The organism is Nonomuraea sp. 3N208, assembly GCF_052245935.1.
GTDB lineage: Bacteria > Actinomycetota > Actinomycetes > Streptosporangiales > Streptosporangiaceae > Nonomuraea.
Window position 1 is genome coordinate 1 of record NZ_JBQQBR010000055.1, and the last position, 55,211, is coordinate 55,211.

At 68.9% G+C, this 55,211-nt stretch carries 58 protein-coding genes and 1 riboswitch (1 of these 59 running past the window's edge); of the genes, 34 read left to right on the forward strand and 24 right to left on the reverse strand.

Annotated elements, in window-relative coordinates; genetic code table 11:
* Positions 1 to 35: 35 nt before the first annotated feature.
* From ACTWPT_RS50950 to ACTWPT_RS50965, 4 genes are all read right to left on the reverse strand, one after another.
* Positions 36 to 767, reverse strand: coding sequence for an IS5 family transposase (locus ACTWPT_RS50950; protein WP_443184799.1), 732 nt, complete (start codon positions 765 to 767; stop codon positions 36 to 38).
* Positions 768 to 1,445: 678 nt separating this feature from the next.
* Positions 1,446 to 1,730 (reverse strand): hypothetical protein, encoded by a 285-nt coding sequence (locus tag ACTWPT_RS50955; RefSeq protein ID WP_443184800.1) that lies wholly within the window; start codon positions 1,728 to 1,730, stop codon positions 1,446 to 1,448.
* Between the two features lie 212 nt (positions 1,731 to 1,942).
* The gene (locus ACTWPT_RS50960) at positions 1,943 to 2,725 is read right to left on the reverse strand and encodes a hypothetical protein (protein ID WP_443184801.1); all 783 of its coding nucleotides are present in this window, start codon (positions 2,723 to 2,725) and stop codon (positions 1,943 to 1,945) included.
* Positions 2,726 to 3,095: 370 nt separating this feature from the next.
* Positions 3,096 to 3,245: a hypothetical protein gene (locus ACTWPT_RS50965; RefSeq protein WP_443184802.1), complete on the reverse strand. Its 150-nt coding sequence runs from the start codon at positions 3,243 to 3,245 to the stop codon at positions 3,096 to 3,098.
* A 109-nt stretch (positions 3,246 to 3,354) separates the two neighbouring features.
* On the opposite strand from ACTWPT_RS50965, the gene ACTWPT_RS50970 reads away from it, so the two are divergent.
* Complete coding sequence (locus ACTWPT_RS50970) at positions 3,355 to 3,729, forward strand: type II toxin-antitoxin system RelE/ParE family toxin (RefSeq protein ID WP_443184803.1); 375 nt, start codon at positions 3,355 to 3,357, stop codon at positions 3,727 to 3,729.
* A gap of 4 nt (positions 3,730 to 3,733) precedes the next feature.
* On the forward strand, positions 3,734 to 4,096 hold the full coding sequence (locus tag ACTWPT_RS50975) for a helix-turn-helix domain-containing protein (RefSeq protein WP_443184804.1): 363 nt from the start codon (positions 3,734 to 3,736) through the stop codon (positions 4,094 to 4,096).
* Positions 4,097 to 4,111: 15 nt separating this feature from the next.
* Here ACTWPT_RS50975 and ACTWPT_RS50980 read toward each other — a convergent pair whose 3' ends face one another.
* Positions 4,112 to 5,029, reverse strand: coding sequence for a hypothetical protein (locus ACTWPT_RS50980; RefSeq protein ID WP_443184805.1), 918 nt, complete (start codon positions 5,027 to 5,029; stop codon positions 4,112 to 4,114).
* Positions 5,030 to 5,032: 3 nt separating this feature from the next.
* Positions 5,033 to 5,839 (reverse strand): MerR family transcriptional regulator, encoded by an 807-nt coding sequence (locus ACTWPT_RS50985; RefSeq protein WP_443184806.1) that lies wholly within the window; start codon positions 5,837 to 5,839, stop codon positions 5,033 to 5,035.
* Between the two features lie 499 nt (positions 5,840 to 6,338).
* Between ACTWPT_RS50985 and ACTWPT_RS50990 the strand changes: the two genes are divergently transcribed.
* Positions 6,339 to 9,152 carry a BTAD domain-containing putative transcriptional regulator gene (locus ACTWPT_RS50990; RefSeq protein ID WP_443184807.1) on the forward strand — a complete coding sequence of 938 codons (2,814 nt, stop codon included), beginning with the start codon at positions 6,339 to 6,341 and terminating at the stop codon, positions 9,150 to 9,152.
* Here the strand turns inward: ACTWPT_RS50990 and ACTWPT_RS50995 are convergent.
* Positions 9,136 to 9,483, reverse strand: a complete 348-nt coding sequence (locus ACTWPT_RS50995) for a phospholipase A2 (protein WP_443184876.1) — start codon at positions 9,481 to 9,483, stop codon at positions 9,136 to 9,138. The genes ACTWPT_RS50990 and ACTWPT_RS50995 overlap by 17 nt on opposite strands.
* A gap of 40 nt (positions 9,484 to 9,523) precedes the next feature.
* Positions 9,524 to 10,621 carry an STM4015 family protein gene (locus tag ACTWPT_RS51000; RefSeq protein WP_443184808.1) on the reverse strand — a complete coding sequence of 366 codons (1,098 nt, stop codon included), beginning with the start codon at positions 10,619 to 10,621 and terminating at the stop codon, positions 9,524 to 9,526.
* Between the two features lie 495 nt (positions 10,622 to 11,116).
* Here ACTWPT_RS51000 and ACTWPT_RS51005 point away from each other — a divergent pair, with 495 nt between their 5' ends.
* The 3 genes from ACTWPT_RS51005 to ACTWPT_RS51015 all read left to right on the forward strand — a co-directional run bounded on the left by ACTWPT_RS51005 (position 11,117) and on the right by ACTWPT_RS51015 (position 15,336).
* The gene (locus ACTWPT_RS51005) at positions 11,117 to 13,048 is read left to right on the forward strand and encodes an FG-GAP-like repeat-containing protein (protein WP_443184809.1); all 1,932 of its coding nucleotides are present in this window, start codon (positions 11,117 to 11,119) and stop codon (positions 13,046 to 13,048) included.
* Positions 13,049 to 13,358: 310 nt separating this feature from the next.
* On the forward strand, positions 13,359 to 14,354 hold the full coding sequence (locus ACTWPT_RS51010; RefSeq protein WP_443184810.1) for a BtrH N-terminal domain-containing protein: 996 nt from the start codon (positions 13,359 to 13,361) through the stop codon (positions 14,352 to 14,354).
* A gap of 412 nt (positions 14,355 to 14,766) precedes the next feature.
* Positions 14,767 to 15,336, forward strand: a complete 570-nt coding sequence (locus tag ACTWPT_RS51015; RefSeq protein ID WP_443184811.1) for a GNAT family N-acetyltransferase — start codon at positions 14,767 to 14,769, stop codon at positions 15,334 to 15,336.
* Here ACTWPT_RS51015 and ACTWPT_RS51020 read toward each other — a convergent pair whose 3' ends face one another.
* A complete protein-coding gene (locus ACTWPT_RS51020; protein ID WP_443184812.1) occupies positions 15,337 to 15,834 on the reverse strand; it encodes an FBP domain-containing protein in 498 nt (165 codons plus the stop codon).
* A gap of 72 nt (positions 15,835 to 15,906) precedes the next feature.
* Between ACTWPT_RS51020 and ACTWPT_RS51025 the strand changes: the two genes are divergently transcribed.
* From ACTWPT_RS51025 to ACTWPT_RS51045, 5 genes are all read left to right on the forward strand, one after another.
* Positions 15,907 to 16,476 (forward strand): TetR/AcrR family transcriptional regulator, encoded by a 570-nt coding sequence (locus ACTWPT_RS51025; RefSeq protein ID WP_443184813.1) that lies wholly within the window; start codon positions 15,907 to 15,909, stop codon positions 16,474 to 16,476.
* A 77-nt stretch (positions 16,477 to 16,553) separates the two neighbouring features.
* Positions 16,554 to 18,488 carry a S41 family peptidase gene (locus ACTWPT_RS51030; protein WP_443184814.1) on the forward strand — a complete coding sequence of 645 codons (1,935 nt, stop codon included), beginning with the start codon at positions 16,554 to 16,556 and terminating at the stop codon, positions 18,486 to 18,488.
* Positions 18,489 to 18,594: 106 nt separating this feature from the next.
* Positions 18,595 to 18,867 (forward strand): hypothetical protein, encoded by a 273-nt coding sequence (locus ACTWPT_RS51035; RefSeq protein WP_443184815.1) that lies wholly within the window; start codon positions 18,595 to 18,597, stop codon positions 18,865 to 18,867.
* A gap of 155 nt (positions 18,868 to 19,022) precedes the next feature.
* Positions 19,023 to 19,505 (forward strand): NUDIX hydrolase, encoded by a 483-nt coding sequence (locus ACTWPT_RS51040; protein WP_443184816.1) that lies wholly within the window; start codon positions 19,023 to 19,025, stop codon positions 19,503 to 19,505.
* A gap of 122 nt (positions 19,506 to 19,627) precedes the next feature.
* Positions 19,628 to 20,170 carry a GNAT family N-acetyltransferase gene (locus ACTWPT_RS51045; protein ID WP_443184817.1) on the forward strand — a complete coding sequence of 181 codons (543 nt, stop codon included), beginning with the start codon at positions 19,628 to 19,630 and terminating at the stop codon, positions 20,168 to 20,170.
* 33 nt (positions 20,171 to 20,203) lie between these two features.
* Here the strand turns inward: ACTWPT_RS51045 and ACTWPT_RS51050 are convergent, their stop codons facing one another.
* The 3 genes from ACTWPT_RS51050 to ACTWPT_RS51060 are packed head-to-tail and all read right to left on the reverse strand — an operon-like array spanning position 20,204 to position 23,939.
* Positions 20,204 to 20,731, reverse strand: coding sequence for a GNAT family N-acetyltransferase (locus ACTWPT_RS51050; RefSeq protein WP_443184818.1), 528 nt, complete (start codon positions 20,729 to 20,731; stop codon positions 20,204 to 20,206).
* Entirely contained in the window at positions 20,732 to 21,034 is a 303-nt protein-coding gene (locus tag ACTWPT_RS51055) for a hypothetical protein (RefSeq protein WP_443184819.1), read from the reverse strand. It abuts the gene before it with no gap.
* 10 nt (positions 21,035 to 21,044) lie between these two features.
* Complete coding sequence (locus ACTWPT_RS51060; protein ID WP_443184820.1) at positions 21,045 to 23,939, reverse strand: ATP-binding protein; 2,895 nt, start codon at positions 23,937 to 23,939, stop codon at positions 21,045 to 21,047.
* Positions 23,940 to 24,128: 189 nt separating this feature from the next.
* Here ACTWPT_RS51060 and ACTWPT_RS51065 point away from each other — a divergent pair, with 189 nt between their 5' ends.
* The 3 genes from ACTWPT_RS51065 to ACTWPT_RS51075 all read left to right on the forward strand — a co-directional run bounded on the left by ACTWPT_RS51065 (position 24,129) and on the right by ACTWPT_RS51075 (position 30,396).
* A complete protein-coding gene (locus ACTWPT_RS51065) occupies positions 24,129 to 27,779 on the forward strand; it encodes a S8 family serine peptidase (RefSeq protein WP_443184821.1) in 3,651 nt (1,216 codons plus the stop codon).
* Positions 27,780 to 27,936: 157 nt separating this feature from the next.
* The gene (locus ACTWPT_RS51070; protein ID WP_443184822.1) at positions 27,937 to 28,275 is read left to right on the forward strand and encodes a hypothetical protein; all 339 of its coding nucleotides are present in this window, start codon (positions 27,937 to 27,939) and stop codon (positions 28,273 to 28,275) included.
* Positions 28,276 to 28,278: 3 nt separating this feature from the next.
* Entirely contained in the window at positions 28,279 to 30,396 is a 2,118-nt protein-coding gene (locus ACTWPT_RS51075) for a carbon starvation CstA family protein (RefSeq protein WP_443184823.1), read from the forward strand.
* Here the strand turns inward: ACTWPT_RS51075 and ACTWPT_RS51080 are convergent.
* The gene (locus tag ACTWPT_RS51080) at positions 30,380 to 30,805 is read right to left on the reverse strand and encodes a MarR family winged helix-turn-helix transcriptional regulator (RefSeq protein ID WP_443184824.1); all 426 of its coding nucleotides are present in this window, start codon (positions 30,803 to 30,805) and stop codon (positions 30,380 to 30,382) included. The two genes, ACTWPT_RS51075 and ACTWPT_RS51080, sit on opposite strands and share 17 nt — an antisense overlap.
* A gap of 64 nt (positions 30,806 to 30,869) precedes the next feature.
* Between ACTWPT_RS51080 and ACTWPT_RS51085 the strand changes: the two genes are divergently transcribed.
* Entirely contained in the window at positions 30,870 to 31,502 is a 633-nt protein-coding gene (locus ACTWPT_RS51085; RefSeq protein ID WP_443184825.1) for a maleylpyruvate isomerase family mycothiol-dependent enzyme, read from the forward strand.
* A gap of 3 nt (positions 31,503 to 31,505) precedes the next feature.
* Here ACTWPT_RS51085 and ACTWPT_RS51090 read toward each other — a convergent pair whose 3' ends face one another.
* Positions 31,506 to 32,186, reverse strand: coding sequence for a TenA family protein (locus ACTWPT_RS51090; RefSeq protein ID WP_443184826.1), 681 nt, complete (start codon positions 32,184 to 32,186; stop codon positions 31,506 to 31,508).
* Positions 32,174 to 32,269, reverse strand: a riboswitch (TPP riboswitch). It overlaps the preceding gene by 13 nt.
* Before the next feature lie 19 nt (positions 32,270 to 32,288).
* On the reverse strand, positions 32,289 to 32,909 hold the full coding sequence (locus ACTWPT_RS51095) for a histidine phosphatase family protein (protein ID WP_443184827.1): 621 nt from the start codon (positions 32,907 to 32,909) through the stop codon (positions 32,289 to 32,291).
* A 23-nt stretch (positions 32,910 to 32,932) separates the two neighbouring features.
* On the opposite strand from ACTWPT_RS51095, the gene ACTWPT_RS51100 reads away from it, so the two are divergent.
* Positions 32,933 to 33,883: a DNA polymerase domain-containing protein gene (locus ACTWPT_RS51100; protein WP_443184828.1), complete on the forward strand. Its 951-nt coding sequence runs from the start codon at positions 32,933 to 32,935 to the stop codon at positions 33,881 to 33,883.
* A 40-nt stretch (positions 33,884 to 33,923) separates the two neighbouring features.
* On the opposite strand, the gene ACTWPT_RS51105 is transcribed toward ACTWPT_RS51100, so the two are convergent.
* Positions 33,924 to 34,532, reverse strand: a complete 609-nt coding sequence (locus tag ACTWPT_RS51105) for a hypothetical protein (RefSeq protein ID WP_443184829.1) — start codon at positions 34,530 to 34,532, stop codon at positions 33,924 to 33,926.
* A 731-nt stretch (positions 34,533 to 35,263) separates the two neighbouring features.
* Between ACTWPT_RS51105 and ACTWPT_RS51110 the strand changes: the two genes are divergently transcribed.
* The 4 genes from ACTWPT_RS51110 (at position 35,264) to ACTWPT_RS51125 (ending at position 38,282) form a co-directional block, all read left to right on the forward strand.
* Complete coding sequence (locus ACTWPT_RS51110; protein WP_443184830.1) at positions 35,264 to 35,977, forward strand: hypothetical protein; 714 nt, start codon at positions 35,264 to 35,266, stop codon at positions 35,975 to 35,977.
* A 176-nt stretch (positions 35,978 to 36,153) separates the two neighbouring features.
* A complete protein-coding gene (locus ACTWPT_RS51115) occupies positions 36,154 to 36,678 on the forward strand; it encodes a sigma-70 family RNA polymerase sigma factor (RefSeq protein WP_246148869.1) in 525 nt (174 codons plus the stop codon).
* A gap of 40 nt (positions 36,679 to 36,718) precedes the next feature.
* On the forward strand, positions 36,719 to 37,414 hold the full coding sequence (locus ACTWPT_RS51120; protein WP_443184831.1) for an anti-sigma factor family protein: 696 nt from the start codon (positions 36,719 to 36,721) through the stop codon (positions 37,412 to 37,414).
* A 7-nt stretch (positions 37,415 to 37,421) separates the two neighbouring features.
* On the forward strand, positions 37,422 to 38,282 hold the full coding sequence (locus ACTWPT_RS51125) for a PHP domain-containing protein (RefSeq protein ID WP_443184832.1): 861 nt from the start codon (positions 37,422 to 37,424) through the stop codon (positions 38,280 to 38,282).
* Here the strand turns inward: ACTWPT_RS51125 and ACTWPT_RS51130 are convergent.
* The gene (locus ACTWPT_RS51130; RefSeq protein ID WP_443184833.1) at positions 38,267 to 38,875 is read right to left on the reverse strand and encodes a dienelactone hydrolase family protein; all 609 of its coding nucleotides are present in this window, start codon (positions 38,873 to 38,875) and stop codon (positions 38,267 to 38,269) included. The genes ACTWPT_RS51125 and ACTWPT_RS51130 overlap by 16 nt on opposite strands.
* 60 nt (positions 38,876 to 38,935) lie before the next feature.
* On the opposite strand from ACTWPT_RS51130, the gene ACTWPT_RS51135 reads away from it, so the two are divergent.
* Both ACTWPT_RS51135 and ACTWPT_RS51140 read left to right on the forward strand, forming a co-directional pair.
* A complete protein-coding gene (locus tag ACTWPT_RS51135) occupies positions 38,936 to 39,457 on the forward strand; it encodes an SET domain-containing protein (protein WP_443184834.1) in 522 nt (173 codons plus the stop codon).
* Positions 39,458 to 39,478: 21 nt separating this feature from the next.
* Positions 39,479 to 40,180: a 2'-5' RNA ligase family protein gene (locus ACTWPT_RS51140; RefSeq protein ID WP_443184835.1), complete on the forward strand. Its 702-nt coding sequence runs from the start codon at positions 39,479 to 39,481 to the stop codon at positions 40,178 to 40,180.
* A 21-nt stretch (positions 40,181 to 40,201) separates the two neighbouring features.
* Here the strand turns inward: ACTWPT_RS51140 and ACTWPT_RS51145 are convergent, their stop codons facing one another.
* From ACTWPT_RS51145 to ACTWPT_RS51155, 3 genes are all read right to left on the reverse strand, one after another.
* Positions 40,202 to 40,564, reverse strand: coding sequence for a hypothetical protein (locus tag ACTWPT_RS51145; protein WP_443184836.1), 363 nt, complete (start codon positions 40,562 to 40,564; stop codon positions 40,202 to 40,204).
* A 103-nt stretch (positions 40,565 to 40,667) separates the two neighbouring features.
* Positions 40,668 to 44,108 carry a tetratricopeptide repeat protein gene (locus ACTWPT_RS51150; protein WP_443184837.1) on the reverse strand — a complete coding sequence of 1,147 codons (3,441 nt, stop codon included), beginning with the start codon at positions 44,106 to 44,108 and terminating at the stop codon, positions 40,668 to 40,670.
* 97 nt (positions 44,109 to 44,205) lie between these two features.
* Positions 44,206 to 44,904 (reverse strand): response regulator transcription factor, encoded by a 699-nt coding sequence (locus tag ACTWPT_RS51155; protein WP_443184838.1) that lies wholly within the window; start codon positions 44,902 to 44,904, stop codon positions 44,206 to 44,208.
* 175 nt (positions 44,905 to 45,079) lie between these two features.
* Here ACTWPT_RS51155 and ACTWPT_RS51160 point away from each other — a divergent pair, with 175 nt between their 5' ends.
* The 10 genes from ACTWPT_RS51160 (at position 45,080) to ACTWPT_RS51205 (ending at position 51,177) form a co-directional block, all read left to right on the forward strand.
* The gene (locus ACTWPT_RS51160) at positions 45,080 to 45,331 is read left to right on the forward strand and encodes a MoaD/ThiS family protein (RefSeq protein ID WP_443184839.1); all 252 of its coding nucleotides are present in this window, start codon (positions 45,080 to 45,082) and stop codon (positions 45,329 to 45,331) included.
* Between the two features lie 62 nt (positions 45,332 to 45,393).
* Complete coding sequence (locus ACTWPT_RS51165; RefSeq protein WP_443184840.1) at positions 45,394 to 46,059, forward strand: LmeA family phospholipid-binding protein; 666 nt, start codon at positions 45,394 to 45,396, stop codon at positions 46,057 to 46,059.
* Entirely contained in the window at positions 46,052 to 46,609 is a 558-nt protein-coding gene (locus ACTWPT_RS51170) for a sigma-70 family RNA polymerase sigma factor (RefSeq protein WP_443184841.1), read from the forward strand. Before ACTWPT_RS51165 ends, ACTWPT_RS51170 begins: the two co-directional genes overlap by 8 nt.
* Positions 46,609 to 47,436, forward strand: a complete 828-nt coding sequence (locus ACTWPT_RS51175; protein ID WP_443184877.1) for a zf-HC2 domain-containing protein — start codon at positions 46,609 to 46,611, stop codon at positions 47,434 to 47,436. The genes ACTWPT_RS51170 and ACTWPT_RS51175 overlap by 1 nt, the downstream gene beginning before the upstream one ends.
* 27 nt (positions 47,437 to 47,463) lie before the next feature.
* Positions 47,464 to 47,883, forward strand: coding sequence for a thioredoxin family protein (locus ACTWPT_RS51180; protein WP_443184842.1), 420 nt, complete (start codon positions 47,464 to 47,466; stop codon positions 47,881 to 47,883).
* 224 nt (positions 47,884 to 48,107) lie between these two features.
* Positions 48,108 to 48,521, forward strand: coding sequence for a DUF4395 domain-containing protein (locus ACTWPT_RS51185; protein WP_443184843.1), 414 nt, complete (start codon positions 48,108 to 48,110; stop codon positions 48,519 to 48,521).
* A complete protein-coding gene (locus tag ACTWPT_RS51190) occupies positions 48,518 to 49,357 on the forward strand; it encodes a sulfurtransferase (RefSeq protein ID WP_443184844.1) in 840 nt (279 codons plus the stop codon). The genes ACTWPT_RS51185 and ACTWPT_RS51190 overlap by 4 nt, the downstream gene beginning before the upstream one ends.
* Positions 49,357 to 49,656, forward strand: a complete 300-nt coding sequence (locus ACTWPT_RS51195; RefSeq protein WP_443184845.1) for a DUF1416 domain-containing protein — start codon at positions 49,357 to 49,359, stop codon at positions 49,654 to 49,656. The genes ACTWPT_RS51190 and ACTWPT_RS51195 overlap by 1 nt, the downstream gene beginning before the upstream one ends.
* An 88-nt stretch (positions 49,657 to 49,744) precedes the next feature.
* A complete protein-coding gene (locus ACTWPT_RS51200) occupies positions 49,745 to 50,296 on the forward strand; it encodes an RNA polymerase sigma factor (RefSeq protein ID WP_443184846.1) in 552 nt (183 codons plus the stop codon).
* A complete protein-coding gene (locus ACTWPT_RS51205) occupies positions 50,293 to 51,177 on the forward strand; it encodes a methylated-DNA--[protein]-cysteine S-methyltransferase (RefSeq protein ID WP_443184847.1) in 885 nt (294 codons plus the stop codon). The genes ACTWPT_RS51200 and ACTWPT_RS51205 overlap by 4 nt, the downstream gene beginning before the upstream one ends.
* Here the strand turns inward: ACTWPT_RS51205 and ACTWPT_RS51210 are convergent.
* On the reverse strand, positions 51,156 to 51,707 hold the full coding sequence (locus ACTWPT_RS51210; RefSeq protein WP_443184848.1) for a helix-turn-helix domain-containing protein: 552 nt from the start codon (positions 51,705 to 51,707) through the stop codon (positions 51,156 to 51,158). The genes ACTWPT_RS51205 and ACTWPT_RS51210 overlap by 22 nt on opposite strands.
* A gap of 207 nt (positions 51,708 to 51,914) precedes the next feature.
* Between ACTWPT_RS51210 and ACTWPT_RS51215 the strand changes: the two genes are divergently transcribed.
* Positions 51,915 to 53,174 (forward strand): hypothetical protein, encoded by a 1,260-nt coding sequence (locus ACTWPT_RS51215; protein WP_443184849.1) that lies wholly within the window; start codon positions 51,915 to 51,917, stop codon positions 53,172 to 53,174.
* On the opposite strand, the gene ACTWPT_RS51220 is transcribed toward ACTWPT_RS51215, so the two are convergent.
* A complete protein-coding gene (locus ACTWPT_RS51220; RefSeq protein ID WP_443184850.1) occupies positions 53,164 to 53,697 on the reverse strand; it encodes a hypothetical protein in 534 nt (177 codons plus the stop codon). The two genes, ACTWPT_RS51215 and ACTWPT_RS51220, sit on opposite strands and share 11 nt — an antisense overlap.
* A 252-nt stretch (positions 53,698 to 53,949) precedes the next feature.
* On the opposite strand from ACTWPT_RS51220, the gene ACTWPT_RS51225 reads away from it, so the two are divergent.
* Positions 53,950 to 54,600, forward strand: a complete 651-nt coding sequence (locus ACTWPT_RS51225) for a hypothetical protein (RefSeq protein ID WP_443184851.1) — start codon at positions 53,950 to 53,952, stop codon at positions 54,598 to 54,600.
* On the opposite strand, the gene ACTWPT_RS51230 is transcribed toward ACTWPT_RS51225, so the two are convergent.
* Both ACTWPT_RS51230 and ACTWPT_RS51235 read right to left on the reverse strand, forming a co-directional pair.
* Positions 54,551 to 55,207 (reverse strand): hypothetical protein, encoded by a 657-nt coding sequence (locus ACTWPT_RS51230; RefSeq protein ID WP_443184852.1) that lies wholly within the window; start codon positions 55,205 to 55,207, stop codon positions 54,551 to 54,553. The genes ACTWPT_RS51225 and ACTWPT_RS51230 overlap by 50 nt on opposite strands.
* A protein-coding gene (locus ACTWPT_RS51235) for a hypothetical protein (protein ID WP_443184853.1) crosses the window boundary here: on the reverse strand, positions 55,207 to 55,211 show its 3' end. Its footprint extends 655 nt past the window's final position; 5 of the gene's 660 nt are visible here — the last part of the coding sequence; the start codon falls outside the window, past its right edge; its stop codon occupies positions 55,207 to 55,209. Before ACTWPT_RS51235 ends, ACTWPT_RS51230 begins: the two co-directional genes overlap by 1 nt.

Genomic DNA, 55,211 nt, shown 5'->3' on the forward strand with positions numbered 1-55,211 from the left:
CGCGTACATGTGGGTCAGGGATCTCGGGATCCTGTTCACTTGCTCCCACGAAGGGATGTCTCCTTCCCCACCCTCAGCACAGAGTTTTGTACCTGTTTGCTACCTCTGTCTATTTTGGCAGGGAGGGTGGGGTTCCGCTCGACGATCTCCACGTTGATGTCGTGGGTGGCGCCGTGGTCGACCACGCTGTTCTTGAACCCCTGGTCGACCAGGGCGGTCTGGACGCTGCCGGGCGCAGTGGCGGCGGCGACCCGGTCCAGCAGAGCGTTACCGATGGCGTTGTCGTGGATCGAAGCTGCCGCGACCACCACCGCGATGACCAGGCCCAGCACGTCCACGGCCAGCCCACGCTTGCGGCCCGGTACCTTCTTGGCCGCATCCCGGCCGGTCGTGGTCTTCGGGACGCCGGCCGCGGCGCGCACGCTCTGGGTGTCGAGCACCACCAGGCTGGGGTCGGCTAATCGTCCCTTCTTCTCCCGCACCTGGAAGCGCAGCAGGTCGTGGATGGCCTTGTCGGTGCCGTCCTTACGCCAGGCGGTGTAGTAGTACATGACCGCGCTGCGAGGTGGCAGGTCATGGGGCAGCAAGCTCCACTGGCAGCCGGTCCGGCTCTGATACAGGATCGCGTTAACGATCTCCCGCATCTCGTATTTGCCCTGGTGGCCGCTGACCGAGGGGTGTGCGGCCTTCCAGGCCGTGATCACCGGCTCGATCAGGGCCCACCGCTCATCGGATAAGTCGCTCGCGTACGGCTTGCGCTCACTCACCCGGCCATCTCAGCACACCCACGCCCACCAGCTAGGCATAACGCTACAGATTCACTTGATCACACTACGACATCAGGGGCATAGACCCGCGGACCGCCCTCTCAGAGCCATCCTGGCTGGGCCGGGCGTCGACAAAGCGAGGGCCAATGGATGGAGCGGGCCATGGCCGTCAGTGCCAGCGACTGACCCCGTAGCCCTCGCCAGGGCGGACCAGCGAACAGACGAACTTGCTGCCGCGCCGTACGCCGCCCTCACGCCAGAGGAGCAAGTCCACTTTGTGCGGCTCCTCGGACAGGTTCATGACGCCTATGGGCATATACGGGAGCCGAACACGCGTGAATGATCAACCGCGCTGGCACACACCGACAACCCTGGATCGTTTGGCGCCCTGCGTGTTTCTTGCGCCTCGTCAGGTCGACGATCGGCGAGCCGCCAGAGTTGCAGTTCGAGTTGCAATACAAGGCCGTTCAAAGCCGTTCAGCATGGACCTCCCGCGGCCCTTGGACCTGCATTGAACTACCTGGAACGGCCGGAAGTGGATCTTTTAATCCGTAGGTTCCGGGTTCGAGCCCCGGGCGCCCTACTACTCCCCACATCGAATCCTGCTTCTGAGCTGCGGTTTCGCCTTGCGACATGACCCAGACGCGCGGGGTATGCGCGGGTGCGCAACACGATGAGCTACTCGACGTAGGTGCCATCCGGCCGCATGATCTCGTCACGTGTCACCGGAGCAACAGACGACCGAATACTCCTGTCGCTCACTGCCACGACCATGCGAAGGCACCCGTCAGCGTCCGGGAGCACGTACGTGAGCACCTTGTACTCCTCGCCATCGCGCCCGATGACGTTCTCCCAATCCTTGTCGCCGTTCTCTTCCATGAGAGACAGTTCGGAGAAGACCACGACACGACGCCAACGGGCCAAGTACTCTTCGGCGATCTCAGCGGCGACCTGCTTGCTCACGTCTCCATCCTCCCCTGCGTCGGGCCATTAGCGGGCCATTAAGGGCGGTAACGAGGGGGCAACCACGGTCACTCGTGTCCGGCCGTACGCCAAGGTCAGCGCCCCGACGCGGGTGGATCGATGCAGTTCCCAAGCTGACGGCGCGGGTTCGATTCCCGTCACCCGCTCTCACAGCAAAGAGCCAGTTCACGGGTGTGGTCTCTGTCTTGCGCTCAGAACTCCAGTAGTCGGCGACTAAGCCGCCCGACGAACTCCGGCACCGGGACATGTGCAGGTCGATCGCGGTAGCCGGGGAAGCCTCCCCAAGAGAGTGAGCAGCGTAGGTATTCGACGAGCCAAATCGGATCCTTCGCCGTCGTGCCCTCGACCAAAGGGTCGGGGTTAGCGTTCGGGAGATGGACACCGTGACCTCCTCCGCTGTAGTTCGCCTTGGCCGCCGCATCGGGTGCGATGTCGAAGAAGAAGCCGTCTTCATGGAACCCGCACTGTTCGTCTTCTTCCGGATCTGTACACGCGCAGCCCAGGCTGAGGTCTCCCACAGCCGAATCCAACATGTCCCACAGCATCATGCCCGAGTGAAGAACCAGGGGGTCCGGGCCGCAATCCCAAAGCTTCCCTGGCGGCTCGTGGTAACGGACGTGGGGCAGTAGTGAGCCTCCATCTCCGCACAGATCAACCACACCCACCACCTCCAGGCAGGCGCGAAGCGCCACCGGGAGGGGGCCAAGGACGGTCTCGACCTTGGCGATGGCATCGAAATCTTCCGTCGTCGGCGGCTGCCGGACCGCATCAGGGCAGGCGAACCTGTACCCCACAGACGAAAGCCGGTCCACCAACACATCGGCATTGACAGCTACACGCCGCATAGTCTCTCGGGCAACGTCCTCGGCATCCTCACGCAGGCTCGCCGGCACTCCAGCCAACCCGAAGGCACGCATCTCATTCCACACGGCGACGTAGTCACCTGAGCGATACCTTCTGGCCCACGACACCACGGCGACGATGTTAGATCAAGCGGCGCAGCAGGCGCTCCGAATACCCGATCATGATCTGGCGGCGGAACGAGACCAGTGCCACAAGCCGCGTGCCCGTTCGTAGAGCGATCAGCGGAGACTCACGGGGACTCGCGGCTACTCGACCGACATACGCTCAGGTCAGCGTTTCGCCAGCTCAGGCAGCGTGATCTTGAAAGAGTTCCCAAGCTGACAGCGCGGGTTCGATTCCCGTCAACCGCTCCACATACTAAAGCCCAGGTCGGAAGTGGTTTCCGAGACCTAGGCTTTGATCTTGCAGGGAGCCTGGATTTCACTTCCCGTACCAGATTCGTGCCAGATCCGTTGATCTTGCAGAGCTATTATGGGCCCGTTAGCCGACGGGCACGCGCACTCCAGCGGAGCCGTCATCATCCTCGGACTTAAGACCTTCCTTGACGATCTCCCCGAGCGCGTCGGCACGATCCCGATCCTCGGCGGCATGCAGGTAGATCATGGCGGCCTTGGTGCTGCTGTGCCTCATCCTTGGGTCTATTGAGTTAGCCATCGCAACATCAGATCGCATCTCGCGTGGTCGCCGGACCCTGCACGAATGTCGGGCTATGTAAAGCTTGGCATATATACTGCGTTGCATGGCTGACGAGCTGTACGACATCGAGCTGGAGCCAGCGGTGGAGGCTTGGCTGGACACTCTGTCCGACCGGGATCACGCCGCTGTCGAGGCCGCCGTCGAACGGCTCGCTGAGTTCGGCGACCGGATGCCGTACGGTCATGCTCGCGACTTGGGTGACGGGTTGTGGGAGTTGCGTTTCGATATCGCACACCACTCGGTGCGCCTCACCTACTGGCTGGCCGAGGGTCGCCGGGCGGTGTTGCTGACCGTCTTCTACAAGACGCGAGACAGGCAGCCACGCGATGTGGAGCGTGCCCGCAAGGCGATGGTCGAGTGCATGGCCGGTGGCTTGGAGCACGGCGTCGCGCATCGGACCTACGAGGGAAGGAGCTGAAGGGATGGCCGGGCACAGCAAGTGGAAGACGATCAAGGCCAAGCGGCTTGCCGGTAAGGAGGTGAGTCCCGAGTACGCCGCGATGGTGGAGGAGGCACGGCTGGGGCAGGAACTCGGCGCGGCCGTCTACCGTCGCCGGATCGAGCTGGGCCTGTCGCAGACGGAGCTGGCCGGGCGGGCGGGCATGACGCAGCCGCAGGTCTCCCGCCTGGAGGGTGGAGCGCACATGCCGACGATTCCGCTGATGGTACGGCTGGCGGCGGCGTTGGAGATCGATGTGGTGATGCACGGCGACGTCTCCGCGCCGGTGGAGTTTCGGGCCATCACCACCGCGTGTCACTCACTCTCACAGCGAAAGCCCAGGTAGGCCGACGTCGGTGAATCAGCTGAGTGTGGAGGCCAACTCCTCGTATGTCGGGGCGAGGTGCCGCAGCGTCTCAGCAGCGGACGTCGAGTGCCTGGCCACGAGGTCGTACTGGAGGCTACCCACCAGCCGCGCCTGTCGGGTGGCCACGGCGGCGGCCCGGTGGTGCCCGAGGGCGGCAAGGGAGGTGGCGGCGTCGGTGAGCCGTCGGGCACCGACCCGGATCGCGAAGTGGATCAGGTGATCACGCACCTTGGGATCCAGTCCACCGGTGACCATGTCGGCGAGCCGGTTGACCGCGGCGGCGCCACCGATCGTGCCTGGTGGCACCGCGAGATCATCGCGTCCGCGCAGCCAGGCGACCGCGCCAGGCAGGGCCGTACGTAGCGCAGTCTCGGGGGTGACCTCGCGGACCCGCTGGAAGTCACTGCGCATGGTGTACGGCGTGGTCCGGTAGGCGATGGTGTCAGCACGCCACGCTGCGAGGAAGTCCTGGGTCGGCAGGGTCGCGTAGGGGTGGCCGTGTGGGTCGTGGAACCGGACCAGAGTGTCGTCGGCGTCCAGCACCGTGACGAAGTGGTCCGACTCGATCGGCCCGGTCATCTCGGGCTGGTGCCGCAGCAGGCCGTTTTCCACGGGCCCGGCCAGAATCGGGCCGGCCTTGACCGTCTCTCGCAGCATCGCAAGGGCTTGCTCGTCGTCATCCGCACCTTGACGTCGGCAGGTCCAGCCCAGCAGTGAGATCGCGTCGTCGAGGCCCTGGTCGGGGTCCCAGCCGTACGGGTCGAACAGCGGCAGCCGCCCGGCCAGCAACTCGAAGCCGAACGGCGAACCGGTCAGCACCTCGATCACCGACGGCGAAGGCGCAGCGGAGCCCAGCACCATCGCCAGTGAGTTGGCGTAGCAGTAAGGTCCGGAACCAATGTAGGGATGCATCGCTCAACTTCCTCCATTAGGCATGACGGGATAAGTGACGTCGAGGAGCGCACCATCGGTGCCGGGCCAGACCTCGACCGGGCTAGCGACGCAGACCAGTCGATGCGCGTCGATCCAGGCTTCCAATGCGTCGTAGGCGTGCAAGATCTTGGGGAAGTCGGCGTCGGTCTTGGCGACAGGCAAGACGGCATCGGTGCCGGCCGGCGAAAGCCGCACCCGCAGATCGTCGACGGGCTCCACCGAACCGGTGAACGGCACCGCGACCTCCACCGGCCCGTCGCTGTCCCGGGTCACGAAACCGTGGAAGTGCACCAACGCCAGCCCATCGTCGGGCAATCCGACTGCCCGCAGCCGGGCACGGATGTGATCCTGCGCGTCGGCTGTAAAGGCCTCCAGCTCGCCGATGTGGACACGTTGTTCCCGGCACAACAGTTTCCGTTGCGGCCGAGCCCGGAGCGTTGGGGTGCCGGCGTCCGTACGGCCCGTGCGATCGAGTGCCTCGACCAACTCACGCCGGTGCTGAAGCTCGGTCTCCTGGGCGGCCAGCCAGGCGCGCAGCTCGGCTTGGCGGGCTCGCGGGTCGAGCGGAAGCAGCGCGGCGATGCGGGCCAGTGGCAGGTCCAGCGTGCGCAACCATCCGATCAGCCGACCGAGCGGGATCTGGTCGCGGTGATAGCGGCGATACCCGGTGCTGGGGTCGGTGTAAACCGGCACCAGCAGGCCCTGCGCCGCGTAGAGCCGCAGCGCCTTCGGCGACAGCCGGGTGGCAGCACCGAACTCGCCAGGCAGCAAGAGATCCGCGTGGTTCACGCACCTAGCCTGGACCATTCCCCTGGGGCGAGGTCAAAGCGCGCGGCCACCGGGCTCCCAGGCAGCGGGCACAGGGATCCGTCGCGCCGTAACTCATGCCAAGGGCTCGACCACCGGCATGGACATCTGGAGTGACGGTTAACACCTGACACGACCTCTGCACTGAAGCCAGCATGATCCACGTGCCGGATCCGTGCTAGAACGGAGGGGCAGCCGAGGTTATTCACGGATACTCGAGGTCACTCGACCTGGTCTATGGCGATACCGCGCAGATGCGGGAGCCCCGGGCCGGGAGCATGGTAGGGGTACGATGGCCGACCCGCCGTGGCTGGATCACGCGTCCTCCTCGGAGGATTCAGCACAAGAACCCCACGAAGCCAAGCGGGTGACCGTTTCAGCCGTCAACGAGTCAGGTACAAAACCCGGCCCGGAAACATGCCACCGACGTACCAAGACATCGTTACGCTTCTAGATCTGGTGACGAATGGGAGCGCTCCGCATGGGTCTGGAGATCAGGTTCCTCGGTCCGTGGGAGATCACGACGGGTGACCACCTGGTCAAGCTGGCCGGGCAGCGGCGGATCGGGGTGCTCGCCCGGCTCGCTCTGGACACAGGCCAGGCCGTCCACGCCGACCGCATCCTCGCGGACGTGTGGGCGGGCAGTTCGGCGGCGACCGCGGCCAAGCAGCTCCACATCGTGATCTCCAAGCTCCGGGAGACGCTTGTTCCCTACGGCGGTGAGGACATCATCGAGACCGTGCCCGGCGCTTACCGGCTCACCCTCGACCGTGACCGCGTCGATGCGCACCTGTTCACCCGGCTGGCCCTGCGGGCGCGCACCGCCCGCGCCCAGAAAGCTACAGCGACCGCCGACGCGCTGTTCCGCCAGGCGCTCGGGCTGTGGCGAGGGCCGGCGCTGGCCGAGGTGGACGCGCCATGGGCGAGGATCGAGGCCGGCCGGTTGGAGGAGGAACGGCTCGCCGTTCTGGAAGAGCACGTCGATTTACGGCTCGCCACAGGGGACCACCGCGCCGTGGCCGCTGAACTCGCTGCGCACGTCAAGGCGCACCCGCTGCGCGAGCGGCCCGCCACCCAGCTCATGCTCGCCCTGTACCGTGACGCGCGATCTTCCGAGGCGCTGGCCGTCTACCATGACACCCGCCGGGCCATGGTGAAGGAGTTGGGCATCGAACCCAGCAACGAGCTGCGCCGCCTCCACCAGGCCATCCTCGCCCGCGACCCGGTGCTCGACCTCAGCGCCCCGGCGCAGGAGGTCATGCTGGCCGAGCCGGTCGTGCCCGCCGAGCTTCCCGCCGACACGAAGGCGTTCACCGCCCGGGCCGCCGAGGTCGAGCGGCTGCGAGCCGCCCTCGTCACGGGCGGCGGTTCCACGATCACGGTGATCGACGGTCCCGGCGGCATCGGCAAGTCGGCGCTCGCCGTACACGTCGCGCACGCTGTCGCCGGCCGCTTCACCGACGGCGTTGTCTACGTCAACCTGCACGGCGCTACCACCGGGCTTGCCCCGCTGACGCCCATCGAAGCGCTCCGCCACTTGCTGCGCTCGCTGGGCCTCGACGGCAGTGCCGTACCTGCCGACCCCAGTGAGGCCGCCGCCCGCTACCGCTCGCTCACCGCGACGTGCAACCTGCTGGTGATCCTCGACAACGCCCGCGACGTACGTCAGGTCCGCCCTCTCATCCCAGGCGGGGCGGGCTGCCAGGTCCTGATCACCAGCCGCGACCCGCTCGCCGTCCTCGACAACGCCCACCACCTGCACCTCGGCACGCTCGACGAATCCGGCGCGGCCGCGCTGCTCACCCGCGTCGTCGGCGCCGACCGGGTGCGCGCCGAGCCGGAGGCGACGGCGGAGATCGTGCGGCTCTGCGGCGGCTTCCCACTCGCGCTCCGGATCGCGGGCGCCCGGCTGGCGGCCCACCCCAACCGGGCGATCTCCGATCTGGCGGTACGGCTCGCCGACGCCACCCGGCGCCTGGATCTGCTGGAGTACGCCGACCTGGCCGTGCGCGCCGGTATCGCGGTCAGCCACCAGCACCTACGCGAGGAGCCGGCCGGGCGGGACGCCGCCCATCTGTTGGCCCTGCTCGGCCTGCTTGAACTGCCCACGCACACCCCCGCCGCCACCGCCGCCCTGGCCGGCTGGCGGGAACACCGCGCAGAGGCCGCCCTGGAACGCCTCCTGGACGCCCGGCTGCTCGAGCCTGCAGGGCCGCCCGACCGGTACCAGTTGCACGACCTGGTCCGCCTCTACGCCCGGGAACAGGAGCTTGCCGCGGAGGAGCGGGCAAGCGCGGTCCGCCGCGCTGTGCACCACTACCTGGCCACGGCGAAGCAGGTCGACAGCCTGGTGAAAACCGGCGCCACGCACTTCGACCAGTTCCCCGCCGAGCAGCCCGGGGAGGAGATCACCACCCTGGAGGCCGCGAACGAGTGGGTCGAGCGTGAACGAGACAACCTGCTGGCCGCGGTCCGCCAGGCGGCCTGTGACTCCACCGATCAGACGGCGGCCGCTCTCGCGAACGTCACCCAATGGCTGTTCGACCGGCGGGGTTGGTTCTCCGAGCTTATCGAGGTGAGCGAGGAGGCTTTGCGAGGTGCCGGGGAACTGGGGGACTGGGCCGCCAAGGCAGTCCTGCACCAGGGGCTCGGCTCCGTCCACCAGCAACTCGGACGCTTCCGGGAGTCCCTGGACCACTTGGAGGAAGGGCTGGCCTGCATGGACCGGGCCGGACGGCCGGACCGGAAGGCGGGGATTTACAACGACCTCGGGATCGTCTACGCCATGATGGGCCGCAACGACGACGCCCTGGCCGCGCTGGAGCGTGCGCTCGCCATCATCGAGCGAACCGGCCGCAGGGACCACGAGTCCTTCGTCCGCAACAACCGGGTGCACGTCTACTACCGTCAGGGGAGATTCGAGGAAGCCGTCGAGGAAGCACGGCACGTCCTGGCCATGACGGAGGAACTGGACGACACCGGGAGCCTCGGCATCGCCCGCGACACCCTCGCCGACGCCTACCGGGCCAACGGCATGCTCGTCGAGGCCGTAGAGGAATACCGCCACGCCATCAAGCTCCAGCGTGAGGTCGGCTTCACCACCGGCACCGCCGTGTCCTGCTGGTGGCTCGGCCACACCCTGCACGACCTGGGACTACGGGAGGAGGCGTGGGCGTCCTGGCGGGAGTCGCTCGACCTGCTTCGCGAGGCCCGCCTCCTGACCCCCGTCGAGGTGGCGGCCTACCTCGCGCAGCCCGTCCCGGACACGCCGGAACCCATCAAGAACCAGCTGTGAGCGCTACTTCCCGCCTAGTGTGACAGCGACGTAAAACTCCCACGCCACGACCTGGCAGGCGGCTCAATCCACCGTGGAGACACCGTCGCACGCATGCTCTGAGCACGTCCTTGTAGAACGCCTTGTCGACGGTCTTGTTGTATTGGCTCTTCCACTTCTCGGAGCTCGCGAGCTTCCTGGCATTGGCATATCCGAAGTCGTGCCGGGCGCAGGGCACCAGGAAGCGCACCTTCCAGATGGTGCCATTCTTTACCTCCTTGGGCACGGGGCAATCATCGGTGTACCAGTCGAACTTGTAGGCCGGAGTGACGAGCAGGGCGGTCGTCGCCAGGGTGACTGCGGAGACGCTTGCTCACTCCAGACGGCGGTACTCAGTCGATGATCGCTGGGGAGTGCGAGTCGGGCTCCCAGCCGTCCTCGACACCCGAATCCTCAGGGTCTCTCCAGTCGTCCCAATCGTCGAGCTCCTGGCGGTGGTTGGTGTTGACTTCGACTCCGGCATCGGTGAACTGGGCGCGGACCCGTTCGCTCATCTCCTCGGACATGTAATGGTGGTGCAGGTCGAGCCGGTCCAGGTTGCGGAAGATCGGGGTGTCCAGAAGGACGCGGGCGCCCTTGTCGGTGAGAGTGCCCAAGGACAGGTCGAGGGCGGCCAGCCGGCGAGTGATGGGGGCGTCGGCCAGAGCGGTGACCAGCTCGTCGGTGTCCTGGCCGTTGCGCAGACCGAGGTATTTCAGAGCGGGGAAGACCGTGCCCGGCAGCAGTGGTGCCAGATCGGCGGGTCTGGCGCCGTCGTTGTCCGCCGAGCCGAGGAAGAGCTCCAGGTGCTCCAGCGCAGGGAGCTCGGAGGCCAGAACGCTGCGTACCACGACCGGATCCAGCCGGTGGGACTGAAGCGTCAGGCGGCGCAATCCTTCGTGACGCGGTACGTTCCACGCGAGCCGGCAGGTCCGGATCCCTGGGAACGTCATGTGGTCGGCCCCCCGGACGGCGAATTCGGTCAACCTGGGAAAGGTCGCCAACAGCGGTGAGACGTCGGTCTGCGCGACCCAGGAGATCTTGCTGGTCTCCATCACGATGACCTCGCCGAAGAACAGCGCGCTCAGCGCGGGAAACTCCGCGGAACGCTCGATCAACAGGTCGCGCACCTCGTCGGGCCAGTCGTTGGCCAGCCCGGGATTCCAGCAGTCACCGATGATCAGTGCGGTGATGACCGTGGTGTCGATCTCGCTGACAAAGCGCTCAAGGTAATCCCGGAAGCATTCCTCGTCCCCGCCGCTCTCCAGCCGCAACCGCCACGCGAACGCGCTTGGATCGGCTTTCGCCGCGGCGAACCGCTCATCAGGAGGTAGCGAGTCAGGTTTGGGGCGGCCCTCCTTCTCCGCCTCGAACCCGGCATGCAGCAACTTGACGGCGAGCGCCTGCGTGGACGGGAAGTCGATGGTCTCCAGCCCTGCGAATTCAGGCATGTACCTAAGGTTCGGCATGTGCAGCCTTCCGGTCGTTTCGGGATCAGAAACGACAGAGGTTGAAGATCAGGGTTTATTGCGGCCCTTGGCGGCAGCCAGGCAGGCAAGGGCCTTAGCCAGGCAGGCGAGGGCCTTGTCGGTCAACCCTAAGGAGCGGCGGTATGCGTGCGGTATGCCGACGTCGGATCCACAGTTGCAAGCCGGGCGGGGGATCAACCGCCCTGGTGGCCCCGCGCCCTGACCAGCCTCCGCTTCGGGCGGGTTGACGGACGCGGTCAACTACGGTCACTCACGTCCAGCCGTACGCCCAGCTCAGGGTCCGCACAAGCCCCTCACACATGCCGCAAGGCCAGGTAGGACAATCCTGCCCGGCAAGGTGTCCAACCGTGGGTACGGTATGCGGCGGGTATATCGGACCCACCTCCATGGCCCTACCGCCTTGACAGCTGAGTCGGCGACTGCCGGAATGGGCGTCCGCATCTTGGAAGGAAGTCCGTGCGTCTCGCTCGTCCTCTTGCGGTCACCATGCTCGTGGCCGCGGCCTTAGCCGTGCCGCAACCTGCACAGGCGGCCGTGTTCAAGCATCCTGGCGTCCTGGTCAGCCGTGCTCAGCTCGACTTCGTCAGAGCCAACCTCGGCAACGAACCGTGGAAGTCTGCCTGGGAAGCCCTGCAACGCAATTCCCTTGCCCAGCTGTCCTACACAGCCAAGCCCCGCGCCGTCGTGGAGTGCGGCCCGGTGTCGAATCCGGACTATGGCTGCTCGGACGAACGTAAGGACGCCATGGCGGCCTACGCGCATGCCCTGCAGTGGTACCTGACCAAGGACTCCCGCTACGCCGTCAAGGCGATCCAGATCATGGACGCCTGGTCGGCCGTGATCACCAAGCACACCGGGGACAACGCGCCACTGCAGACCGGCTGGGCGGGCGCCAACTTCTCCCGCGCCGCCGAGCTCATCAAGCACACCTACACCGGCTGGACCCAGGCCGGCCGGTTCGCCGGCAAGCTGCGCACCGTGTACCTCCCGACCCTGATCGCCGGCAGACCCAACAACAACGGCAACTGGGAACTGATCATGACGGATGCCGCCATCGGCATCGCCGTGCACCTGGACGACCGTGCCTCCTTCGATCGGGCGATCACGACCTGGCGCGGCCGGCTGCCCGCCTACATCTACCTCAAGACCGACGGCTCGCTGCCCAAGGCACCCCCGGGCAGCACGTACAACACCAAAGAAGAGATCATCAAATACTGGAAGGGGCAGACCACGTTCGTGGACGGCCTGACCCAGGAGACCTGCCGTGACTTCTGGCACACCGGCTGGGGCATCGCGGCCATCTCCCACGTCGCGGAGACGGCCCGCCTCCAGGGCGTGGACCTGTACGCCACGGCCAAGCACCGGCTGCGACGCGCCATGGACTTCCACGCCAAGCTGGAGCTGGGCGGGACGGTGCCGTCGTGGCTGTGCGGCGGAAAGGTGTCCAAGGGCCTTGGGGACCACTTCGAGGTCGGCTACAACGCGCTGCACCACCGTCTCGGCTACGACGACATGCCCTACGCCAAGCAGTGGGTCGAGCAGAACCGCCCCGCCGGGGTGTCGCACTTCCTGGGCTGGGAGACCCTCACCCACGCCAAGAACCCGCATTACGCCGGGATGGGCGCATCGGCCACGCCGGACTTCAACGACGACGGCGTGGGCGACCTCTTCTCAGCCGCCACCGGAACGCTGACCGTCTGGAACGGCAAGGGCGGCAACCAGTTCGGCCCGGCCACCGCGATCGACTCCGGCTGGACGGCCTTCTCCCGGCCGATCGCCGGCGACTTCAACGGCGACGGGATCAGCGACCTGGCGGCGGTCAAGAAGGACAGCCACACGCTGCACGTCTGGAATGGCCAGGGCACCAACGACTTCACCAGTGCCATCGAGCTAGGGCCCGGCTGGAACCCGTACGAGGACACGCTGATGTCGCTGGGCGACGTCAACAAGGACGGCAAGACCGACATAGGCGCCGTGCACAGCGAGACCGGGACGCTGACGGTCTGGAACGGTAAGGGCGGCAACCAGTTCGGCCCGGGCGACGCGATCGGCCCTGGCTGGGCCGCCTTCTCCCGGCCGATCGCCGGCGACTTCAACGGCGACGGCATCGGTGACCTGGCGGCGGTCAAGAAGGACAGCCATGCGCTGCATATCTGGAACGGCCAGGGCGGCGGCGCCAACAACTTCGCCAGAGCCATCGAGCTAGGGCCCGGCTGGAACCCGTACGAGGACACGCTGATGTCGCTGGGCGACGTCAACAAGGACGGCAAGACCGACATAGGCGCCGTGCACAGCGAGACCGGGACGCTGACCGTCTGGAACGGCAAGGGCGGCAACCAGTTCGGCCCGGCCGCCGCGATCAGTTCCGGCTGGACACCGTACTTCTGAGAGATCCGGCCCGGACGAGGACCAACACCACTTTTCGGCTGAAGGGCTGCGGGCGGCTCTTGCCGCCCGCAGCGAACTGCCCCGACTGCCGGTCTTGATCCTCGCCGATGGCGGGACCGCCATGGTGCCCGTTCGTGTCTGATCAGGTACTTGTCGATGGCTTCACTGATCAGCTTGTCCGCCCCTCTGACGGCGTGCTGGATCGAACGTTGGACTCTCCCCTTATGGGAGGCATCATGCTACTTCCGGCGTTCGGCCCGGACAGCGGCTCCGCACCCGCTGATCGCCCGGCTATCGAGGAGAGTGACGCATGACCATCGTGAAAGGCATCGAGGCTCGCGGCATGCAACACTGCGAGACGACGGCACTGGGTGTGCTGCTGCGGCATGAGGGACTTGATCTGTCCGAGCCCATGCTGTTCGGGCTCGGCTCGGGCCTGTCCTTCATCTATTGGGACGCCAAGGGCATGGAGTTCCCCTTCCTCGGAGGCCGCGTCAAGCCCTTCGATCTCACCAGGAACCTGGCCGCCAGGCTGGGGCTGACATTGCTGGTCGAGGAGACCATCTCACCACGCAAGGCGTGGGAGAACGTGTCCGCCCACATCGATGCCGGACTACCGGTCGGCCTTCAGCTCGACTGCTACCACCTGGACTACTTCCAGTCGAAGGTGCACTTCGGCGGCCATGTCGTCGCGATGTACGGCTACGACGAGCACCATGCCTACCTGGTGGACACCGCGCCGCAGGGGGGAGCCGTGCGTACGAGCCGGGCGACCCTGGTCATGGCGAGGGCCGAACGCGGCCCGATGACCGCCAGGAACCGCTCCTTCTCCATAACGCTGCCGGCGGACCCGCCCTCCTGGCAGGACCAGATCATCCCCGCGATCAAAGCCTGCGCCGACGCCTTCCTCGCAGCGCCCATCGCGAACCTGGGCCATCGTGGCATCGAGAAAGCCGCCCGCCAGGTGCCCAAGTGGCTGCTCCGCACGGACGAGCCGAAGCGGGACCTGCCGCAGATCGCCCTCCTCATGGAGAAGGCCGGCACCGGCGGCGCCCTGTTCCGTGCCCTCTATCGTGACTTCCTCGGCGAGTGCACCGGGCTCATCGACGATGACGACCTTCGCACCGGTCACCGGCTGTACGCCGAGGCCGCCGCCCTGTGGACGGACGTGGCCACCTTGATCGCGAAGGCTGGAGAAGGGAATGACGCGGCGTACCTCGAGCAGGCCGGCGTCATCCTCCATGACCTTTCGCGCATCGAGAGGGATGCCATGCGGGTGCTACGTCAGATGCAACCGCGGCCGTAGCATCCCAAGCTGTCCGCGAGCTGACTGCCGCCGCACCAGCGACGCCGAGCACCGCTTGCGGGGTCATGCGAACGCTGCTGGAGCCGGCCGCCGAGGCGGGCATCTCCATCCCACGGATCCGCGGTTCCCCGCGCTGGCGGCAGCAACGGGGCAGCTGCTCGCGCCGTTCCGCGCCCTGCCTGCCGAAGGGCTGGAATTCGACGGTTTCCCAGGTCAAGGGCCAAGATCAGTAGCCGGATCACAACCTGACAGCGCGGGTTCGATTCCCATCACCCGCTCTCATTGCTTTGATCCTTTTAGGATTGTTGATCTCTGCGTGCCCTTGGGCCCTTCTGGCAAACGATCAACTGTGCTGCGCCTGATGGGAGACTCCCGGGATGGGCAGGTACCTGGGGCCGATAACATCACGATCATGGCGGACTGGGAGCTTCGGCTGGCTTCGGTGGCGGACGTCGAGGCGGTGGCCGAGTTGCGGGCCGTGGTGCTGAGGCCGGATCTCGAACGGCTCGGGCGATACGACGAGCAGCGTGTGCGGCAGCGACTGCGGGACGGATTCACGCCGGCGCACACCTGGGTGATCGAGGTGGGTGGTGACGCGGCCGGCTGCGTGGCGCTGCGGCCGGCGAAGGACGCCTACTGGCTGGAGCACTTCTACCTGGACCCGGATTTGCAGGGCAGGGGCATCGGTTCTGCGGTGCTGAGCAGACTGTTGGAGTGGTGCGACCGCGAAGACGCCGTGGTTCGACTGAACGTGTTGCAGGGCAGTTCGGCTCGCCGGTTGTACGAACGACATGGGTTCACGGTCGAGACCGAGGACGAGGTGGACGTGTTCATGGTGCGTCACCCCTTTGTTCAGCTCGCTGAGGCCGTTGATCCGCGCGCGGAGCGCGTACGGGCGCCGAGCGCGGGCGTTTCCCGCCCTGGCGCCAGGCCAGTGACCGACGATAGTAGGCGATCTTCTTGTCGTACTGACTTTGCGTGATCACCCGACCACCTTGTCCAGGAAGGAGTACAGATTGGCTCGGGTACGGGCGACCTTCTCTTCCAGGGTGAGGGACTCATCGATGGCTCCGCCCCCCGCGGCCTCCTTCTTTCCTCGCGTGTAGAGGGAGCAGGCAAGGTCGGTGCACAGGTATTGCCCGACCGAGTTGCCCTGGCGACCGGCCTCGCCGGTTCGGCGCGCGGTCATCAGCGTTACGCCCCCGCTGGTGTGCATGGTCAGGCACAGCGAGCACATGCTGCGTGCGGTGAAGCCGCGCGACGCGCCGGATGTCACCCGGAGCGCGATTCCAACAAGGGGGCCTTCGCGTTCGGCGAGCAGGTAGGCGCGTCCGGGCGCGCCCGGATCTCGCCATCCGAGGAAGTCGAGGTCTTCCCAGGGAAGGTCTGCGAGATCTTTGGGGACCCCGAGGCGCTTGGCCTCTCCCTTGGAACAGTTGACGAATGATGTGCGGATGTCGCGTTCGGTGACTGGTCTCATGGGCGGGGAGGGTAGCTTTGCTACAGCTATTAAGCAAATACTTAAAGCCTGTAAGCAGTTGGAGGGTGGCATATGGCACGTGCGGGAGTGACCGCGGAACGTCTGACTCAGGCGGCGGCGGACCTGGCCGACGAGATCGGCTTTCAGAACGTGACCGTCTCGGCGCTCGCACGCAGATTCGGGGTCAAGCCCGCGGCGCTGTACTCGCATATCAAGGACGCGCAGGACTTGAGGGCCAGGGTGGCGGTGCTGGCCCTGGCGGAGCTCGCCGACCGGGCCGCCGCCGCCCTGGCCGGCCGCGCCGGTAAAGATGCGCTGGTGGCCTTCGCCAACGTCTACAGGGACTATGCGAAAAAGCATCCGGGCAGGTACGCCGCGGCGCAGATCGAGCTTGACCCGGAGACGGCGGCAGCCAGCGCGGCGAGCCGGCACGCGGAGATGACGCGGGCGATCCTGCGCGGATATGAACTGTCGGAGCCCGATCAGACGGACGCCGTAAGGATGCTGGGAGGCATGTTCCACGGATACGTGAGCCTGGAGATGGCGGGCGGGTTCCGCCGCCACCCGCGCGAGGTCGACGCCTCATGGTCCAGAACCCTGGACGCCCTCGACGCCGTACTCAGAAACTGGCCGCCGGCCTGATGCCCGCAGAGGGAAGAGCCGCGCTTGAGTAGGGGTGTACTCAGGACGACGGTCCGGTGGCTGCCTAGCATCGGGGCATGTCAACTCCCCCCGTACTCGGTCTGGCCGCCGACCACGCGCTCGGCGCCGTCCGGGAGATGCCTGCCGTACGGGAATCCCTGCGGCAGAACCCGCTCACCCCTGCCCAGCGCGAGGTCATCGTCCGTGAGGCGTTGACCGTCGTGGACGGGCTCTACGCGCACCTGCTGCAGAAGCGCGCCATGTACGCCATCGACCCCGTCCAACGGCTGCGGCTGCTGCGCGCCAAGATCCCACAGCTGACTGACGAGGAGTTCCACACCGAGCTCTTCAGGATCTTCGCGCAGCTCCGCGACGGTCACACCGAGTACATCCTGCCCGCCCCCTACCAGGGCCCCGTGGCCTTTCTCGGCATCCTGCTGGAGCGGTGCTTCGAAGGCGGCAGACCACGCTGGATCGTCTCCAAGCGCTGGATCCGGTTGACAGGAGACCCGGAGCTCGTACCCGGGGTCGAGGTCACGCACTGGAACGGCTCGCCGATCGAGCTGGCCGTCGTCAGGCACGCCGAGCGCGAGTCCGGCGGCAACCAGGCCGCCAGGCACGCGCGCGGCCTGCAGAGCATGACGTTGCGGTCCTTCGTGTCCGGGGCGCTGCTCGACGAGGACTGGGTCGACCTCAGCTACCGAACGTCCAGTGGAACGGTCCGCGAGGTCCGGATCCCCTGGCGCGTCTTCGACTCGATCCAGGAGCTGCGCGAGTTCCTCAACCCGCCGGCCGAAGGACCGCTCAGCGTGGTGGGTTTCGACCTGCGCACCACGCTCGCCCAGAGGGTGCGCAAACAGCTGTTCGCCTCGGCCGCCGAGGACGACTTCGACCTGCGGCGTGACGAGTTGCAAGCGCGCATCCTGCAGACGCCTCAAGGTCCGATCGGGTATCTGCGCATCTTCTCCTTCCACATGACCGACCGGCTCGGGAACGGCGCCGTCGATGACATCATCGAGTTCATCAGCGACGTGGTCGACGTCCTGCCCCAGATGCCCAAGAACGGGCTCATCATCGACGTACGGGACAATGGCGGCGGCTTCGTCTTCGCGGCAGAGTTCCTGCTCCAGCTGCTCACGCCGCGGCCGATCGGCCCGGGCGTGACACAGTTCATCAGCACGCAGACGACCTCCCGCCTGGTCGAGGCGCTGGACGAGCTGTCGCCCTGGCGCGAGTCGATCCGCGAGTCGCTGCACACCGGCGCACAGTACTCGGCTGCGCTGCCGCTCATCCCCGCAGAGCTCGTCAACAGCGTGGGTCAGCTCTACCACGGCCTGGTCGTCCTCATCACCGACGCCCTCTGCTACAGCGCGACCGACATTTTCGCCGCCGGATTCCAGGACCACGCCATCGGTACCGTTCTCGGTGTGGACGAGGCCACTGGGGCCGGCGGCGCCGAGGTGCGCACGCACACGCAAATCAAGAAGGAATGGCCGCTCGGCCCGCTGACCGAACTGCCGGAGCTGGCCGACTTCCGGGTCTCGTTCCGGCGCAGTGTCCGGGTCGGCACCCACTTCGGTCAGATCCTGGAGGACTTCGGCGTTCGCCCGGACGAGCTCCATCGGCTGACCAGGCGTGACCTCCTGGAGGGCAACCCCGACCTGCTCGCCAAGGCCGCCGAGATCCTCCACAGAACCCCCTCGCGGACCATGGACGTCGGCGACATCACCATCACAGGCGCAGACGTCACCCTGACGCTCACCACCGAGCGGTTGACCGGCCTGGACGTCTACGCGAACGGGCGTCCGATCACGACGGCCGTCGTCCTCGACGGGATCAACGTGGTCTCCTTCACCCTGCCCGCGACGGAGGTCGTGGTGGTCAGGCTTGCGGGATTCCAGCAAGACGCGCTGGCCGCGGCCAGGAACCTGCGCTTCACCTCGACCCAGCCCGACGAGAAGCCCGTGTTCGTCTTCGACCCCGACCCGCTGGGCGGCCTGCCCCTCTCATGATCATCACCAGGATCAACGCCGTCCGCTGAACGGCGCCGCCGGGGCCGGTCTCGCGAGGAAGCCGCTCGGGCCGCTACGGGCGAGTGCCGGACTCGTCCTGGACCTCATGCGGATAGTGACCGTAGTGCCGTTGACGCCGGCGCTCGAAGTAGCCCAAGCCCACGAAGAATGTCCCGATGAAGGCCGCAATGCCGAGGCAGATGAACAAAGACGTCTGTGTCAGGGCGTTTTTCGCTCCAGCCATCGCACCAACCAACACGATGACGCCAAGGAGACCGCCGAAGGCAGGGCCAAGAATCAGCCCGAGGCGCACCGGATGGGCCGCAGAGAACCGCTGGCCGCGCTCGGGCTCAGCGCCGCCGCCCAAGAACGCATCTAATCGCCAGAACCAGTCCGCAAGGAGTCTCAACAGGCACACAGACAACCCTTTCATTCCTCCGGCGGGGATGCTCCAGCTCCAGTATGGATATCCAGGGCGGAGCGCTGGAGGTTCGTGCGGGTGCCGTCATTGTCGGGATCGTTATGATCGCGTCTGTGCGCATTCTCGCCGAAAACACGAACCTGCCCATCAGCAAGGCGATCCGCGACAAGGCACTCTGCTACATCGTCAGGGACGGGCGCCTCCTTGTCTTCCGGCACGTGGACTACAGCTTCGAGGAGGTCGGCATCCAGGTGCCCGCCGGCACCGTCAAGGCCGGGGAGGAGCCTGAGCAGGCCGCGCTCCGGGAAGCGCGGGAGGAGACCGGGCTGCGCGACTTCACCGTCGTCAGGAAGCTCGGCACGTACGAGTACGACATCACCCCGTACCGTCCCGAGATCCACCGCTGCCACGTCTTCCAGCTGGCCCTCCACCAGGAAACCCCCGACCGCTGGGCCAGCCGGGAAGAGAACGACGGAGTGGGGGAGCCGATCCGGTTCGAGTGCTTCTGGATCCCGCTGGAGCACGGCCACGTGCTGCAATCGGGCCAGGGGGCGCTCCTTTCGCGGCTCTTCGAGCATGAATCCTCGAATGCGTGAGATTCTCCTGCTTCCCGGCGGGCACTCCGCTCGGCCCCGGAGGAGGTCGTACGGCTGATCTTGCAGGATAGGAAATTCCGTTGACCGGATCACAGGTCGACGATCATGCTCGACGGATGCGCATGGACTTCTCGAGAATCTCCGCCGGCGACGGGGAAGCGCTCGCCGACTTCCTGGCCGGCGAAGAATGGCCTTACCACGCGGGCACGCAGGACCGCGAGACCGTGCGGCGGTTCGCCGCCCAGGGCCGCTACGACGACGGCGAGACGAGGACGTTCTGGGTGCTCGCGGACGGCGAGCGCGCGGGGCTGGTCAAGCTGCAGGACCTCGCCGACGACACACCCATGTTCGACCTGCGGGTACGGCAGGCGTGGCGCGGGCGCGGCCTCGGCACGGCGGCAGTGGCCTGGCTGACCCGCTACCTGTTCACCGAGCTGCCCGACGTGCTACGGATCGAGGGCACGACCCGCCAGGACAATCACGCGATGCGAGCGGTCTTCCGCAAGAGCGGGTACGCGAAGGAGTCGCACTACCGGGAGGCCTGGCCGGCCCCGGGCGGCACGCGGCACGACGCGGTCGGCTACGCGATCCTGCGCCGCGATTGGCTGTCCGGGACCGTCACCCCGCCTGACTGGAACGACGAGCCCGTAGCAGGCCTCACCTGAGCTCGAGGTTCACGCTGAGCCGGTGGCCGCGTCTCACCTGAGCTCGGAGCTCAGCAAGCCCATCATGAGGAAGTCGTGCCGTTTGCCCCGCGTGCGGAACGCCTCCCTGCGCCGCCCCTCCTCGACGAACCCCACCTTCGTGTACGCACGCACGGCCGCCGTATTGTCCGCCACCACCCACAGCGTCAGCCGGTGCAGGCCCATCTCCTCGAACGCGTACCGGCAGATCACCCGCAGGGCGTCGGTACCGTAGCCGCTACCCCAGCGGGAACGGTCGCCGATGGCGATGCTCTGGACCGTGGCCTCGCCGTGGCGGAAATCGGTCTCGCCGAGCACGACGTACCCGACCAGCTTCTGGTCGTCGAGCGCCTCGATGCCGAGGACCATCTCCTCGAAGGTGTTGCGCGGCCGGTTCTGGCCCTTCTCGATGTTCTGGGCGAGTGAGATGGGCGGCGAGTCGTCCATCCATCGGCCGACCTCGGAATCGTGGTACCAACGCCACATGTCCTCGCTGTCGGCCGGTTCCAGGGCTCGCAGGCGTACTCGTTCTCCGGTCAGCACCTAGGAGTTCTCCACTCTCGCGCGCACGGTCGCGCTGTCGGGTTCCAGGCCGGGGATGCGCGCCGCGATGAGGTCGTCGACGTTCATGAAGGCGACCAGGTTGCTCACCGCGTGGGCCGGGTCGGCCGTGATCTGGTCGATTTCAGCCTGTTTCTGCGCGTCCGTCGCGTCGGGGCCGATGTGCCAGACGCCTTTTCTCGCGATCATTTCGATGGCCGCGTCCCGCAGGGCCTGCGCGTCGGTGATCGACATGGTCATCGTGATCTCGACGTGGACATCCTGCCGCGTGTCTGAGTCGGACATGGTGGCCACCCTATTCGTCGGCGGTGAGCTGGAGTGCCGCCAGCTCTTTCCGTGACAGATAGCCGAGCTTGCGCAGGGCGCTGGAGATGTGGCTTTCGACCGTGCGCCTGGACAGGAACAGCTCGGTCGCGATCTCCTGGTTCGTCTTTCCTCCTGCGGCCAGCAGGGCCACCTCGCGTTCGCGGGACGACAGCGTCCGCCCGTGCGAGGGGCGGCCGCCCCGCCAGGGGTACGGGATGGACACGCCGTTCTGCCGCATGATCCGGGTGACACGGGCGATGTCCCGGTCGGCACGCAACGAACCGTACAAGCGCAGCGCGTCCTCCAGCAGGCGCCCGCCGTCCTCCAGCAGGCGCCCGCCGTCCTCCAGCAGGCGTCCGTGATCAGCCGCCGCGCGCTCGCACCGCCAGCGGCCCAGTCGCTCCGCGGCCAGGGCCTCCTCGTAACGCAGCCCGGCGTCCTTCAGCGTGGTACGCGCCGCGTCCAGCAGGCGGTCGGCCTCCTCCGCCGACCCGCCCGATCGGGCCAGCACGGCCCGGGCGGTCAGCAGAGCAGCCTGGGCCGGTGGCGCGTCGGCATCGGAGATCCCGGCCGCCAGCTCATCCACGAGCTCCGCCGCCCTGCCGGCTCCGCTGAGCGTGTCCGTCAGTGGAGTCCCGTCGAGCACTTCCAACGCGTCCACCAAGCACAGTACGGTCTCCGCGCCCCACACCCAGGCCCCCTTGGCGCGGACCTGGGCGAGCGCGGCGGTGGCGTGCCCGGCCGCGCCTGCCGCGTCGCCCAGCGTCAACAGCAACCGCGACAGCACCGTCCTGGCGGGGATGAGCGGCCACACGGCGCCCACCCGCTCGGCGACGGCGATCACCTGGCCCAGGCAGGAGACGGCTTCCTCGGCGGGTCCCGTCGCGGCGAGCAGCGTGCCATGCAGCAGTCGCGAGTCCAGGGACGCGGCGGCGAAGGTGGCCGCCGCACCGCTCAGGCGGCGCAGCCGGTCGGCCAGGCCATCCCACCGCCCGGCGGCATGGTCCACGGCGGCGGTGACGAGCTCGACGACCTCCGCCACCCGCAGGTATCCGGCCTGGTCGGCGACGTGGCGCCCCTCGGCCAGGAGGGCCTCCGCGCGCTGAAGCCGGCCGATGTGCAGCGCGGCCTGGGCCCAGTTGAGGCAGGCGCGGGCATGTTCCCGCGGCGCCGTACGCAGGCGGTCGTCATGCAACAAGTCGTCGATCAGCCGCCAGCTGGCCGGGTCGCCCTGCTCCAGCAGGAGCGAGGCACGCGCGATGCGTACCGCGATGGCGGCGTCGGGGTCGCCGCTGCGCCGGGCGGCCTCTTCGGCCTGGTCGCAGCGGGCGGCGTGCTCGGTGACATGCCGGTCCACGACGGTCTCCGGCGCGGCGAGCACGGCCAGCGCCCGGCTCAACAGCCGGGGCCGATCGCCGAGATCGGGCACTGCCTCCTCGATCCGCAGGTAGCCCGCCCGGGCCTCGCCGTGCTGGCGCAGCAGGCGGCCGAGGGCGAAGCACAACTCCCCGCGTAGGGGGGCAGGCAGGGGTTCGGTCGTCAGCAGGCGTTCGAGTATCGGCACGGCCTCGGCGTGGGCCAGCCCGTCCACCGCGGCCCGGCCCAGCTTGACGGCCAGCCGTACCCGGGCCTCGCGGGACAGCTCACCGACCTCCAGCGCTTGGAGCAGGAACCGGGCGGCCGTGGCGTCGTCTCCGTGGGAGAGCGCCGTGCCGGCCGCCGCCTCGGCGTTGTCCACGAACTCCGCGGTGCGGCCGGCGTGCCGGAAATGATGGGCGAGCCTGGCCACCGGCCGCGGACCCGGCCCCGACTCCAGGGCTCGGGCGGTCTTGAGGTGCAGCCAGCGGCGGGTGGACACGGGCACGGACTCGTACACGATTTGCCGGGCCAGCGCGTGGCGGAACCGGCACTGCCCGTCCTCCTCGTGCAGCAGCCCCACCGCCTGCGCCGCGGCGAGGGCCCGGGCGATCCGCGCGGCGTCGCGGCCGGTGACCTCGGCGAGGATGCGCTCGTCGGGCGTCGTGCCGAGGACGGCGGCGGCCCCGAGGATCTCCTGGGCGGCGTCGTCGAGGGTGGACAGGCGCTGCAGCACCACGTCCCGTAGCACGGTGGGGACCGCCAGGTCGGCCAGCATGTCGGGGCGGCCGGGGATCTCGCCGGCGGGCAGCCGCTCCAGGAGCGTGCGGAGGACCTCCTCGACGACGAACGGGATGCCGCCGGTCTTCTCGTACAGGGAGGCCGCGAACGTGCGGGGAAGCTCGGCCTGCAGGATGTTCGCGGCAAGCTGCTCCACCTCGGGCGGGCCGAGCGGGCTGAGGCTGACGAACCGCGATGTGGCGCGGGCGAGCGCCCCGCGGAGCGGGAGCCGGCCGTGGTCGGTACGGGCGGTGAGGATCACCGAGAGGCCGCGCGGCTGGTGGGAGGCCAGGAAGGCGAGGAAGTCGTGGGTGCCGCCGTCGGCCCAGTGCACGTCCTCCAGTACGAGGACCAGCGGGCTCAGATGCTCCAGCAGGGCCACGGCCGCACGGAACACGCGATGCCGCTCGGCCCGCTGGTCGGGGAGCGCCGGAAGGGGCGGCGGCAGGTGCTCGGCGATCTCCGGCAGCAGCGGCGCCAGCGCGCCGGTCACCGGGTTGAGCGGACAAGCCCTGGCCAGCTCGTCTCCTGCCAGGCGGAAGGAGTCGAGCAATGGCGACAGCGGCAGGGGCTCCTGGAGTTGCTCACACTGGCCCACGAGCCTGCGGGTCCCGGCCAGGCCCGATAACAGCTCCGCGACCAGGCGGCTCTTGCCGATGCCCGCTTCCCCCTCGATCAGGGTGAGCGACGGCGGGGCGGCGATGACCGTGTGGAGGAGCGCGAGCTCGGTTCGGCGGCCAATGAGCACGATCAACACGCTATCGGATGCCACAAAAATCCGTATACGGTACGGATGCCGCCCAATACGCACGTCATTAGCCTCGGTGATCATCCGCGTGATCCGCGGAGCGTGCGAAGGGGCGAGATGGTCTTGTCTGAATCTCCTGGTAGACGATGGTCGGCGGCGTTAGCACTGACCGGATTGATGGCGACCGGGATGAGCGTCCCGGCCGCTGCGGAAACCGGCTCGGAGGAACAGAAAACTTACATAGTTCAAATGTCCCTGGACCCCGTTGTGACCTACGAGGGAGACGTAGCCGGGCTGCCGAGGACCAAACCGAAGCAGGGCGAGAAGATCGATTCCCGCTCCGCCGAGGTGAGCAAGTACGTCGACCACGTCAAGCGCCGGCACGACGAGGCGTTGAAGAAGGCGGGCGGCGGCAAGAAACTCTACGAGTACGTCTACTCCTACGAAGGCTTCGCGGCCAAGCTGACCCAGTCCCAGGCCGCGCAGTTGCGGGCGATGCCCGAGGTCGTGGCCGTGACCGAGGACAAGAAGGTGTCGATCCAGACGTCCTCGACTCCGTCCTTCCTGGGCCTCGACGCCCGCGACGGCTTGTGGCGGAAACTCGGCGGGACCAAGGACGCCGGCGAGGGCCTGGTCATCGGCGTGATCGACAGTGGCATCTGGCCGGACGGCAAGAGCTTCGCCGACCCTGACGGCAGCGGCAAGAAGTTCGGCCCGGTTCGCGGCTTCCAGGGCACGTGCGAGACGGGTGCCGACGACTCGTGGAGCGCCGAGAAGTGCTCAGGAAAGCTGATCTCGGCTCGGCACTACAGCGCCGCATGGGGCGGCGACGAGTGGATCAAGAAGTTGCTGCCGTGGGAGTTCCTCTCGCCGCGCGACTACAACGGGCACGGCACGCACGTGGCCTCGACGGCCGGCGGCAACCACGACGTGCCCGTGACCGGGGCGGCCGCGGGCTTCGGATCGATCAGTGGCATCGCGCCGCGCGCCAGGATCGCCGCCTACAAGGCGCTCTGGTCGGAGCAGGACGCGAGCACCGCGTACGGCTACAACTCGGACCTGGTCGCCGCCATCGACCAGGCGGTGGCGGACGGCGTCGACGTCATCAACTACTCCGTCTCGGGCACGAGCACCGACTTCCTAGACCCGGTGGAGATGGCGTTTCTGGCCGCGGCCGAGGCCGGCGTCTTCGTCGCGGCGGCCGGCGGCAACAGCGGCCCGACCGCCTCCACCGTGGCACACCCGTCCCCGTGGGTCACCACGGTGGCGGCCGGCACGCACAACAGGGCCACGCAGGGCGCGGTGACGCTCGGCAGCGGCGCCGCGTACAGCGGGGCGTCGCTGGCGGCCACCAAGGCCGGTCCCACGCCGCTCATCGACGCCACTGCCGCCGGGGTGGCGGGTGCCGACCCGACGCGGGTGGCACAGTGCTACGCCGCCAGGGACAACGGCGGCAAGGCGGTCCTCGACCCGGCGAAGGTCAAGGGCAAGATCGTCGTCTGTGACCGGGGCATGACGCCCAGGGTCAACAAGAGCATCGCTGTCGCCGAGGCAGGCGGCATCGGCATGATCCTGACGAACGTCGACGAGAACTCGATCAACGCCGACCTGCACGCCGTCCCCACTGTGCACCTGGCCGTCAAGGACCGCCAGGCCGTCAAGGACCATGCGGCCGCCGACGGCGCGACCGCGACGATCGAGCAGGCCACGATCAACGACGACGCCCCGGCGCCGTACGTTGCCGAGTTCTCCTCCCGCGGGCCGCTGAGCGCGGGCGGTGGCGACGTGCTGAAGCCCGACGTGACCGCCCCCGGCCAGGACATCCTGGCGGCGGTGGCGCCGCCGGGCCACGCCGGGCAGGAGTTCGACCTGTCCAGCGGGACGTCCATGGCCTCCCCGCACGTCGCCGGGCTGGCCGCGTTGCTGAAGGACCTGCACCCCGGCTGGTCGCCCATGGCGATCAAGTCGGCGCTCATGACGACAGGGCGCGACGTGCTCGACGGCGCCCACCCGTTCGCGCAGGGCGCCGGCCACGTCACCCCGAACAACGCCGCCGACCCCGGCCTGGTCTACGACAGCGACATCAAGGACTGGATCTCCTTCCTCTGCGGTACCACCAAGGGCGTCGAGAAGGAGGTCTGTGACGCGTTGGCGAAGCAGGGGCACTCGCTCGACCCGAGTGACCTGAATGCCCCGTCGATCGCCATCGGCCGGATGGCCGGAACGCAGAAGGTGACTCGCGAGGTCACCAACGTCGGCCGCTCGACCAGCACGTACACCGCATCGGTGACCGGGCTGAGCGGCATCACGGTCAAGGTCACCCCGGACAAGCTCAAGTTGCGCGCAGGCGAGACCAAGTCGTTCACGGTGGAGTTCGCCCGGGACACCGCTCCCATGAACGCCTACCAGAGCGGGCAGCTCACCTGGAAGGACAACCGTCACACCGTACGCGCCCCGCTCCTGGTGCGCCCGGCCGCGGAGAAATGGGCCGCCACGTTCGGCGCCGCCGGCGGTAGGGACTCCGCCGAGCTCATCGCCCTCGATCCGAAGGGCAAGCGCGTCTACGTGACCGGGATGAGCTACGGATCCACACCTGGTCTGCTCAAACCACAGATCGCCACCGTCGCCTACGACGCGGGCACGGGTGCCGAATTGTGGAGCAAGGCGTACACGGCGGCGGGGATCTGGGAGGAGGCACACGCGATAGAGGTGAGCCCCGACGGCGGCAAGCTCTTCGTCGTCGGTGACAGCACCGGCACGGAGACCGGCAGCGACGCCGTCACGATCGCCTACGACGCCGCGACGGGCCAGGAGCTCTGGACCGCCCGGCACACCGGCACCGCCGACGCCTCCTCCGCCGGCGACAGCGGCAACGCGGCCGTGGTCAGCCCGGACGGCAAGAGCATTTACGTAGCCGGCATGACCACTCTGGGCGAGTCCGCCGATTCGGACTACTTCACGGTCGCATACGACGTGAACACCGGCGAGCGCCAGTGGCTGGCGCACTACGACGCTGCGGGGCCGCACGTCGACACCGCGGGGGTGATCGCGGTGACCCCGGACGGGTCCAAGGTCTTCGTCAGCGGCCAGAGCAGCGGCGAGGAAGGCACCGGTCTGTCCGACTGGGGCACCGTCGCATACGACGCGAGCACGGGTCGGCAGCTGTGGACGGCCCAGCACGACGGCCCCGCGCATGGAAGCGACGTCCCCTCCGCCATGGCCGTGTCCGGCACGAGCATCTTCCTCACGGGGAGCAGCGTGGACCCCGGCACGCAGACCGACATGACGACCATCGCCTACGACATCGCCACAGGAAAGGAGATGTGGGCCGACCGCTACGACGGCCCAGCACACGGCAGTGACAACGCGCAGGACATCACCGTGGCGTCCGGCAAGGTGTACGTCACCGGCAACACCGAGGGCGTGGGCACAGGATCGGACTTCACCACCATCGCCTACGACGCCGCGACCGGCCAGAGATCCTGGACGCAGCGCCACAACGGCAAGGCCGGCAACGAGGACACCGCCTGGGACGTGGCCGTGACCCCGGACGGCAGCAAGGTCGTCATCGCCGGCCACGTCGGCAACGAGATGGCCGTGGGCACCGACTACGTGACCATGGCCTACGACGCGGCGACCGGCGCGCCGGTCTGGACGGGCGACTACGACGGCCCGATGGGGGCGGCGGACAGCCCGTCCGCCCTTGCCGTGGACGCGGACGCCGAGGCCGGGGTGCGGATCTTCGTGACCGGGTCGACCGCGACAGGCGGGACCCCGCCGGACATGCTGGACATGGACTTCGGCACGGTGGCGTACTTCGAACCCTGGAAGACGCCCTGACATGAAGCTCTGACATAAACCCGCGCCCCTGGCCCGCTCTTCCCGGGCCAGGGGCGCCTTCGTGCTGTCAAAGCCAGCCAATGCCAGTTTCAAATGCGACTACAGCGGGTAAGGCCGACGTTAAAATTCTGAGCTGCCTGATACTCAGGAGCCACAGATGTCCCGTATCACGCTCACGCCCGCCGCTCGTGAAGCGCTGCACGACGACGAAGTGGTGTTCTTCGACTGGCACGTGACCGGCCTCTGCTGCGCGGACGCCGGGGAATTCTCCGTCAGGCCGCTGCGCCGCTCCCGGCTCCCCAAGCGGGCACGCAGCCTCGAAACCGATCTGGTGTACGCGCATCCGACCGCCTGGGTGCACCTGGCCGAGCTTCCGGTCACGATCGACTGCCGTCCGCTGTGGCGCTGGCGGCGCTTCACCACCGATCTGCCGCCGGACGCCGGACTGCGCTGCTGTCTCGGGCGCCCTCTATATGGCTCTCAGCACAGGAGGTAACCGGTGAAGTTGCGCTCGATCATCATCTGGACGGTGGTCGCCGTCGTGGGCGCCACCGGGTGGGCGGTGCTCGCTCTGTCCAGAGGCGAGGATGTGAACGCGGTGTGGTTGCTCTGCGCCGCGCTCGGCTCGTACGCCATCGCCTACCGGTTCTATGCCCGCTTCATCGTCCGCAAGGTGCTGCGGGCCGACGACCGGAGGGCCACTCCGGCCGAGCGGCTCGACAACGGCATCGACTACCAGCCGACGGACCGGCGGATCCTGTTCGGGCACCACTTCGCCGCCATCGCCGGGGCCGGGCCGCTGGTCGGTCCCGTGCTGGCCGCTCAGATGGGTTATCTGCCCGGGACCATCTGGATCATCGCGGGCGTGATCTTCGCCGGGGCCGTGCAGGACATGGTGATCCTGTTCTTCTCCATGCGGCGCAACGGCCGCAGCCTCGGCCAGATGGCCCGCGAGGAGATCGGTCCCGTCGGCGGGGCGGCGGCGCTCATCGCGGTCTTCGCCATCATGATCATCCTGCTGGCCGTGCTGGCGCTGGTCGTGGTCAACGCGCTCGCGCAGTCGCCGTGGGGCGTCTTCTCCATCGCGATGACCATCCCCATCGCCCTGTTCATGGGCTTCTACCTGCGGGTGATCCGGCCCGGCAGGGTCGTCGAGACCACCGTGATCGGGGTCGCGCTGCTGATTCTGTCGATCGTGGCCGGCGGCTGGGTGCAGGAGTCCAGCTGGGCGCCGTTCTTCACGCTGAGCCCGTCAGCGCTGGCCTTGTGGCTGATCGCGTACGGCTTCGTCGCCGCCGTGCTGCCCGTGTGGATGCTGCTCGCGCCGCGTGACTACCTGTCCACGTTCATGAAGATCGGCACGATCGCGCTGATCGCGATCGGCATCGCCATCACGATGCCGCCGCTGCAGACCACCGCGTTCACCGACTTCGCCTTCAGCGGCAAGGGGCCGGTCTTCGCGGGCTCGTTGTTCCCGTTCGTGTTCATCATCATCGCCTGCGGGGCGTTGTCGGGGTTCCACTCGCTGATCTCCTCCGGCACGACGCCCAAGATGATCCAGAAGGAGACGCAGGTCCGGATGATCGGGTACGGCTCCATGCTCATGGAGTCGTTCGTCGCCATCATGGCGATCACCGCGGCCTGCGTGCTGACGCCGGGGCTCTACTTCGCGATGAACTCCCCGGCCGGAGTCGTCGGGGCGACCGTGCAGACCGCTTCCCAGGCGGTCACGAACATGGGCTTCGTGATCACACCCGAGGAACTGCAGGCTGCGGCGGCGGCCGTACAGGAGGAGACGCTGATCGCCCGGACGGGGGGCGCGCCCACGCTGGCCGTGGGCATCTCGCAGATCTTCTCCGGGTTCCTCGGGGGAGCGGGGCTCCAGGCGTTCTGGTACCACTTCGCGATCATGTTCGAAGCCTTGTTCATCCTCACCACCGTGGACGCGGGCACCCGGGTGGGGCGGTTCATGCTCCAGGACACGATCGGCAACCTGTGGAAGCCGATGGCGCGGGTGAGCTGGTGGCCGGGGCTGGTGGCCTCCAGCGCGGTGGTCGTGGCGGCCTGGGGATACTTCCTCTACCAGGGCGTCAACGACCCACTCGGCGGCATCAACCAGCTGTTCCCGCTCTTCGGCATCGCCAACCAGTTGCTGGCCGCGGTCGCGCTCACCGTGGGCACGACCCTGCTGATCAAGAGTGGGCGGCTGAAATGGGCCTGGGTGACGGCGGTGCCGCTGGCCTGGGACGTGGCCGTGACGCTGACGGCCAGCTACCAGAAGGTGTTCTCGCCCGACCCGGGGCTCGGCTTCTTCGCCCAGCGTGACCGCTACCAGGCGGCGCTCGACCAAGGCCAGCTGCTCGCGCCCGCCAAGTCCATGGACGCGATGCAGCAAATCGTGATCAACTCCACCGTGGACGGCATCTTGGCAGCGTTGTTCGCCATCATGATCATCATCGTCATCCTGGACGCGGCCCGCGTCTGGGTGAAGGCGATCAGGACACGGGAGCCGCTGCCGACGACTGAGGCGCCGTTCGAGGAGTCGACGCTCGTGGCACCGTCCGGGCTCATCCCCACCCGCGAGGAACGCGAGATGATGGCTAAAACTCCTGGATGATGCGGCTCAGCGTGGCGTTCAGCTCGGCGAGACCGTCCTCGCCGAGCAACGCCGCCACCCGGCGCTCCACCTCGTCGATGGCGGCATAGCCGATCTTCAGCGCGTCATCGCCCCGCTCGGTGAAGACGATCAGCTTGGCACGGCGGTCGGCCGGGTCGGGCACCCGGCGCAGGTAGCCCAGCCGCTCCAGGTCGTCCACCAACGCCCCCATGGCCTGGGGGGTCATCTGGGCCTTTTCGGCGAGCCTGCTCAACCGGATGCCTTTGTGCTCCATGTGGAAGAACACCGCCGAGTGCGCGGGCCGGACGTTCGCGTCGTACGCCCTGCCTGCCTCCTGCACGACGTTCTGCAGACGCAGGTACGCCTCGTACAGCAGGGCCACTACGTGCGGCGGATGAGTGGCGGCCACGGGTCTTCTCCCAATTGCTAAGGATGCCTTATATTAAGGCTACCTTAGCAATTGGGAGTGTGCGATGCACCAGGAAGAGATCTGGGCTGCCCTCGAGATCGAGCGGCGCGGCCTGGCCGACCTGCTCGACTCGCTGCCGGAGCAGGACTGGGAGCGGCCGTCGCTGTGTGCCGGGTGGCGGGTCCGCGACGTGGCCGCCCACCTGGCGATCGCCACCCGGGTGAACCTCGCGTGGGGGCTGGTCGAGTTCGTCAAGGCACGCGGCAACTTCAACCGCATGGTCCATGACTCGGCCGTACGGCACGCGAGGCTGCCGATCGGTGAGATCGTCGCGCAGGTGCGCGAGTCGGCCGGCTCACGCCGCCGGGCACCCTCGACCAAGCCGCTCGACCCGCTGTTCGACGCGCTCGTCCACGGCCAGGACATCACGGTGCCGCTCGGCATCGAGCGCGCCATGCCGCACGTTCCGGCCCGCGCCTGCGCCACCCACATCTGGGAGCGCGGCTTCCCCTTCCATCCGCAGCGGCGGCTGCGCGGGCTCCGGCTCGTGGCCACCGACGTGGACTGGACGGTCGGGGCGGGCGAGGTGGTGGAGGGTTCCATCCAGGCGCTGCTCCTGCTGCTGAGCGGGCGCCCGGCCGCGCTGCCGAGCCTCACCGGGGCCGGCACGGCGGCGCTGACCACGCGCCTGCCATAGCGGTCAGGGGGCGAGCCACTCCGCAGTGGGCCAGGTCTCGCGCCGCCAGGCGCTGTCCCAGAACATCCACTCGTACGCCGCCGCCGTGCAGTACGCCTCGGTCATGGCCTGTCTGGTCGCCGGATCCGTGGTGGCGGCCAGCCGGTCGGCGATGGTCTTTGCCTGCTGGACGGACGCCGCGAACCCTGGGTCCGAATAGGTATCGATCCACTTCCGGTACGGGTGGTCCGGCACGTCACCAGTGCGCCCCAGCAGCGCCGTGCCGACGTCCTGGTAGATCCAGAAGCACGGCAGCACCGCCGCGGCCAGCACGGGATACGGCGCGGCGAGTGCCGTGGCCTGCAGGAACGACGCGTACGCCAGGCAGGTCGGCGACGTGGCGATGGCGGCCACTTCGGCGTCGAGCATTAGTTCCTTGACGTAGCCGGCGTGCAGCAGGCGCTCGGCCGCCAGCGCGGTGTGCGCGCTCTGGGCGAAGAACGCCGCGTCCGCCGGGTCGGTGGCCCGCGCCGACGCCGTGGCCAGCGCCTTGGAGAACGCCTCCAGGTAGCGGCCGTCCTGCACGATGTAGAACGCGAACCGGTCGCGCTCGAGCGTGCCGTCGCCGAGCGCGACGTTGAAGGGGTGGTCGTGGATGGCTTTCATCAGCTCGGCCGTGCGCAGCCACATGTCATCGCAGAACATGACGTCCCTTCGCTAGTGCGAGCTAGAGCAGGTTCGACGGGTGTGATCTCAGCCCGGACGTCCGGGCACCCCGCGTCAACGCGGCCCACTGTAACAAAGGGCTCACTCGCGCAGCTCGGGCGGGAAGCCGGTCCAGCGGAGCTCGGCGGGCAGGTGCCCCATGTCGTTGAAGAAGAGCACGGAGGACGGGCGGTCGGGTGCGTACCGGATGACGGTCAGGGCGGCGTTGCAGTGGTTGAGGCCGAGCCAGCGCCATTCCGGGGCGTCCAGCGCGGCGCGGACGAGCCAGCCGATGAGGAAGTTGTGCGTGACCACCAGCTCGTGCCGGGTTCCGTCCGCCACGGGACCCGTGAACGCACGCTCGGCCTCGGCGGCGAGGGCCGGGCCGCGGTCGCGTTCGTCCGCGGGGAACTGGGCGACGAACCCGAGGAGACGGTCGGCGTACTCGGGGGCGAGTTCCTCCTTGCGCGGCAGGTACGGGATGTAGTCGCCGGCGGCCTCGGAGGCGTGCACGGGGACGCCGGGAAGGTGCTCGCCGATCAGCCGGGCGGTCTGTGTCGTCCGGGGGAGCGGGCCGTGGTGGATGGCGGCGAAGGGCACTTCCCGCAGGCGTGCGCCTAGCAGCGCGGCCTGGCGGCGGCCATCGCCGGTCAGGGCGTGGCCGTCCGGCGTGGCTTCGCCGTGGCGGGCGAGATACAGGTAACGGGTCATGGTCTCGCCCATTCTTCCCCTATATGGTGAGGCGGGTGAGCAGCGATGAGACGCGCGACGGGGTGGCCCTGAGCAACCTCGACCAACCGCTGTTCGACGGGGCGGACGCCACCAAGCGCGACCTGGTCGACTACCTCGACGCGGTCGCCGACCGGATCATCCCGGTCCTGCGTGACCGCGCGCTCTCGGTCATCCGGGTACGCCCGGGGCAGGATCCCTTCATGCAGAAGAACCTGCCGAAATACGCCCCCGAATGGGTGAAGCGGTTCTCCGTTTGGGCCGAGGCGTCCCGCCGGCAGGTGACCTACGCCGTGTGCGACGACCGGCGTACGCTGCTGTGGTTCGCCAACCAGCGGGCGGTCGAGTACCACCCGTCGCTGTTCGCCGGCGACCAGCCGACGCACATGGTGCTCGACCTCGACCCGCCAGAAGGCAGCGAGTCCTTCCAACTGGCCGTGCGGGCCGCGTTCCTGGTCCGCCAGGCGCTGGAGGACTGTGGGCTGGCGGGCGCGGTGAAGACCAGCGGGGCCAAGGGCGTGCATGTGTTCGTCCCCGTGGTGGCGGGGACCGCTGTGGATGACCTGGCCGCGGCCACCCGCGCGCTGGGCGCCCGCGCCGAGCGGGTGGATCCGGCGCTGGCCACCACGGCGTTCATCCGCGAGGATCGCGCGGGCAAGGTGTTCATCGACTCCACGAGGGCGGGCGGCGCCACGGTCGTGGCCGCGTACAGCCCGCGCGTGCGGCCCGGCGCGCCCGTGTCCTTCCCTGTGCCCTGGTCGGATCTCGACCGGGTGTCGGCGCGCGACTTCACCGTGCACACCGCGGCCGGGCTGCTCAAGGACGCCGACCCGTGGGCCGAGGCGATGCCCGCACCGCAGCGGCTCCCGGCCGACCTGATCGAGGAGGGGCACACGATCCCGATCGCCCGCGTGCAGGCGATGCACGAGGGCAAGCGCCGCGCACGTGCCCGCCGCGACGCCGAGTAGGAGGTGGCGCGGTGCGACAGCGCTGGACGTGGACCTGGCGTTAGGAACGTACGACGCGATCGGATCGCAGACCGGCCACCACCGCCTCCGGTTTGTCGGCGAAGAAGCTGATCGTGGTGGCCTCCGCGCGGCGGCCGAGCGGGCGGAGGAACGCGACCGGCTCGGTCAGCTCGATCGTCACGTTGGTCCGGGACGCGACCGCCACCCTCACGTGCCCGTTCTTGACCGAAACCATGCTGCCCTCGTTGTCGTTGCGGCTCGTGCGCACGGCGGCGATGCGCTCCCGGGGTACGCGCAGGTCGAGGTAGGCGCCGTACCTGATGCGCAGCTCGTCAGCGGTGATCACATGCGGCCGGGTGACGCTGGCCGCGGCCAGCATGACTCCGAACAGCAGCCCGTACACATCGCCGATCAGCACCGTGAACCGAATCCACGCGGGCACACCGGTCGCGACGAGCAGCACGTCGACGACCACGGTCTCGACCGCCATGGCGAACAACATCAGCGACAGCGTGAACGTCTGCTCCTTCGCGTACGTCGCTACGGACGCGCCCCCGGGCACGCCGTGCCGGCGGCGAAAGATCCACAATCCTATGCTGGCCAGGCCCTTGAGCTCGAACCCCAAGATCCGTAGCGCGGCTTTGAGCATCGCAGTCCTTTCCCTCGGCGCCGGTCACCTCCGATTGGACACGTTGACGTCGCGTGAAGGTCAAGCCGAGAGGATCCCAGGGGGTCGCGCGACTGGAGAAGCCAGCAGCGCGGGGACGGCATCTTCCCCGGAATGCCGTCCCCGGCTGGGCCACCCTCGGGTCCTGTCCGAGGGTGCCGGCGCACGGAAGGGCCAGACTGTGACGCCGGTCGGCCTCCATGGGTTTCCGAACTTCCCGAGGCCGCAGAACTCATCGTGCGGACGCTTCCTGTAGATGTGAATCACCGGTGAGCACAGGCGGCGCCTAGTTGTCCACTTTTGACCTGCCCGAGCAGGATCCAGTGATTTCATGGCAGAGCTTCAACTCGCCCTATCCCTCCTGCTTGTGCGGATGTGCGATCTCGGGTACGCGACCCCGACGGCCACGGCAATGAGCTGTTCACCGCCGTGCCAGACCTTTCGTGCATTCCTTTGAACCCGGGTCCGGCGGACGGCGTACAACGTGGCGGTAAACGGCGCTCGCCGATGGCCGGGGCAGAGGCTCACCTGGGCGAACATCGGCGCGCCCACCTCGTGCGAATCAACCGGCACTGGGGATGGCGATGGAATTTCAGTGGACTTCAGCCGGGATCGACGCCCCTCATCGTGGTGCCGTCGCCACTCTGGGCGATGCGGCGCCCGGCCGGTCCTTTCACGGCCGCGAAGTCGACGGATGGAACGCAGGCAGGGCTTTGCAACCGCACGATTACCTGGGAAGCGGCCGGCCGCTCGGCGACGTCGTGAGGGCGGCCGGGCCGGTCAAGGGTGAGGCGCTCTACCGGATCGCGCTGGGCAGCGCCACCACCATGGCCCGGCTGCATCTGGCCGGGATCGCAGGGCTGCGGCTGCACCCGGGGAACGTCATGATCGGGGCGCACGGGCAGGCGTACTTCGCGGCGGGGCCGCGCGACAGTGAGTTCCCCTCGCGCGACGTGCGTGACTGGGCCGATGTGATCGTGTTCGCGGCGACCGGGCGGTGGGCGGGGGAGGGCGCGGAGCCCTACCTCGACCGGCTGCTCCCTGCGCTGCGCGCGGTGGTCGACGAGTGCCGGCAGGCCGACCCGGGTTCGCGCCCGACGGCTGTGGAGCTGGTGAGCATCCTGCTCGGCCATTCCGCGGCCGTCTCCCGCGGGAGCGTGGACGACCTGCTGCGTGAGGCCGAGAGCCGGCTCAGGCCGGCCGAGCCCCCTTCTTACGAGGCGACGCTCGTGTCCACGCCGCTCTGGCGGAAGCCGGTGTTCCTCGCCGGGCTGGCGCTCGGTGTGTCGATCGTCGTGGTCGCGGTCGTCCTGATCTCCGGGGCGGCGCGGGAGCTCGGCTGGCAGGACGTGCTCGGCACCGGCTCCGCCGTCACCTCGACATCGAGCTCGGAGGAGGCGCCGGATCGCGGATCGTGGTCCGAATGATCATAATCCCCTCTCCAGGGGATGTGGCCCGATTTATCGTTTGAATCTAGCTGTACGACCAGAGGGGCAAAGTACATGGTCGCCGCCCCCGCTGCTGGCTACAGTATGAATTCCTATATCGGTGCAGATGTTGCATGGTCGATATTTCACGATATCGGGCAGCGCGAGGAGCGCGCGTGAATCACCGCGTAACCGACGAAGCCATGGTTCGAGCCCTCTACCGCGAATACGGCGCCTCCCTGATGGCCTTCGCCATCCGGCTGACGGGCGGCGATCGGCGCTGGGCCGAGGACGTCGTGCAGGAGACCCTGGTCCGCGCCTGGCGCAACCTCCACGATCTCCGTACCGACTCGGGCTCGCTCATGCCCTGGCTGGCGACCGTCGCGCGCCGCGTCGTCATCGACGACCGCCGCCGCTCCGGCACGCGCCCCCTGGACACCGTCGAAGAGATCCCCGAACGGGTCCAGCCCGTGGCCGCCGAGGACGAGCGCTTATTACGCGAGATCGTCGTGACCGACGCGATGCTCTCGTTGTCCCCGGCCCACCGGCAGGTCCTCACGGAGACCTTCCTGCTCGACCGCACGATCCAGGAGGCGGCGGAGACGATCGGCGTGCCCGTCGGCACGGTGAAGTCCCGCGTGTACTACGCCATGCGTGCCTTGCGCGTCGCATTGGAGGAAAGGGGGGTGATGTTGCCGTGACGGAGGCGCATCACACTAAGGAAAGGGGGGTGGTGCAGCCATGACCGAGGTGCATCACGAAGACGTGGCCGCGTACGCGCTCGGCCTGCTCGACGAGGACGAGCGGGCGGCCTTCGAACGCCATCTGGCAGGCTGCGCCAGCTGCGCCGGCGAGGTGGGGGCGTTCGCCGAGATGGGGCAGCTGATCAGGGGGGTGCACCCGGACGACCTCCTGCCGAATCCGCCGGACCCCCAAGTCGAGTCGCTTCTGGTACGCCGCGCCGCCGCCGAACGCCGGCGCCGCGGCTTCCATCGCACGATCATGACCGCCGCCGCCTGTGTCCTGATCGCGGCCGGCGTCTTCCTGGCCGTCAATTCGGTCACCGGCGCCCCCAACCCCGACAGCATCCATGGCCCGGCCCGCGAGCTGCTCATGACCGGCAGCACGTACTCCGCCACCGATCCGGCCACCGGCACCAGCGCCGTCGTCGGCTTGGAGGACAAGGGCTGGGGCACCCATGTCGCGCTGGAGCTCAAGGGCGTCAAGGGCCCGCTGCAGTGCCGCCTGCTCGCGGTCGGCGACGACGGCCGCTCCGAGGTCGTGTCCAGCTGGGGTGTCCCCGACAAGGGGTACGGCGTGCCCGGCTCCCCCGACCCCCTGGTGTTGCACGGCGGCACCAGCCTTCCGCAGGACGACCTCAACCACTTCACGATCGAGACCTTCGACGGCAGGACGCTGGCGACGATCACGGTGTAATACCTGCATGCGCATCGACCTGCACAGCCACAGCAACGCCTCCGACGGCACACAGCCCCCGGGCGACGTGGTGCGCCGGGCCCGTGAGCGGGGCCTCGACGTGCTCGCGCTGACCGATCATGACACCGTGGCCGGGCATCGCGCGGCGATCGAGGCGCTGCCTGCGGGGCTGACGTTCGTGCCGGGCATGGAGCTGTCGTGCCGGCGCGCCGGGCAGAGCATCCACCTGCTCGCGTACCTGTTCGACCCGCTGGAGCCCGAGCTGCGGGCGGAGTGCGTACGCATCAGGGAGGCCCGCGAGCTGCGTGGGCGGCTGACCGTGGAGCGGCTGGTCGAGCTGGGCGTGCCGGTCACTTGGGAGCAGGTGTCCGAGCTGGCCGCGGGCGGGCCGGTCGGGCGCCCGCACATCGCCCGCGCCATGGTGGCCGCCGGGGCGATCGCCGCGCCCGAGCTGGCGTTCACGCCGGAGTGGATCGGGACGGGCGGCCGCGCCTATGTCTCCCGTTACGCGCTGGACCCCGAGGAGGCGGTCCGGTTGGTACGCGCCGCGGGCGGGGTCCCGGTGCTTGCCCATCCGAAGGCGGCCAAGCGTGGCAAGGTCGTGCCCGACGAATGGATCGCCGAGCTGGCGGTGGCCGGGCTGTTCGGGGTCGAGGCCGATCACCTGGACCACGACGAGGTCGCCCGGGCCCACGTCCGTGCCCTTGCGGGAGAGCTCGGGCTGGCGGTGACCGGGTCGAGCGACGACCACGGCGAGCTGACCGGCCACCGGCTGGGCTGCGAGACGACGGCGCCGGAGGTCTACGAACTCCTGGTGGCCGAGGCGACGGGCGCCACGCCCGTCACGTCACCTCACTCCGGCTTCTGAGGCGCGGCGAAGTGGGTGCTGAACCAGTCGCGGGCGTGCCCGGCCACCGCCTCCAGCGCGCCCGGCTCCTCGAACAGGTGGGTGGCGCCGGGCACGATGGTCAGCCGGCTCTCGGTCCGCAGGCGCCGCTGCGCCTCCTCGTTCAGCTCCACCACCACCGGGTCCCTGCCGCCCACGATGAGCAACGTCGGCGCCCGTACGGCCGCCAGCCGCGGCCCGGCGAGGTCCGGACGCCCGCCACGGGAGACGATCGCCGCGATCGTGTTGGTGGGCTCGGCCGCCGCCCACAACGCCGCGGCGGCTCCGGTGCTCGCGCCGAAATACCCGATCGGCAGCCCCGCCGCCTCCGGCTGCTCCAGTACCCAGCTCGTCCGCTGCAGCAACCGCTCGGCCAGCAGCCCGATGTCGAACACGTTCGCCCGATCGGCCTCCTCCTCCGGCGTGAGCAGGTCGAACAGCAACGTGCCAAGCCCCGCCTGGTTGAGCACGCCGGCCACGTACCGGTTGCGCGGGCTGAGCCGGCTGCTCCCGCTGCCGTGCACGAACACCACGACCCCCTGAGCGGCATCAGGAACGACCAGATCGCCTGACACGTGCCACACCTCCCCACTGCCATGCCGCTACCCCCGTAAGCCCAGCTCTACCCTGGCCTCATGGCAGTGCAACCGGAGCCGGACTGTTGGTCGCACCCGCACCTCGAGGTCCGGCCCTCGGCCGTCGCCGGCGACGGCCTGTTCGCCACGGCCGCCATCCCGGCCGGCACCGTCGTGTCACGGCTCGGCGGACGCCTGGTCACCTGGGCGGAGCTCCAGGACCTGTTCGCTGACCCCGGCATCCCGTATGTCGACACCATCGCCGGGCACGGTGACCTCCACTTGGTTCTGCCGCCGGGCCGGCCGATCGGCAAGAGCAACCACAGCTGCGACCCGAACCTGTGGTGGGTGGCCCCGTACACCCTGGTCGCCCGCCGTGACCTCCGACCGGGCGAGGAGGTCACGAACGACTACGCCACCAGCACCGCCGCGCCCGACTTCGCCATGGAGTGCCGGTGCGGCACGGCGCTCTGCCGGGGCCTGATCACCGGCGCCGACTGGCGGCGCGCCGACCTCCGGCGGCGTTATGGCGACCACTGGACCCCGGCACTGCTCACACTCATCCGGGCGGAGCGTGCCTGACGACCTTGGCATACTGCTCGGATGTCGGATTTTGCCGAGTTTCGTACCAGGGGACGTGCCGCCCTCTTGTCCGGCCGGGCCACCCATGACCTGCCCATGGTCGAGGGCGCCAGGCGCTGGGGCGCCGCGGTCGTGCTCCGCCCCGAAGGCGAGATCGTCGACCGCCTCACGGACCTGGCCGCGACCATCCAGGCCCCTGGCCATTGGGTGCACGGCGGCCGGACCCTGCACGTCACGCTCAGGTCCCTGGAGCCGTATCGCGACCGCATCCCCGCGGACGACCCCCTGCGCCGGACGTACGCGCGGGCCCTGACCGAGGCCGCCACCGGTCTCCCGCCGGCGAAGGTCCGCCTGAAAGGGGTGAGCCCGCATCGGGGCGGCGTGCTGGCGTACGGTCACCCGGAGGACGACACCCTGGCCACGTTGTGGAAGCGCTTCGCCCACGCCATGGAGAGCCGCGGCGTGCGGGACCTGGAGCACGGCCGGATCCGCGACCGCTGGTACGTGAGCCTGGTCCACTTCGCCGGCCCGCTGCGCAACCCGCGCGAGATCGTCGAGTGGTGCGACGCCCACGTCGGCGCCGAGTTCGGCGTGGCCGAGCTGACCTCGGCGGAGGTCGTGCAGTTCGTCCTCACGGGCCAGGGGATCCGGGTCAGGTCCCTGGAGCGGGCAGGCCTGGGCGGAGAGAGCGACGGGGTGTCACCCGGCCCCATTCCTGGGTGACACCCCGCCGCCGCCTGAAGGTCAGCCGAGCACCAACGCCGTGACGAACTGCAGCACGTGCCAGGCCACGTAGGCGCCGGCCGACCAGAACGCCCACTCCTTGCTCCGCTGGACCCTGGACACCCAGCGAAGCCCGGCGACCGGCTCCTCGGGCGTGCGGATGGTCTTCGCCGTCATGGCCGCGGCGGCCAGCCAGGTGAGCCCCGACACGGCGACCAGTCCGAACGACAGCGCCCGCAGGAGGTCGCCGGGCGCCTCGTCGAAGGGCAGCTGCCTGAGCCAGAAGGCCATCACGCCGGCGAGCAGCGCGACGGTGATCCGTCTGTCTTTACGGGCTTGTCGCTTGAGCCACTTCAAATCTCGTCGTACTTGATTCTTGAGCATTCGGATCACCTCCGAGGGGATCAGCTGGTAGCACCAGCTAACGGGAGGATCCGGAGAAGATCTGCGACCTCACAGCCGAAAATTCACGACTTTTAGCGGCGTTTCACACCAATTCCCGTAGCTCTTCCGCCACCCGCTGCACCTCGACGATGTCGCCCACCTCTTCCAGCGTGCGCAAGGACTCGGTCAGATGGGCGATGGCCGCTCCCCGGTTGCTCAGCCTGGCCGAGATCAGCCCGAGCGCCCGCAGCGCGCAGCCGAGGTCCCGCCTGGTCCCGCACTCCAGGTGCACGTCCCTGGCCTGCCGCGCGTAGACCAGTGCCTCCTCGCCGCGGTCCAGGTCCAGCAGCACCATGGCCAGCGTCGTGAGCGCCGCCGCCCACCGGTCCCTGGTGCCGGTCTCGTCCTGCAGCTCGACCGTCTCCCTCGCCGGCGCGAGTGCCGCGGCCGGCCGACCCGCCGTGTGCAGCGCCTGCGCGATCGACAACAACGCGCTGGCCCGGTTGTCGCGCAGCTCCTCCCTGATCGCCAGCGACGCCTTCGCCGCCCGCAGGGCGGGCTTGTGCAGTCCAAGCGACAGGTACGTGTACGCCAGCGACTCCTGCACGTCCGCCTCGGCCCGCCGGTTGCCCATGCCCTGCACGATGTCGAGGGCCTCCAGCGCGTACACGAACGCCACCTGGAGCATCCCCTGCCGGCGTCGTACCCTGGCGAGCCTGTTGAGCATGCGGGCCTCGACGGGCTCGTCGTGGATCACCCGGCTGATCGTCAGCGCCTGGTTCAGGTACTCGTCGGCACGCAGGTAGTCCGACAGCCGCCAGTGCACCAGGCCGATGTCGCCGAGCGTCTCGGCCTTGCCCTGCTCGTGGTGGAGCTCGACCTGCACGGCCAGGGCCTGCTCGTAGTAGGCGAGGGCCTCGTCGTACCGGGAGCCGTTGCGCGCGATGCGCCCGAGCGCGCACAGGGCCCGGCCGCAGCCGTGCTGGTCGCCGGTGGCGGTGTAGCCGGCCAGCGCCCGCTCGGCGTCGCGCTGTGCGTCGTGCGGCAGCCGCAGCAGGTCGTAGATCTCGGCCAGGCAGAGCAGGGTCTCGGCCTCGGCGTGCTCGTCGCCCAGCTCATGGCAGATCGACAACGCCTCCAGGCCCTCCGACAGCGCCGCGTTGGGCTCGCCGAGGTTCTGCTGCACCCTGGCCAGGATGATCAGGCTCTGCGCGGTGCCCCTGCGGTCGCCGAGTTCCTCTCGTACGTCCAGGGCCTGGCCGGCGTAGTGCAGCGCCAGCTCGTACCGCTCCTGGGACAGGTGCAGGCGGGAGAGTGTGTGCAGGCAGCCGGCGACACCGGCCAGGTCGCCGATCTCCCGGTAGAGCTCGAGCGCCTCGCCCGCGCATTTGAGCGCGTCCTCGCTGTTACCCGCGATGCCGTGCACCTCGGCCAGGTCGTTGAGCGCGCGGGCGCGCCCCACGCTGTCGTCGAGCGAGGTGTAGTCGGCCAGCGCCTCGCCGATGAACCTGGCCGCCAGCGTCGACGGCCCGATGTCCCGATGGATGGAGCCGAGGTTGCCGCGCATGAGCGCGATCGCCCGCCGGTTGCCGACCTGCATGGCCGAGGCCAGTCCGGCTTGCTGGATCTCCAGATTGTTCTCGTAGAAGCGCAGCCGCCTGAACTGATCGAACACCGCCTCCGCCAGCCGCCAGGCCATCCCGTGCGCGCCGCTCTCCTCGGCCAGCCGTACCGCCGATACCAGCGAGCGCCGCTCGGCCTCGAACCACTCGCGCGGCGTCTCCGCGTCGGTCGCGACCGCCAGGTAGTGGTCGAGCAGCCGCGCCCTGGCCTCGCGCACGCCGGCCTCGGCGTGCCTGCCCAGCTCCCTGGCCAGGCGCTTGACCAGGTCGTGCACCCGGTAACGCGGCCCGGGCAGCGGCTCGACCAGGTACGCCCGGTGCAGCCCCTCCACCGCGACCACGGCCTCGCTCACCGGTACGCCCAGCGCCGCGGCCAGCACCTGAGGTGTGAAGTCCCGCCCGGGCAGCAGCCCCACGTGCCGGAACGCCCGCCGCTGCCCCGGGCTCAGTGACTCGTACGCAAGGTCCAGCGCCGACCTGAACGCCTCCTCGGGGTCGCCCACCAGCAGCCGGTCGGGCCGGCGCAGCTCCTGAACCCGTGACCGCACGCTGAGCCCGGGGTTCTCGGCCAGCTTGGCCGCCGAGATCCGCAACGCGAACGGATGGTACGAGCACACCCGGGCCAGCTCGGCCAGCGCGTCCCGGTCGGCGGCCCGCGGCGAGCCCTCCCCGAGCACCGCCACCAGCAGCGCGACCGCGTTGCCCGGATCGAGCACCGGCACGTCCATGAGGTCGGCGTGGCCGGTGGCCCGCAGCGGGGCCATCCGCGTCCGGCTGGTCACCAGCACCACGCAGTCCTTGCTGCCCGGCAGCAGTGGCCGCACCTGGCCGGGGTCGGCGGCGTTGTCGAGGATGAGCAGCAACCGGCGCCCGGCGATCCTGCTGCGGTAGAGGAGCATCAGCTCGGCCTCGTCGGAGGCGGGCTCGCCGACGCCCAGTGAGCGCAGGATCTGGCCGAGCGCCTCGACGGTGTTCATCGGGGGCTGGCTCGGCGACTGCCCCCGCAGGTCGATCACGATCTGGCCATCGGGGAACCGGTCGGCGTGCAAGTGGCCCCAGTGCGTCACCAGCGCGGTCTTGCCCACGCCCGGTAAGCCCTGCACGACCATGGTGTTCGTCCTGCGGGGCCGGTCCAGCCAGGCGGTGAGCAGGTCGAGGCTCTGCTGCCGCCCGGTGAAGTCCGGCACGTCGGCAGGCAACTGACGGGGTTTGGGCAGCTCGCCGACCGGTAGCGGGTCCGCCGGAGCGCCGGGGCGGGTGAGGAACGGCGTCACCCGGCCCGTCCAGGGCGCCGACAGCTGCTCCCAGTCGCCCGCGGCGGCACGCAGCGCGGGCGGGTCCTCGATACGCAGCCGCCGGTAGCCGGGGCGTACCAGCCAGCCGCGCTGGACCCACTGCTGGAGCTGGCGCTGCACCACGTCGGGAGAGCTGCCCACCAGGTCGGCCAGGGTCTCCATGGACAGCGGCGGCGCGGACTCGGCAGCCAGCCCGTACCGTTCGTCGAGGTGCAGCAGCCACACGGCCAGGCGGGCGGCGACCGGAGCACGGGCTAGCGCTTCGTGTCTGCGGGCGGCCACGTTCCTGGCGAACAGCTCCTGCACCAGGGCCGTGGCCACGGCCGGGCTGGCCGAGGCATGCTCGCGCAGCCGCCGCATGTCGATGGGCCAGGCTCGCAGCTCGGTCAGCGCGTCCACCCTGACCCGCTCGCTCGGGCTCCAGAAGGCCAGCTCGCCGATGAGGTCGCCGTCGCCGCGCAGGTCGTGGATGGCCTCACGCTCACCGGCCGGGGTGTATTCGCGGGCGTAGCCGTAGTCGATGACATAAACCCGGCTAGCCGGCCGCAATGGGGAGCAAATGGTCTCGTTACGCCGGAAAACACGCGGGCGGGCGCCCTCGTCCACCAGTGACCTGAACGAACCCACCCCGACACCATCCTCTGCGGACGGCGGTGTCCTCGACATGACAGATGCAAAACGAGCCGAACACCCAATGTGTCACATCGGCTCGAACCCTGCCAGATCAGAGATCAGCGGTGGCGGTGTCGGCGCGGTCGGGGACGAAGCGGTAGCCGACGTTGCGGACGGTTCCGATCAGGGACTCGTATTCGGTGCCGAGCTTGGCGCGCAGGCGCCGCACGTGCACGTCGACCGTCCTGGTGCCGCCGAAGTAGTCGTAGCCCCAGACCTCCTGCAGCAGCTGGGCGCGGGTGAAGACCCTGCCCGGGTGCTGCGCGAGGTATTTCAGCAGCTCGAACTCCTTGAACGTCAGGTCGAGCACCCGGCCGCGCAGCCTGGCGGTGTAGGTGGCCTCGTCGATCGCCAGGTCGCCGCTGCGGATCTCGTCGGGCACGTCCTCCGCGGCGGCCTGCGAGATGCGGCCGGTGGCCATCCGCAGCCGCGCCTCGACCTCGGCCGGCCCCGCGCTGTCGAGCAGCACGTCGTCGGCGCCCCACTCGGCGGTCATCGCGGCCAGCCCACCCTCGGTCACGATCACCAGCAGCGGGCAGTCGATGCCGGTCGTGCGGATCAGCCGGCACAGGCTCTTGGCCTGGACCAGCTCCTTACGCGCGTCCACGAGGACGGCGTCGGCCGGGGGTGTGTCGATCAGCGCGGATGCCTCCGCTGGAACGACCCGGACCGAGTGGAGCAGCAACCCCAGCGCCGGGAGCACCTCGGCAGATGGCTCGAGGGCGTTGGTCAGCAGGAGCAGGTTGCTCATTACGGCCTCCTCAAACGCGCAAGGACCCGGGGGCTACGTCGCCCAGGTCCTGTAGGTGAGGATATCCCACGAGTTAGTGGAGTCCATTGCGCGTCCACCAGGTGAACAGCGCGTCTCCTGAAACAACGTCGTTAAGGGTGACGCACAATGGACCAGGGAAGATGGTGAGGATCGCATGGCCACAGGAAAAGTACGGTATTGGGCGGCGGCCAAGGAAGCGGCGGGCGTGGCGGAGGAAGCGTTCGAAGCGGTCACGCTTGGTGAACTAATGACGAAAATCACACAAAATCGTGCTGACCTGGCACGCGTTATGCGGCGCTGCTCGTTCCTCGTGGATGGTTCCCCGGTCGGAAAACGACCCCATGACGAGGTCGTTCTGGGTGACGGGGCGACCGTGGAGGTGCTGCCCCCGTTCGCCGGCGGGTGATCGGACGTCTTCCCGGGGAATGAGTCGATAGGCTCGTGCCCCCCGTCCAGTCAGGGAGCCCCATGCGCAAGCTGATCGTTTTCCTGATCGTGCTGGTCATTCTCCTTGTCGCCGTCGACAGGGTCGCCGCGGCCGGAGTCGAACGCGACCTGGCGAACCGGATCGCCGCCGCCGCCGATCTGTCCGGCACGCCGACCGTGACCATTGAGGGCATTCCATTTCTCACTCAGGCGGTCGCCGGACGCTATCCAGAGGTACGGTTCAATCTCGGCACGTTTTCGTACGGCGGCGTGCCGGTCAACAACCTGCGGGGCGCGGCTTACGACGTCACAGCACCGCTGGCCGACGTCCTCCAGAACAGAGCCACCGCCCGGGCGGGCCGCGTGACCATCAGTGGGACCCTCACCAGGGCCACGATCGACAAGTACGCGCCCCGCGGCGTCAAGATCGGCGGCAATGGCCAGCGGCTCACGGCATCGGGCGAGGTGACGGTGGGAGTGAGGAAAGTGCAGTTCAACGCGGAGATGCGGGTCGAGGTGGCCGACGGGGGCATCAGGCTCCAAGCCGAGAAGATCCAGGGTGTGCCCAGCCAGCTCGCGCAGTTCGTTTCCTACACGATCCCGTTCAAGGGGGACCTGCCCTTCGACGTGAAGGTGACCGGGGTCAAGAGCGTGGCCGAGGGATTGGAGTTCTCGGCCGAAGCGTCTGACGTGCCGATTCGTGGATGAGATTGAACCGGGGCGTCCGGGCGTACGTGATGAGGGTGTGATTGCCGCGGGCACCGCCGACGAGGAACTCGTGAGGACCCTCTTCGACGAGCACGCGGGGCCACTCTACGGATACGTACTGCGACTGACCGGTGACGCGGGACGGGCAGAGGATGTCGTGCAGGAGACGCTGTTGCGGGCCTGGCGGCACCCCGACGCGCTCTCCGACCGGCCGATCCGCGCGTGGCTGTTCACGGTGGCCCGTAACCTCGTCGTCGACCAGCACCGCGCCAAGAAGGCCAGGCCGCAGGAGACCGGCGACGAGGCGTTGGCGGTCCTGCCGGCCGAGGACGAGCTGGAACGCGCGGTCGAGTCGTGGGCGGTGGCCGAGGCTCTGGCCGCGCTGCGGCCGGAGCACCGCGAGGTGCTGTTGGAGGTCTACTACCGGGGGCGATCGGTGAAGGAGGCGTCGGCGACGCTGGGCATTCCGCCGGGAACGGTCAAGTCACGCACCTACTACGCGCTGCGCGCGCTCAAGCTCGCGCTCGAGGAGCGGGGGCTGGCGCCGTGATGACGTGTGAGGAGGTACGCCTGGCCCTGGGCGCGCACGCTCTGGGCGCGCTCGAGCCTGATGAGGCGCTGGAGATCGACACCCACCTGGCGACCTGCGAGGCGTGCGGCGCCGAGCTGCTGGAGCTGGACGGCGTGGCCGCGTTCCTGGGAAAGGTGTCGGAACGCGACGTCCAGCTGGTGGCCAGCCCCCCGCGCCAGGTGCTTGACCGGCTGCTCAACGCCCGCGCCAAGCGCAGCAGGCGCGGCCGCCTGCTGCTGGTGGCGGCGGCCTCCGTCGCGCTGCTGGGGCTCGGTGGCACGGTCTGGACGGTCATCCAGGAGAGCGAGATCCAGCGGCAGGAGTCGTCGTCGGCAGCGGCTCCCGCGGTCACCCCGTCGCCGATGCGGCCGCCCGCGGAGAAGACCGAACCTTTCGCGGCCTCGGATAGTGACCAGTCGGCCCGCGCCGAGGATGCGAGCCCTCGGGCGTCGGCGAGCAGAGCGCCCGAGACTCCCAAGCCCCAGAAGGCGGTCGCCGGACGGCAGTTCACCGGCGAGAACGAGGCCAAGGAGTACTCCACCACCGTGATGGCCTGGCCGGCCGACGGCGGCACGGAGCTCGGCGTGCGCATCTCCGGTGTGCCCGTCGGCACGACTTGCCGCCTCGTGGTGATCGGCGTGGACGGGCAGCGCGACGTCACGGACGCCTGGGTCATCAGGCAGGAGACCTACGAGGTCAGCAACGCATTCAAGAACACGACCACGCTGTCCATGCGCGCCATCGCCCGGATCGACGTCGTCGACCAGAAGGGAAAGGTGCTCGTCAGGGCCCGGCCGGGGAAGTAACGGCGGCGTTGTGCGGTTGCACCAAGCGTGACGGGTTTGTGGGTGGCGCTGGTGACGCTGGCGCTCGGTACGGTGATCGGGGTGGTGTTCCTGCGCCGCAACGGACGAGTGCGTGACACGGGCTCCGCGCAGGATCGGCTGTCCGCGGCCGACCTCGGGGCCGGGCTGGGGGAGCGGGCGACACTGGTGCAGTTCTCCACCGCGTTCTGCCAGCCCTGCCGGGCGACCAGGCGGATCCTCGCCGACGTCAGCGAGCTCGTGCCCGGGGTGAGCCACGTGGAGATCGACGCCGAGTCCCGGCTGGATCTGGTGCGCCGGCTGGACGTCATGCGCACGCCGACGGTCCTGGTGCTCGACGCCGCCGGGAATATCGTGAAAAGGGCCTCTGGGCAGCCACGCAAGGCCGACGTGCTGGCGGCGCTCGCGGCGGCCGTTCCCGCCTCGTGACGGCAACGTTTGTCTCACGAGTTGTCTCATCAATCGGACGAGATGTGACAGATGACGAGACGCCGAGTAGTGTCATCCGCATGAACCCAACGACAGAGCTGCTCACGAAGCGGCGCGCGGTTGATTTCTGCCGCGTGACCACCTCGCTCTGTCGCGCTGCCTGAGGACGATCTCGCGCGGACATCCGATCCGCCCCAAATCGACCCCTGCAGGAGCATCCCACGATGCGTGCCGATCCTAGAGCGCTGCGCTTCGGTGCGGCCATCACAACCGTGGTCCTCGTCTTCGTCCTGGTGACCCAGAGCGCCTGGCTGCTCGCCGCTCAGGCGGTGGTCTTCGCGCTCGGAGTCGCGGGGCGCTCGCCGTACACGATGCTCTTCAAGGCGCTCGTCAAGAGCGCTCCGAAGGAGACCGAGGACGCCCGCCCGCCGCGGTTCGCGCAGGGGGTGGGGCTGGTCTTCGCGGTCGCGGGCCTGGCCGGATATGTCGCCGGGATCATGCCGCTGGCCCTCGTGGCCACGGCCGCGGCTCTCCTCGCCGCATTCCTCAACGCAGCCTTCGGATTCTGCCTTGGCTGCGAGATGTACCTGCTCATTCGCCGACTACTGCCCGCCGCCAACATGGAGGTACCCAAATGAGCCGCTCCGCCGCCCTGGTGGACGCTGAATGGGTCGAGGCCAACCTCGACACCCCCGGCGTCGTTCTCGTCGAAGTAGACGAGGACGTCAGCGCCTACGACAAGGGCCACATCCGTGGTGCCGTGAAGGTCGACTGGCGGCAGGACCTGCAGGACCCGGTCCGCCGCGACTTCGTGGACAAGACCGGTTTCGAGGCCCTGCTGTCCGACCGCGGCATCTCCAACGATGACACCGTCGTGCTCTACGGCGGTAACAACAACTGGTTCGCCGCTTATGCGTACTGGTACTTCAAGCTCTACGGCCACGACAACGTGAAGTTGCTCGACGGCGGCCGCAAGAAGTGGGAGCTCGACTCGCGCGAGTTGGTCAGGGACGTGCCGCAGCGGCCCAAGACGCAGTACGTCGCCCGGGAGCAGGACGCGGCGATCCGCGCCTTCCGCGACGACGTGGTCGCCGCCATCGGCAAGCTCAACCTGGTCGACGTGCGCTCGCCCGACGAGTTCACCGGCAAGTTGCTCGCTCCCGCTCACCTGCCGCAGGAGCAGGCGCAGCGCGGGGGCCACGTGCCCACCGCCCGCAACATCCCGTGGTCCAAGGCGGCCAACGACGACGGGACGTTCAAGTCCGACGACGACCTGCGCACCCTCTACCAGGAGGCCGGGGTCGACTTCGGCAAGGACACCATCGCCTACTGCCGCATCGGGGAGCGCTCGGCGCACACCTGGTTCGTGCTGCACGAGCTGCTCGAGCAGGACAACGTGAAGAACTACGACGGTTCGTGGACCGAGTACGGCTCGCTCGTGGGCGTGCCGATCGAGCTGGGGGAGGCCCGCTAATGACTGCACAGGGTTGCGGAGCGCCGGAGCAGACCATTGCGCTGCCGGCCGGGATCGATCTGTCCAACCAGGCCGTGATCCAGGGCGTGGTGACCGGCGCGAGCACCGCCTACGCGCGGCTGCTCGACCAATCGGGCGAGTTCACCGGCGAGGTTGTGGTGTCCGAGGAGGGCATCTTCCGCTTCTTCGCCGCTCCCGGCGACTGGACCGTCCGCATCATCGCGGGCGGCGGCGTCACCAGGGACATCCAGGTGGAGGCCAAGCTGGGCGAGGTCGCCCAGCTCGCCGTCGCCGTCTGAGCGCCACCGGCGTCGTGAGGGCCCGCGTCTTTCGGACGCGGGCCTTTTCGCGTGCAACCGATCCGGCTCTGGCGGTGTTGTCTTCCACGTGAGTGCGATCGATCCGGTGTGCAAGGCGCTCCTCGACGACCTCGACGAGGGGTTCGCCGAGATGTACGGCGCTTACCGCAACCTCGTCTTCTCGACCGCGTTGCGGCTGAGCGGGCGGTGGGCCTGCGCAGAGGACCTCACCGCGGAGGCGTTTCTGCGGGCGTACCGTGCGCTGGCCGGCTACGACCGCGACCGCATCGCCGCGCTCCAGCCGCGGGCGTGGCTGATGACGGTCCTGGTGAACCTCTGGCGTAACTGGTCTCGTACCAAGGCCCGCAAGCCGCCGCCCGACCTGCGCGACGAGCCGGTGGACACCGTCGACCCCGGACAGGACGTCGAGGCGGCCGCAGTGCGCCGCGAGACCGGTGACGAGCTGGCCGAGCTGCTGAGGCAGTTGCCTGAGGAGCAGCGGGCCGCGGTGGTGCTCAGGCACATCGTCGACCTGCCGGTCAGTGAGATCGCCACCGTGCTCAGGATCCCGCAGGGCACGGTCAAGTCGCACGTGTCGCGGGGGTTGCGGCGGCTGCGCGCAATGGGAGGTGCCCAATGACCGAGGACCGCACGCCCACCGGTGGGGGGCACTCGACGGACCGCATGCCCACCGGTGGGAGCCGCTCGTTGACCGAGGACCGCTTGCTCGCCGGGCTGGCGGCGCTGGCCGCCGACGCGCCGGACAGGTTGCTCGACAGGATCGCCGCCCGCTGGGTGAGCGTGCCCGGTCCCCTGGGGGAGCTGAGCGTCGCGTTCACCGATCAGGGTGTCGCCTACGTGCACGCGGGCCCCGGCTTCGCGCAGGCGCACAGAGCGCGCTTCGGCCGCCCGCTGCTGCCCGCCGGAGCTCGCGCCCGGCCACCCGCGGGGCTCCTCCCCGCGCTGCGCTCCGGACGCGCCTCCGGGGTCCGGCTGGATCTGCGTGGGATGAGCGACTTCCAGCGCGACGTGCTGGAGGCGGCGCGCACAATCCCGCGGGGCGAGGTCCGCCCGTACGCGTGGATCGCCGCGCACGTCGGCCGGCCCAGGGCCGTGCGTGCGGTGGGCACGGCGCTGGCGAACAACCCGGTGCCGCTGCTGGTCCCGTGCCACCGGGTCACCAGGTCGGATGGCGCGGCAGGCGACTACGTGTTCGGCCCGGCCGCCAAGGAACGGCTGCTGCTGGCCGAAGGCGTCGACCTGGAGCGGTTGCGGCGCTTGGCCGAGGAGCGCGTGTTCTACCTGGCCAGCGACAGCACCGGCGTCGTCTGCTTCCCCACGTGCCACAACGCCAGGCGCATCACGCCCGCCCACCGGCACGGCTTCCGCACCCTCGCCCAGGCCAGCGCGGCCGGTTACCGCCCGTGCCGCACCTGCCGGCCCGCTCAGGGCTTGGCGGTCTCTCAGGGATCGGCGGTCTCTCAGGGATCAGCGGGGTCTCAGGGTGGCTTGGCGGGGTAACGCATCAAGAGCGTGGCGCGAACGATGTCCGGGCCGTGCGCCCGGTAGCCGTGCGGCACGTCGGAGCGCCACGAGATGTGATCCCCCGGCCCAGCCGTCAGCGGCTCCTTGATCGGACCCGCGCTCAGCGTGCCGCTGAAAACCGTGACGTGCTCGGTCACGCCCTCGTGGTGCGCGGGTGAGGTCTGCGTGAGACCGGGCGGGACGCGTACGCGGTAGAGCTCGTACGTGACCCGGTCGTCCTCGAACACCTCGAGCAACTCGGCCTCCATCGCCGTTCCCCGCATGATCTGCGGCTCGGGCGGCGGGTCGAGAATGGCCCCGATCGGCACGCCGAGCTGCGCCGTGATCGCCCAGAGCGTCTCCAGGGTAGGGCTGAGTGTGCCCGTCTCGACCCCGGACAGGGTGGCCTTGCCGATGCCGGCCCGCTTGGCGAGCTCGGACAGCGAGACACCGCGCTCCTGCCGCAACCGCCGTAACCGGTCTCCCACCACGCGAGGGTCGGCGTCGAACGCGGGCAGCGGCTCCATACCCGTCATGGTGCAACAGACGGCTGGCCGCGTCGCGGGCATTCTTCGCCCGATAATTCTTTTGTCACTCCTCAGGGACGTGGGGGTCCATGGCGCTTTCTCGGGTTGCGGCTGCGACGCAAGAGACAGACCGATACGATTCCACAGATGTCCGGTTCGACAGGAGTGATGGCGCCGCCCCAACCTGGGCCTACACCGGCTCAGCGGATGCCTTCGCCATACTCGCTGCCCCTGCACGCGCTACGCCTCGCGGGGAAAGCCGCGCTGCCGCTGATCCTGTGGTTCTCCGCGGGCGAGCTGTCTCGCTGGGCGATCCTCTATGCGGCCACGGAGATCTCGCACGGGAGCCTCAGACAGGTTCGCTTGGTCGCGACCCTGGTGTTGGTGACCCTGGTGATCCTCATCTCCATGACCGTCATCACGGGCATGTTCCTTTCGCTGCGCCGGGTGCTCTGGGAGACCCAGGCGCGCAGGGCGGACGGACAGGAGGACGAGCCGTTCTGGGTGTCGCTCAACCGGATCGGGCCTGCCTTCGCGCTCGTCTACCTGGCCTGGGAGCTCTACATCAAGGACGCTTCCGACTTCCAATCGATGGACCTGTTCCACAACCTGGATGACAACTTCTACAGGCCGATCCTCAACAACCTGGCCAACGGGACCGATGAAGAGGTCACGTACGGGATGGGGTTCGCCGGTCTGGACTGGCGGGTCTCGCTCGGTGCCATGGTCGTGACCTTCGGCATGCGCATGCTCTTCGCCCACCTCGTTGAGAAGAACAAGGGCAAGTTCTCCGGCATCGCCGCCGCGTTCTCGGAGTTCGCCTTCGTGTTCTGCGGCCTGAACGCCGTCTTCACCTTCACCTTGGCACGCGAGGACTGGGCCTCCCATCGGCAGGTCGTGGGCGGCGCGACCGAGGCATGGGAGCACGCCAAGGAGAACGTGCCCGGCTGGGAAGCCTTCTGGAAATGGGTGGGCGAGGTCTGGCCGCACGTCATCGACGCGCTGGCCGTGCCGCTCACCTGGCTGGCGATCGCGGTGCTGGTCTTCGGCGGCACCGTCGACGACACCCGCAGGGCGCTGCGCGGCACCCGGCTGGAGCGGGGCGTGGACCGGCTGGAGGGCAGCCACGACCTCACCCAGCGGGCCACGGACCGGTTCATCGGCGGGTTCCGGGACCGCTGGGTGCCCGTGGTCAACGCCTTCAGGATCACCGTCAAGGGCGGCGTCACGCTGTTCGGGTTCATGTGCCTGCTGTACGTCGGGCTGCACGTGGGCGCCGACTACCTGGAGCGGGTGGTCAAGACGCTCATCGGCTCCGATGTACCGTACATGTGGACGGTGGTCAGCGGGCCCGTCGAGTTCGTCAAGGACCTGCTGGTGACCGTCCTGGCCTACTCCGTGCTGGCCGCGACGTTCGACATCGCGGCCACCCGGGCGCGGCTGCAGGGCGAGGACATCACCGCTTGAACACCAGCACGTCCTTGTGCTTGGCCTTCTCTTCTTCCTCCGGCTTGATCTCCATGATTTTCTCCACTGGAGTGTCGGAGCGGTAGGTGGTGTTCGGCCTCAAGTGCAGTTCGACCTCGCCGGCCACCGTTTTGGGCACGACGGCCCCTGCTGTGTACGAGTACGGCTTGCCGACCACGCCGTCCTCGCCCACCGGCATGTTGTCCTCCATGACCTCCACCTGCCACGTGCGCTCCTGCTTGTCCCGCAGGAATAGCTCCGGCTTGGCGGTGAGCACCTTGCCGGTGTCGTCGAGGGCCTTCCTGGTGATGGTGATCTTGAGCCACTGCTTGTCGGGTGTGGTGCCGCTCGGCGCGGGCACCATGGGCTCGATCGACGTCTTCCATGACACGTGCTCGAACGCCTTCTCCTGCCCCTCGGGGACCTCGTGCACGATGTCGTCGGGCTGGCCGCTCTTGAAGAAGAGATACCGGTCGCCGGTCGGTATGCCCACGGCCAGCACGAACGCCACGAGCGCGCTCACGCCGAGGAGCAGGGTGCGCGGCTTGCGAGGCGGCGAGGGCTCCTGCGTGGCCGGAGCAGGGGTCTCCGGCGGCTGCGGCGGCGTGAAGGCGGGAGACGGCTGACGCGGTGCCTCGGCTCCGCTAGGGGCGGTTGACGGGAGCGGCGTCCCGCCGGGGACGGTGGATGGATGTGCCGCCCCGCCGGGGACGACGGGCAAAGGCTGCGTGGCGCCGCCGATGGGCTCCGACTGCGATGCGGGGGGCCACACCTGGTGGTCGGGGAAGGCACCTGCGCCGCGGCGCGGTGGCATCATCGGGCCGGGCGGCGGTGGCTGCCGGTGCTGGCCGTGGCGCTGCTGGGGGTGGGCGGGCCGCCCATGCTGCGGGGGCCCGTACTGTGGCGGCTGGCCGTACTGCGGGGGCTGGCCGTGCTGGGGGGATTGCCCGTACTGGGGCGGCTGCCCCTGCTGCGGGGCTTGGCTGTGCTGGGAGGGCTGGCCGTACTGCGGGGGCTGGCCGTGCTGGGGGGATTGCCCGTACTGGGGCGGCTGCCCCTGCTGCGGGGCTTGGCTGTGCTGGGAGGGCTGGCCGTACTGCGGGGGTTGCCCAGGCTGCGGGGCTTGGCCGTGCTGCGGCCCCATTTGAGAAGGCTGGCCGTAGGGCGGTTGCTGCCCAGGCTGCGTCGGCCAGCCGTACCCCGGCTGCGGCTGCTGGGTGTGCTGGCCAGGGTGGGGCGGCTGCCCGGGGTGGGTCGGCCGGTCGGACGGGCGTGGCTGGTCGGGCTGCGGTGGCTGGTCGGGCTGGGGCGATTGGTCGGGCTGGCCGGGAGGTGGGGCGAACCAGTCGCGGCTCGGGTCGTTCCTGGTCATGGCCTTATTTCTTCTTCTCGTCCAGGTCGAAGACGGCTGCGGGCGCGGTGGTGAGCTGTTTGGCGGTGGCGTCGTCGATGCCGAGGTCGATCTGCGCCTCCGGAGGCAGCGGCTCGCTGTAGATGCCGGAGATCGGGAGCTTGAACACGGCCTGCGCGCCCGGCAGAGCCGAGGCCGGCACCTCGAACACGAACCGGCCCGTGATCCACCACCCCGGCTGAATCCAGGGGTTGGCCAGCGTCTTGGCCTTGGCGATCTTGTCGCTCGCGGCGTAGACCTTGCCGTCGGCCGCGAGCAGGCTCGGCATGCCCAGGTGCATGGGTTCGGCGGGCACCGTGGCCGCGGCCTCCACCACCAGGAACACCTGCTCGGTCGGGACGTTCTTGTTCTCGACCTTGACCGCCTTGGCCGAGGAGACCTTCTGTACGCGCACGGAGAAGCGCCCCGCGTCCACGTCCTGGCCCTTAGCGCCGGTGTAGGTGAGCGGCATGTCCATGTCGTCCGCCGACAGCGCGAGCGACTGGACTGCCACCGCCCCAGCGGCCAGGACCAGGCCCGCGAGTACGTGCACGACTCGGGAGCCAGAGCCGCTGCGCCGGGCGGCCTGCCTGCGGTTGCGGCTGCGGCGCGGGGCCACGGCGTGCTGCTGGGTGGCCGTCATCACG

Bases quoted from the DNA above. Each gene is read 5' to 3' on its own strand.
- ACTWPT_RS51035 (WP_443184815.1), top strand. From the start codon at position 18,595: ATGCGGATAGTGACCGTAGTGCCGTTGACGCCGGCGCTCGAAGTAGCC.
- ACTWPT_RS50980 (WP_443184805.1), bottom strand. From the start codon at position 5,029: ATGCATCCCTACATTGGTTCCGGACCTTACTGCTACGCCAACTCACTG.
- ACTWPT_RS51190 (WP_443184844.1), top strand. From the start codon at position 48,518: ATGAGCCGCTCCGCCGCCCTGGTGGACGCTGAATGGGTCGAGGCCAAC.
- ACTWPT_RS51055 (WP_443184819.1), bottom strand. From the start codon at position 21,034: ATGTCCGACTCAGACACGCGGCAGGATGTCCACGTCGAGATCACGATG.
- ACTWPT_RS51120 (WP_443184831.1), top strand. From the start codon at position 36,719: ATGACCGAGGTGCATCACGAAGACGTGGCCGCGTACGCGCTCGGCCTG.
- ACTWPT_RS51105 (WP_443184829.1), bottom strand. From the start codon at position 34,532: ATGCTCAAAGCCGCGCTACGGATCTTGGGGTTCGAGCTCAAGGGCCTG.
- ACTWPT_RS51015 (WP_443184811.1), top strand. From the start codon at position 14,767: ATGGCGGACTGGGAGCTTCGGCTGGCTTCGGTGGCGGACGTCGAGGCG.
- ACTWPT_RS51135 (WP_443184834.1), top strand. From the start codon at position 38,936: ATGGCAGTGCAACCGGAGCCGGACTGTTGGTCGCACCCGCACCTCGAG.
- ACTWPT_RS51230 (WP_443184852.1), bottom strand. From the start codon at position 55,207: ATGACGGCCACCCAGCAGCACGCCGTGGCCCCGCGCCGCAGCCGCAAC.
- ACTWPT_RS51185 (WP_443184843.1), top strand. From the start codon at position 48,108: ATGCGTGCCGATCCTAGAGCGCTGCGCTTCGGTGCGGCCATCACAACC.
- ACTWPT_RS51095 (WP_443184827.1), bottom strand. From the start codon at position 32,909: ATGGGCGAGACCATGACCCGTTACCTGTATCTCGCCCGCCACGGCGAA.
- ACTWPT_RS51210 (WP_443184848.1), bottom strand. From the start codon at position 51,707: ATGGAGCCGCTGCCCGCGTTCGACGCCGACCCTCGCGTGGTGGGAGAC.
- ACTWPT_RS51065 (WP_443184821.1), top strand. From the start codon at position 24,129: ATGAGCGTCCCGGCCGCTGCGGAAACCGGCTCGGAGGAACAGAAAACT.
- ACTWPT_RS51125 (WP_443184832.1), top strand. From the start codon at position 37,422: ATGCGCATCGACCTGCACAGCCACAGCAACGCCTCCGACGGCACACAG.
- ACTWPT_RS51000 (WP_443184808.1), bottom strand. From the start codon at position 10,621: ATGCCTGAATTCGCAGGGCTGGAGACCATCGACTTCCCGTCCACGCAG.
- ACTWPT_RS50975 (WP_443184804.1), top strand. From the start codon at position 3,734: ATGGCCGGGCACAGCAAGTGGAAGACGATCAAGGCCAAGCGGCTTGCC.
- ACTWPT_RS51160 (WP_443184839.1), top strand. From the start codon at position 45,080: ATGGCCACAGGAAAAGTACGGTATTGGGCGGCGGCCAAGGAAGCGGCG.
- ACTWPT_RS51145 (WP_443184836.1), bottom strand. From the start codon at position 40,564: ATGCTCAAGAATCAAGTACGACGAGATTTGAAGTGGCTCAAGCGACAA.
- ACTWPT_RS50970 (WP_443184803.1), top strand. From the start codon at position 3,355: ATGGCTGACGAGCTGTACGACATCGAGCTGGAGCCAGCGGTGGAGGCT.
- ACTWPT_RS50965 (WP_443184802.1), bottom strand. From the start codon at position 3,245: ATGAGGCACAGCAGCACCAAGGCCGCCATGATCTACCTGCATGCCGCC.
- ACTWPT_RS51165 (WP_443184840.1), top strand. From the start codon at position 45,394: ATGCGCAAGCTGATCGTTTTCCTGATCGTGCTGGTCATTCTCCTTGTC.
- ACTWPT_RS51205 (WP_443184847.1), top strand. From the start codon at position 50,293: ATGACCGAGGACCGCACGCCCACCGGTGGGGGGCACTCGACGGACCGC.
- ACTWPT_RS51140 (WP_443184835.1), top strand. From the start codon at position 39,479: ATGTCGGATTTTGCCGAGTTTCGTACCAGGGGACGTGCCGCCCTCTTG.
- ACTWPT_RS51070 (WP_443184822.1), top strand. From the start codon at position 27,937: ATGTCCCGTATCACGCTCACGCCCGCCGCTCGTGAAGCGCTGCACGAC.
- ACTWPT_RS51215 (WP_443184849.1), top strand. From the start codon at position 51,915: ATGCCTTCGCCATACTCGCTGCCCCTGCACGCGCTACGCCTCGCGGGG.
- ACTWPT_RS51195 (WP_443184845.1), top strand. From the start codon at position 49,357: ATGACTGCACAGGGTTGCGGAGCGCCGGAGCAGACCATTGCGCTGCCG.
- ACTWPT_RS51020 (WP_443184812.1), bottom strand. From the start codon at position 15,834: ATGAGACCAGTCACCGAACGCGACATCCGCACATCATTCGTCAACTGT.
- ACTWPT_RS51085 (WP_443184825.1), top strand. From the start codon at position 30,870: ATGCACCAGGAAGAGATCTGGGCTGCCCTCGAGATCGAGCGGCGCGGC.
- ACTWPT_RS51090 (WP_443184826.1), bottom strand. From the start codon at position 32,186: ATGTTCTGCGATGACATGTGGCTGCGCACGGCCGAGCTGATGAAAGCC.
- ACTWPT_RS50990 (WP_443184807.1), top strand. From the start codon at position 6,339: ATGGGTCTGGAGATCAGGTTCCTCGGTCCGTGGGAGATCACGACGGGT.
- ACTWPT_RS51155 (WP_443184838.1), bottom strand. From the start codon at position 44,904: ATGAGCAACCTGCTCCTGCTGACCAACGCCCTCGAGCCATCTGCCGAG.
- ACTWPT_RS51025 (WP_443184813.1), top strand. From the start codon at position 15,907: ATGGCACGTGCGGGAGTGACCGCGGAACGTCTGACTCAGGCGGCGGCG.
- ACTWPT_RS51010 (WP_443184810.1), top strand. From the start codon at position 13,359: ATGACCATCGTGAAAGGCATCGAGGCTCGCGGCATGCAACACTGCGAG.
- ACTWPT_RS51030 (WP_443184814.1), top strand. From the start codon at position 16,554: ATGTCAACTCCCCCCGTACTCGGTCTGGCCGCCGACCACGCGCTCGGC.
- ACTWPT_RS51045 (WP_443184817.1), top strand. From the start codon at position 19,628: ATGGACTTCTCGAGAATCTCCGCCGGCGACGGGGAAGCGCTCGCCGAC.
- ACTWPT_RS51175 (WP_443184877.1), top strand. From the start codon at position 46,609: ATGACGTGTGAGGAGGTACGCCTGGCCCTGGGCGCGCACGCTCTGGGC.